Here is a 56,233-nt window from a genome sequence, read left to right as displayed (position 1 = left end):
TGGGATCGACTTGATCGACTTGGCCTATTTTTGGAGGAGCTTGAGAGATCGCGGATCTCCTGCTGCATTTTCCGCATTTCTTGAGGCATCTCCCGCAGCTCCTCTTGGGCTTGATCCGTGCAGCGCTCGATGGCGCGGGTGCGCCTGTCAAAGCCGGCGACGGTCAAGTTTTTGGATCCCTCTCTGGATCAACCTGGCCAGAACCAGAAGGGAATCTGTTTGGGTTTAAAATAGCGGGGCTGCAGACTTTCCCACCAAGCGCTCATGAACCTACCCAGCTTACTCTGGCCGGATCCCGACGGGATCCCAGTGCCCTCTCAACCGGGGATCCTTGGCATTTTGGCTTCCGGCAATGGCAGCAATTTCGAAGCTATTGCCCAAGCCATTGAGGCTGGGGAACTGCAGGCCCAGATTGCTGTGGTCATCACCAACAATCCCAAAGCTTATGTGCGGCAGCGGGCCCAAAAGCGAGGGATCCCTTGCGTCTTGCTCGACCACCGAGACTACCCCTGTCGCGAAGACCTGGATGCAGCTATCCTCCAAGTGCTCTGGCAGCATCACGTGGAATGGGTGATCATGGCCGGGTGGATGCGCCTGGTTACCCAGGTGTTGTTGTCCGCCTACCCGGATCGCGTCTTGAACCTGCATCCTAGCCTGCTGCCCAGCTTCAAGGGCCTGCGGGCTGTTGAACAAGCCCTGAAGTGCGGCGTGAAAATTGCCGGCTGCACTGTCCATCGGGTCACCTTGGAAATGGACAGTGGCCCCATCGTGGCCCAAGCAGCCGTGCCGGTTCTGCCCGAAGATACCGTGGAATCCCTTTACCGGCGCATCCAGACCCAGGAGCACCGCCTCTACCCACTGGCCATCCGCCTCTGCCTGGCAGAGGGATCCCTGCTACCCAAGTCTTCGGGGAAGCTGCACAATTGAGGTTAAGTCCAACGCTGGCGCATCCCATGGCCGAGATCCCGCCTCTCCTCGTCTTCGATAGCCCGGTGATCCTGGCCGGTCGTCTGGCTCTATGGCAAGAGTGGGCTCGATTTGGGGTGTGTGTGCTGCCGCAGGCAGTGATGGCCGAGCTAGAACGCCTGAGCCGGCAGGCTATTGATCCCCAAGAAGAATCGACAGCCCGCGAGTTTTTGCGCCACTGGCCCAGTCTAGGGTTTGCCGTCTCAGAAGCCCGTGCCCTGGTGGGTGGTGCTGGTGCCGGCGATCAGTCCATGAGGGTACGTTTGGAAGAAGCGATTGCCGAATGCGCCTATGCCCTGGCCCAGCAGCAGCCGGGAACGCTGGTGGTTTTGGTCAGCAACGACCGGCCTTTGGTGGGGCAAATTCAGGGTCTGGGTCTCAACAACCTCTGTGCCATCTCTCTGGCAGAGCTGAACCGGTGGATGCGTCAGCAGCAGCGCCCTCAGGCTGTGGTTATGGCTTTGAATCGGTTACCAGGGCCACCCATTCCTGCCGCCCAGTTGACGTCCTCTACCCTCGCTCCACCTGCCCGTCCCTTGAGTTCCTCTCCAGCTTCCGGGAACCCCCCCGCCCAGGCGCGGCAGCGGTCTGGAGCTGCTCAGGTGGGGCCGAGCACAGCCCGCCTCTGGCCCTTTTTGAAAAGCCTACAGAATGCCCTTGCGTTGTTGCTGGCCCTGGTTTTCCTCTCGGCAACCGGGTTGCTGGCCTGGCGCCTGCTCGATCCAGAAGGAAGTGAAGGGATCTGGCGGCGGCTACCTCTCTCTCGGATCCCTTGGATTCGGGATCTATAGCCAGTTATTCCGAACCAACTTAAGACCCTTTCCGGTCTTCAGCCGGCCGCAGTCATTTTATAGTCGTTTCAGTTATTTCAGGTTAGGGTGAGACTCCTGGGCTGCTGATCGCGCCAGCGGGACGGAGTCCTTGAAAAGCCCTCTGGCCCTGTGCATTTAACGTTTGTTTTAGTGTTGTTTTAGGTGTGAGTGCAGTGTCCTAGTTGGAATGAAACGACCGTAATGAGGAATGAAACTGTTCCGTCGCATTGCCTGGGGGTGGTCGCGGAAGCGGCGTGGAAGGCTTGGGCGGCACCGCTGAGCAGTTGGGAAGCGTCTTAACCTAACTTGAAATGACTACAATGGGATCGACTCCAGCTCTTCTCCCAAGATGGGATCCCTGAAATACAAAGTTTGCTGCCAACCAGGATGAATTGGGTTTTGGCGCAGGTCAGCAGTGACGGGATGGCCAAAGTTACTGCTCAGCAATTGTAACGTTAAAGCCCTTATTTTTCAGGGTTTCCGCATGATAGCGGGCATACTCCAGTTGCTTAAATGCTGCCAACTGCACAAACTTCTGGCCATTCACATCTTTGACAAAGGCCCCATCAGAAACTTCTCGAGCACGTGCCAAGCTCTCATCTCCCGAGTAGGTAGTGAGCACCAAGAAGGTTCCCTCGCCGCGGTTCGGCCCCAGAGAGTCTACGCTGTTGTCGCTTAGGGGCACCACGTTCTGGGATCCCGCAGAAGTAGGCGATGAAGGTTGGGACGGGCGCTCCAGGCTGGCTGCCAACTGCTCCACCGTTTGCAAGCTGGGGGGAGAGGGTTCCTTGGAAGCCAAGGCCAAGTCGGTCTGCAGGCTGTCCAGCAGGTTAGGAACGCCTTGAAGAGGATCCACCTGCAAGTCCTTCCAGTCTGGGGTGGCCGCCAAGCCCAGGGACAACCGACCGGGATCCAAGCCACCAGAATAGAACTCCTCTCCCACCTGCCCTTCCACCGGTTCCAGTGGGATCAGGGGCAACTGAGCCAAATCCAGCTGGGCAGGGATCCCTTCTTCCGCCCTGCTGGCAGCACTTTGGGGCAGGGACAGTTCTTCCGGCCAGATCAGCCAGCGCACCCCAAAGCCAATCCCCGCGCAGGAAAGCACCCACAGCAGCAAGACCCAGAGGGGCGAAAAGGCCCCGGAGGGCCGCGGCATCTCTTCCTCTTCCAAGTCTTCCACCACCTCTTGAATGAGCACAGGTGAAGGGCGCTGTACAGAGCTGGTATTCCCAAGCTGACCTGCTCGTGGGGGCGGGACAGAGTCCATGCGCTGCAAACGCTGCCAGAGGCGGAATCGCTCCAGTTCTTTCAGCACATCCAAATGCAGATGGCTCAGCGCCTCCTGAAGAGCAAGTTGAGGAACTGGATGTGAATGGGACTGCTGTGCCGGAGACAGGGGTTGGGTAGGGTCTGGGGGAAGCGGAGAAGGACTCATAGACAGCCCACACTCAACTTGATGTAAAGTCGGAGAGCAAACAATGCCGATCCACTGTTACAGCCGGAAACAGCCTAACAGGAGAACCCACCTTGGGAACAAGGATTGCCAGCGCCCCATACCTTGCCATAAACCACCATGCCACAGGGCTATGGCAGTCTTCTAGGGCTTTGCCTCCAGATAGAGGGCACGCACATCTGTCGGTAGGTTCTGAAGCAAGATCTGGCGGGCAGAGGCAACGATGGCATCCACGTCTTCTGGGGCGAGGTAATATCCGTCAGCCTTGAGTTGGTCGGCAATGCGAACCGGTGGCCAGCCAAAGCGATCCCGCAGCAGCAGAATGAAGCGCAGATCCCCCGGCAAGGTATCCAAACCAGCAGTCAAATAACAGGCCAGTGCCGGTGAAAGAGAGGACTTTGCCCCGCCTCTGGTGGAGTCGAGACTGCAAGAAGCTTGAGGGCGGGTGGGGATCCCATCCAAGGATTGGATCAGCTCACGGGTTTGCTCCGCCAGCCAGGGTCGCAGCACAGGATCCCCTTCGCCAGCCGCTTCTTCCACAAGGCTGTGGACATCTAGGCGCTGTAGGCGCAGGTAAAGCCGCAACCAAACCTGCTCTCGATAGGCAGCCCACTGCTCGGGCGGCAGATGTTCGGCAAGGATCCCGTCCACCCACTGGCAGTAGCGGCAAAACAGGCTGATGAAGTAGCGGGCCACCTCCGGCTGCCGTTGAAAGGCCCGCAGCAACTCCAGATCGCTGTAATGGGCCACCCCCCGCACGATAGGGGCGTTGCATTCCGGCCAAAAGGCGGTAGCTTCGGGCATGAGAATTTCTCCCGCAGAAAAATCCCTAGCTATTCTCCAGGATCTCCCGGCAGGCGGATAACAACTGCTCCTGCTCCGGCAGGGTGCGCAGGCCAATGCGCAGGTAGCGATCTCCCAGCTCGGGAAAACTCAGGCAATCCCGCACCAGAATCCGGTGCCGCTGCAGCAGCGCCCGCTGAATTTGCGTGGCAGAGCCAGGGCAGCGCACCAACACAAAATTGGCTTGACCAGGCCAGGGATCCCAGCCGGGCAGCGCTTGCAAACCCCTGAGCAAATGCTCTCGGGCCACGGGTAGCCAGGCCAAGGTGCGCCGGCGGAAGTCCTCATCGGCCAAAGCTGCCGCCACTGCCACTCCCGCCAATCCGTTGACGCTCCAGGGATCCCGCCACTGCCGCCAGCGCTGCCAGTGATCCGGGTGCCCCACCGCAAAGCCAATGCGCAAGCCGGGCAGGGTGAAAAACTTGGTGAGGGAACGGATGACGATGGTGTTGGGATGAGCCGCCAGGTAGGGGATCAAAGTTTGGCTGCGGGGCATTGCCGACGGGCTGGAGTTTGAGCTCAGGGTGGGCTCCCCCGGCAAAAAGTCCATAAAAGCCTCGTCCACCACCACCCGGTCGAACTGGGGCAGGAGAGGCAGGATATCTTGCTGCGGGATCAGCCAGCCCGTCGGGTTATGAGGGTTGTTCAGCCAGAGCACTCGGCTCCCCTTGCCTGCCGCCGGAAGCGGCTCCTGGAGAAAGGCGAAACTAGGGGATCCCTGGCCGGGGAAAAAAGGCAGCGGCTTGATGGTCGCCCCTGCTGCCCGCAGAGCCCGCGCATAATCCCCAAAAGCAGGCTGGGGCAGCCATACCTCCCGCCCTTGCGCATCCCGGGCTGCCCAGGTGAGCAACTCCGCTGCCCCATTGCCCACAAAGATCCACTCAGGATCGACGGCCCAATGGTTGGCTAAACAGATGCGCAACTCCCGATAGTCGGGATCCGGGTAGCGGCTGATTACAACCGGGTCTGCTGCAGACAGCGCCTGAGTCAGAGCTTGCAAGACCGATTCCGGTGGGCCCAGCGGATTCAAGCTGGCCGAAAAATCCAGAATCTCCTGGGGAGAGCAGCCAGCGATTGCTGCTCCCCAAGCCCAATTGCCACCATGTCGAGGCTGCTCCACGCCCTACCCAGCAGCCGTTCGCGTCAGCGGGACGGAGTCCTTGTCCCAACCCGGCGAAATTAAGATTTCCCCCCTGCTACTGCTTCGCGGAATGACTTGCCCGCCGTAAAAGTGGGGACGATGCTCTCTGGGATCACCATTTTTTGGTTGGTTTTCGGGTTGCGACCTTCCCGCTCTTTGCGCTTGCGAGCCTCAAAGGAGCCGAAGCCCACCAGGGTCACCTTCCCCTTGGGTTCACCGTTTTCATCGCGGGATGCGACCTCCTCGACAATGATCTCCAGTGCGGCGGAAATGACAGCCTCCGCTTCTTTTTTGGTTACATTGGCGCGATGAGCGACGGCATCAACAAGTTCTGCCTTGTTCATCCTGATCTCCTTTTGAGTTAGGCAATAAAGTTAGAGCGTTCCCTGGATCGCGGATTCGCTCAGGCGTTGCAGAGCGGCCACGGCCCAGAGTGTTCTCAGTGTGTGGGAGCGGGGCTTGCCCTGCAATGCGCCAAGGCGCCACTGGCGCGAATGGCAGGATTGTGGCAGTTGAGCTCCAAATCACTGACATATTCTACAGCTAAGTTAGGGCAGAAGCCTGCTGGGCAAGGGGTTTTAGGGGATCTTAACGCAATTTTCTGGGAGACAAGAGACTGCATATACCCAGTTGGCTCGGATCCGACAGAAAGCTAGGGCTCACGACTCGGGTCGGAAGTAGGCCCGCATCACCTCTCGAAAGATGGGAGCGGCCCGTGATCCACCCCCACCGCCGCTGTTTTCCAGAAAGACCACGACCACCAATTCGGGCCGGTCGTAGGGAGCATAGCCAACATACCAAGCGTGGGATCGCCGCGGCGGATCCTCTGCGGTGCCGGTTTTACCAGCCGTTGGGGGAAATCCTGGCCCCAGGTTGGCGTTGCCGCCAGTGCCGTAAACCACGACATCTCGCAGCCCCTGCTGCAGGATCTCCAGGGTGGCAGGGGAAAGACCTACCTTTTGGCGCAGCGGCACAGGGCTTTCCGGGATCACCTGGTGCGAGAGCAAGGGGCGCACCCGCCAGCCCCCATTGGCCACTGCCGCCGTTACCACCGCCATTTGCAGCGGCGTAGCGGTAATAAATCCCTGGCCGATGGACATGTTGACCGTGTCGCCCACATACCAGGGCTCGCGCCAGTGGCGCTGCTTCCACTCAGCATCCGGCACCAGACCCGCGGCTTCCCCTTTGAGGCCAATCCCGGTCAGTTGTCCCAACCCAAAGCGGCGCGACCATTCTTGCAAAGGGGCAGCCTTGGTGCCGAGGGCGATTTGGTAGAAAAAGGTGTCGCTGCTGTAGGCCATCGCCTGCCGGTAGTTCAGCCGCCCGAAGCCGGCCCGGTTCCAGTCCCAAAAGCGCCACCCTCCCACCTGGATGTAGGGGCCGGTCTGCAGCACCGTATTCGGGGGAAAGGCTCCCGACTCAATCCCGGCAGCGGTGGTGATGATTTTGTAGGTGCTGGCGGGGGGATAGGGCCGCAGGCCGCGGTTGAGGAAGGGAAAATCCTGCTGCTGCAGGCTCTCCCACTGGGCTTGGGTGATGCGGCTGGAAAAGAGGTTGGGATCAAAGGTGGGATAGCTGGCCATGGCCAGGATCGACCCATCGCTGGGATCCATGGCGATCACCGCTCCTTTTTGCTGGCCGAGGGCTCGCTCTGCCGCCTGCTGCAGCCGCACATCCAAAGTGAGCTGCAGGGTGTTGCCCGGTTGGGGCGCTTGTTCCCCCAGCACCCGCAGCACCTCTCCCATGGCGTCCACCTCCACCTGTCGCCCGCCCCATTGGCCGCGCAGATGGTTCTCGAACAATTCCTCCACTCCCATTAGGCCAACGATATCCCCCAGGCGATAGCTGGGATCCGCCCGCAGTTGTTCCTGCGAGATCTCGCCGGTGTAGCCCAGCAGGTGAGCAGCCAAGTCGCCGTGGGGATAAAACCGCACCGTCTCCGCCTCCACCATCACTCCCGGCAGCTCGCGGCTCATCTCCTCCAGTTGAATGACCACCTGGGGGCTGGCGTTGCGCAGGATGCGCACGGGAAAAGGGGAACGATATCCAGCCTGTTCTAGCTTTTGGGCGATCTCCTCAGGGGCGATGTTCAAGTAGTCTGCCAACTTGGGGATCATCTCCTGCCAGCGCTGCCGAGACTGCACCAGAGGCCAGAGGAAGACCGAGTGGGACAATCGGCTGCCCGCCAGCAATACACCGTTGCGATCCACAATGCGCCCGCGTTCTGGCGGCTGGGGCAGCAGGCGAATGCGGTTGGTATCGGCCAACTGGCGGTAATACTGGGTGCGCGCCAACTGCAGGTAGGCCAGACGGGATCCTAGCCCTCCGAACAGCAGCAGGCTGGCCAGCAAGAGCAAGACAACGGCCCGATAGCCTTGCCCCACCGTTTTGGTCGGCAGGGATCCCAGCCAACGAGGACTACCGCCGTCCGGCGGGGGTGGGGGAAGCACCCGGCGGGGGGCAGGCGGTCTGGAATGGGGGGAGAACAGGGCTTGCGGATCCCGTCCTGCCAAGGTGTGGGGGCTTCGCGCGGCGTTGCTGACGGGGTAGAGTTTGGCCATGAACTTGCCAGAAGAATTGCAACCGATACACCCAAAATCAAGAGGAGATGCCCGCTCTTGGGCGGGCCCTCTCAGCATCCATCCAGTATCCCTGGCTCTGGCAAGCCTCGTCCAGGAGTGGCAGCGTGGATAGAGCAGAACAACAGCGGCTACGCCAGGCTGCCTGGCTGATGGTGGGCAATGGCCTGCGCCTGGGGTTGTCTGGGGCCTATTTCATCCTGTTGGCGCGGCTGTTGGGGCCGGAAGCCTTCGGGGTTTTCTCCGCCATCTTGGCCTGCAGCAACCTGGCCGCCCCGTTTGGCTATTTGGGCCAATCGGAACTGCTGATCCAGCGCCTCAGCCGGCAGGGATCCCCGACTTGCACCCAGGGGGTTGGCCCCAGCTTATGGCTGGCGGGATTGGGCTGTGGGGGGATGGCGCTGGTGTTGTGGCCCCTCTTGAGCGTTTGGCTGGCCGGGACGCCGGCAGCGGTGGTGGGGGTATTGCTCTTGAGCGATCTGCTGTTCGTCGCAGTGCCAGAGGTGTACAGGGGGATCCTGATCGGGAGAGAGCAGGCTGCTGGGGTAGCCCTCATCGACACGGGCATGGCGCTGGGGCGATTGGGGGCAGTATTGTTGGCGGTGGCCTTAGGCTGGGGATCCCTGGTGCAATGGGCTGTTCTGTACGGCCTGATGGTGTTGGTCGTGCTGCTGCTGATCGCGAGGGGGATGGGACGGTGGAGCGAGCCTTCTCTCCCCTTGGCCCTGAGCTGGAGAGATCTGCGGGAACGGCTGACAGCGGGCTGGGACTTTGCGGTGGGGCTGGCCGCGGTGAAAACCTTCACCGATTTGGATAAGCTGCTCTTGCCCCGTTTGGCCTCAGCAGCAGCGGGGGGTCTTTACAGCGCTGCCTATCGGGTGATCAACTTCTCGCAAACGCCGATGATTGCTCTGCTCACCAGCCATTTTGCCGAGCTGTGCCGCCAAGGCCAAAAAGGACTCCCACAAGGCTGGCGCTACGCCTGTCACCTTTCCCCTTGGGTGGTGGGCTACGGCAGTTTGGCCGCCCTGGGGCTGGCGCTGGGATCCTACGGGATCCCCTGGGTGCTGGGATCGGCTTACCGGGAAACGGCCCTCATCCTGCGTTGGCTCAGCCCGGTCATTTTGCTAGAGGGGATCCACCTTTTGCTGTCTCACCTGCTCACCGGGGCAGGGTTGCAAAAGCCCCGCAGCCGTCTGCAACTGATGGCTCTGGGGCTGAATGGGCTTTTGAATGCGGTTTGGATCCCAAGGTGGGGTTGGCAGGGGGCGGCCCTAGCGACCTTGCTGTCGGAGATGGCCTTGGTGCTGGCTTTGCTGCTGTTGATTGGGGGGCGATTGCACGCTCTGCAGAGATCTGGGCCTAGGGAGCCTTAACAATTTTGTAGGTGGCTTTGGCATCGGGGCCAAAGGTGATCACATCCCCCGACTTGAGCTGGTGGGTGGTCAATTTCTGGCCGTTGATCAACAAGCCATTGGTGCTGGGCCGACCCTCCAAATCCCCATCCAAAATGCGGTAGCAATATTCTCCCTCTCGCTCGGCGGGAATCCGCAGCAGCATGGCGTGGTAGCGGGAGGCATACTGAGAGTTGAGACAGATGTCGTTCGCCAAGTCCCGACCGATGAAGTATTTGGCGGATCCCAGCACCTGGGTACGGCGGCCATCTCGGTCTTCCACGATCAAGATGTGCTGGTGGGTACCGGAAGGAGAAGGCACAGATTCAACCATACTTCCGCTGCCAATACCAGTGTTTAACGGTACCTCAAACTATACCCAAGTTTAGCCCTCTTCCTGCTGTTGCTGGGTCTGCAAAACCGCTTATTATCCAGCACCCAAGAACCTGACCTAGCGAGGAACATTCTGGAGCAGTGAGCCGACCCATCCGGGGAAGAGGGTGTAAGCTCCTACCGCCCATTGGGCCATGCCCACCACCACCTCTGACTTGGACTGGCGAGCGGCGTCCCAAATGGCTTCGGCAACTTCTTCCGGCTGGCTGGCCCAGAAACTCTCCAGCGCCTGTTGCATTTGCTCGCGGGCTTTGCCACCTGAGGTTTGGGAGTGGCCATCGGGAGAGGACTCTGGCCCCACCTCATCCAGAAAAATGGCTCGCTTGAGGAAATTGCTGCTGACGATGCCCGGATGGACGCCAATTACCTGGATCCCTTGGGGTTGCAGTTCCAGACGCAGCGCTTCTGTCAGCCCACTGACCGCGTACTTGCTGGCACAATAGGCGCTCATCTGGGGCAGGGGCATTTTGCCGCCAATGGATCCCACGTTGATGATCTGGCCTTTTTTGCGCTTCAACATGTCGGGGAGCACGGCTCGGATGGTGTGGAGGTAGCCCCAAAAGTTGACCGCCATCAAAGCCTGCCAGTGTTCCAGGGTAGTTTGCAAAAAAGGGCCACTCATGCAGATGCCGGCGTTGTTGATCAGGCAATCGATGCGGCCATAGCGTTCCAGAGTTCTCTCCACCAGGTTTTGCACCTGTTCTGGCTGCGTGACATCGGTGGGAACGGCCAAGACCTCGGCGTTGAGGCTTTGCTCTAGGTCGATGGCCGTTTGCTTCAGGGTTTCGGCAGTGCGGGCAGCCAGCGCCAATCGGTAACCCCCACGGGCAAAGGTAAAGGCAGTAGCTCTGCCGATGCCTTCAGAGGCGCCTGTAATTAAAACAACATCGGCCATCCTGCTTCTCCGCAAATCTGGACTGGGATCCTTCTACCTGTTGTAGCTTCTCCGAGAGTTAGGGATCCCTGCTTGGCTGAGGGCTTAAGATACTGAACGATAGCGAAGATAAGGTTTATGGCCTCTACCTACTCATTTGATATCGTCAGTGATTTCGATCGGCAGGAACTGGTGAACGCTGTGGATCAAGCCCGACGGGAGATCAAACAGCGCTACGACCTCAAGGATACTCAGACGGAAATTGAGCTGGAGGAGGGATCCCTGACCATCACCACCGCCAACGACATGGCCCTCAACTCCATTCGGGATCTGCTTCTTACCAAAGCAGCCAAGCGGGGTCTATCCCTGAAGATCTTCGACTTCCAACCCCCAGAGAGCGCCGGCGGCAACCGAGTGCGCCAGGTGGTTCACCTGAAAAAGGGCATTGATGCCACACTGGCCAAACAGATCGCCAAGCAAATCCGCGACAACTTTAAGAAAGTGCAGCCTGCCATTCAAGGGGATCTGGTGCGCGTTTCCGGCAAGGATAAAGACGAGCTACAGGCGGTCATTCAAATGCTTAGGCAGCAGGACTACCCGGTGGCGCTGCAATTTGTCAACTATCGATAGGGATCCTCTGGGCTTCCGTATCTTTCCCCTCAACCCCTCTTGCAAGATTAGAGATCTCAGGATCTGTGAAATGTTGGGTTTAATGGCTGCTGGAAATGGTGATGGCCTACGCTCCTCAAAGCTTGAGTTTTCGGCCAATTGGGACAGGGGGCTCTGGTGAGAAATCTTGTGAAAGTAACCGTCGGAATCAAGCCAGCAAGTCTCTGAGAATCTCATTGGAAAATAGCCAGCCATCGGGCGGAATCAGCCGTAGCCGGCCTGCCTCACAACTGGCCCATCCCTTCTCAAAATAGGGATCCAGCCTCTCCAAAGCTTGCTCGACCTTTGCCCGGCCAAAACGCTCCTGTAAATGGCACAAATCCAGACCTTCCTTTAGACGCAACCCCAACATCAAAGTATCCATCCAAACTTCCTCTGGGGATGCTTCAGGAGGGAGAGGGTGGACTCCGACTTTCACCTGCTCGAAGTAGTGGTAAAGGGTTTTGGGCTGCTGAATGCGCCGTCCCCCCTCGTAGCCGACGGATCCCATGCCAAAGCCAAAGTAAGGGCGATTTTTCCAGTACACTCGGTTGTGGCGACAGGCGTAGCCGGGGCGGGCAAAATTGGAGATTTCGTAGTGGATGTAGCCCGCTTCGGTGAGCAGCTCCCGCGCCATTAGGTACATGGCAACTGTGGTTTCCTCGCTGGGCAAAGGTGCTGCTCCCGGTCGGTACATCCGACCAAAGCGGGTTCCCGGTTCAATCGTCAGATCATAGACGGAGACATGGGTGGGGTTAATCTCAAGAACAGCTCGTAGAGACTGCTGCCAGTGTTCCAAAGTCTGGTAGGGCAGCCCAAAGATCAAATCCAGGTTGAAATTCTCAAAGCCCGCCGCCTGCAAGTCGGCCACGGCTTCGTAAACTTCCTCCACTCCATGCAGGCGACCACAAGCGGCCAGCAGCTCTGGCTGAAATGCCTGTACCCCTAGGCTGATGCGGTTGACCCCCAGCTCCCGGTAGCCCGCCAACTGCTCCCGCGTCAGGGTGCCGGGGTTGGCCTCCAGAGAAATCTCGCAGTCGGGATGAAACGGGATCCTCTCCCTCAATTGAGTCAAGATCCGCCCCAGTTGCTCCACCGTCAGCAGAGAAGGGGTGCCACCCCCGAAAAAAATGCTGGTCAACGGTCTGGGATCCCCGGCCAGATGGCGGTAGCGGTAGGCGCCGCCGATCTCTCGGCAGAGCATTTGCACGTAGGTTTCCATCAACTTGCGGGTGCCCAGGCCGGTGGCAAAATCACAGTAGTGGCAGCGTTGCCGACAAAAAGGGATGTGCAGGTAAGCCGCCTCAGGCCAATCAACCTGGTCGCGACAGGGTTGCGGAGCAGTACCGGTCGGAGTGGGATCGTGCGAAGCAATTGCCACAGCCATGAGTCAGCTCAAACGGGTTAGAACCACTATACTGATAGACTCCGAAACTCCTCACGAGAAGGGATCCCATGGGGACTGTACGCCTGGCGGTGATCGACTATGAGGCGGGAAATCTGCATTCGGCTTGCAAAGGGCTGGAGCGGGCCGGAGCTGAGGTGCAGCTAGTAACAGAGCCAACTGGACTAGCGGCTTTTGACGGCATTGTCCTGCCCGGCGATGGGGCCTTTGACCCAGCCATGCAGCAGCTGCGGGCGCGGGGCTTTGGGAAAGCGATCCGGGAAGCTGTGGAGCGGCAACAGCCTTTTTTAGGCATTTGCCTTGGGCTGCAAGTTTTGTTCGAAAGCAGCGAAGAGGGAACAGAGCCAGGGCTGAGCATTGTGCCTGGACGGGTGCAGCGCTTTCGACCGGAGCCGGGCTTGCGTATCCCCCACATGGGCTGGAACCAGTTGCACCTTACCCAACCCCAATCGCCTCTTTGGGCAGGGATCCCGAATCAAAGCTGGGTTTACTTTGTCCACTCCTACCACGCAGTGCCCAATGACCCAAGCTGGGTGGCTGCTACCACCCAACACGGCAGCCAAACCTGTGTAGCCGCTATTGCCCGCGGCACCTTGTTTGCTACCCAATTTCACCCCGAAAAGTCGGGCCCTGTTGGCTTGCAGATGTTGCAAAACTTTGTCGAGTTTGCTGCCCGTTGCTCCCTTTTATCTGCTCCCAGAGCTTAGTGCCCCATGAACTACTGGCTGATGAAATCTGAGCCCAGCGTTTACAGCATCTGGGATCTGCAGCGGGAAGGCCAAACCCTCTGGGATGGCGTGCGCAACTACCAAGCCCGCAACTATCTGAAGGCAATGCAGCCTGGGGATCGCGCCTTTTTCTACCATTCCAATGCCGAGCCACCCGGAATTGCCGGTTTGATGGAGATCCTGGAAACCCACGTGGTGGATCCCAGCCAGTTTGATCCGACCAGCCCCTACTACGATCCCAAGTCCACTCCAGCAGATCCCCGGTGGTACACGGTGCGGGTGCAATTTTTGGCTGCTTTTGAAAGAGTGATCCCTTTGGCCAAATTGCGGGCCACCTTCACCCCGGAGGAGCTGGAGGTGGTGCGGCGGGGCACACGCCTGTCGGTGATACCTGTGGCTGCAGAGGTTGCGGAGCGCTTGCTCTCACTGGCAAACCTCTCCTCTTGATCTGGGGTAAGCTTCCCGACGGTCTCGCCCGACCATTTCCTCTCCGAGGCAGCTAGCCTCTACAGCGCCGACTCTGTTTTGCTGCCAATTTGACCTAAAACAAACATAAAGGGATTCAAAAAATAGGAAACTGGGCATTCAACGCCTGCCTAGGCTTGAGGAAGGAACCCAGGGCGAGGTTACTGTGGCGCTGCACAACAACTATGCCCGCTGGAACCAAGCAATTGTTCAATGGGCAACGCTGGGAGTTCCTCACGGTACGCCAGTTTACCTCAGCGTAGATGAAGAAGTTTTAGCAAGTCTAGGCTTAGGCCCAGTTGAGGACTTTTGCCAAGCCGTGCGCGCCCAGGTGGTAGATGGCCAGCGAGTCCAGCTATCAACTCTGCAAAACCAAAGCTTGCCCGAACCAGCAGGAGTTGCCTTCTTGGCGCTGATGGTGCTCGCCGCCAACGACATGGTGAGGGATGAGGAGCTGGATGAGAGGGACTTCTTTACCCATTTTTGTCAACGATTGGGGGTAGGCGGCGACACTCGTCCCACTGGGATGAAAGCTGGAGATGAAGAAGGCCTATGGCAGGAGTGGAACCAATGGCTAGAGGTAAAGGGATGGATTGCCACCGCCGAGCCAGGGGAAGGCCCGCGCCGGTATTTGAATTACCCCATTTCCCAAACCCTGCTGCGGAAAGCGGACATCCAAAAGCTCTGTTGCCTGTTTTACGAGAAAAACTGGACTACCGCCCGCAGCGAAACTAAGTTACTGGTGGACTTGGCGAGCGAAAAAAACCTGAACCGCCATCTGGAAGAGCTGCTGGACGATCGCCAGCGACACGAGGTACTGGGCGCCGAAATCCTAGCCGTCCATCAGGAGTGGTTAGACGCACAATGCCCGAAACCTGAACAATTTAGCCGACGTCCCCCCACGTGCCTGATTGCAGGGCTGTATCGCACCGAAGATCGGTGGGGGAATCCAGAGTACTACCCTTACCCCAAAGTTCCGCGTCGTTGGCCAGTTGCCGAGGTGACCGTAGAAAACCTAGGTAGCTTGCGTTGTGAGCGCTCTGGTTGGTTTTTCCCTGTTGGCGCACCGCTTTCTGCTGCCGATCTAACAACGGGGAAGTCATGGCCGATTCGAGATCATGCCCACTTGCGGGAACTCCAGCTGCCAGCTCGAGACTTTTGGGTCTTGGTGCCCGATCCTGAGAACCCCGAGTCTAGTGCGCTGGCTAGTTGGGGAGCACCTAAATTGGGCAGTCATTTCACAGTGCTGTTTCGGGAAGCACTCTGGTTGGACTTGCAGCAGCTACGAGAAGAAAAGCTGCTGCAGTGGGAGGGCGATCGCCAGCTTGCCTTTGAAGTAACCTCTGGCTGGTGGGAAATCCAAGAATGTCAGGTGCTGGCGCCGGTATGGGACGGTTTGTTTTTACAACATCCTGAGCTGAAAGAGGCCTTACAACCACGCGATCGTCTGCACATTGCCTTGGGTGGAGGGCTACGGGTACCGCAAGGACAAGGTTGGCTCGAGGGTCACTTGCCAAAGGTGACTGTGTACGGGTTTCAGCCTACGGTAGCCGTGACTCTAACTGAAGTGCGTACCGGGAGCATATATCTTCCAGAAGACCATCGCTCTACCAACCAGCCTTGGGATTTGCCCGCAGACTTACCTCCCGGTACTTACCAAATCCAAGTACGGGGCGGAACTGCCCACCAGGAACGCTTTTTGAAGATCCTGAGTTGGGGTGATTTGTCATTAGCTTCCCTAGAGTAGAGGCATAACTCTATGTCGAAAAAATCTTCTCGGTCAGAGCAAACTTACTGGGGCTTTCGCACCCATACCTCCAGATACAAACCCCAAAAGTTGCTGAATTACTTACAAAAGCGGGTTACTCAAGAAAACTTGGCCGATGTTGTGTCTCATGTTCGTATTGAGAAGGGCATTAAGGAAAGAAGTAGGGGAGAGTATTACTTCTACTTGGGTATTAAGACAAATGCGCGCTCTGATTGGTCATCCACACAAAACACCCTTGAGCAACTGATTAAAACAGTGAGAGGTATCAGTATAGTTAGGATTCGAAGAGAAGGATTTTGCTGGGAAGATATTCGACACATGGTGGGTATCGCCTATGAGTTGGAACGGGATACCCAACCCATTGAGTATTTCCAAGTCAAGCGGCCACCTAAAGTCAACCCACTTGGTTTGGAAACACCTATAGCAGAGGCGGCAGGAAGCGATCGCTCCCAGCCGTGCGAACAGCTGCTTTGGTGGTTATCGGCAGCCGGTTCTGGTTCTTGGGAAACCTTTCAAGCCGTATGCAGTCACCTAGATCTAGTCCAACCGCGTCGGTTGTGGCGTCGGCTGCAGTTGTTAGGGCATCTTCTGGCAGCTCAGGATGGTCAACACTGGCAAATGCAGCCACCTTCCCTGCAGCCAGTGAGCAAAAATTGCTACGTGCTGTACGGTCAGCGAAACGCCAGCCTGCAAGAGTCTTTGCAGCAGTTTGGTCGCCTTGTGAAGATCCCTCAACCTCGAAGGGATGCTCCACCCTGTTGGCAGCTTGAGCTGCAAGCTGATGCTGCCAATGCAATTGCCGAGTTACGGACCAAATACCCTGCCCTAGCCATTCGTCCGGTCGAGGCCCCTCCTCCTTGGGCTGATTGGGTAGCTACGCTAAAGGTCGTCGATTGGGTGCCACTTCACCGCTATCGACTAAAGCGCTACGATGGGAGCAGCTTCGTAGATGTGCCAGACGCCGAGGAAACGGGTTTCTACGAGCTGTACGAGGAGGGATCCCAACAGCAGCATGCCCTATTCTACGACCGCCAGCACAACGCTTGGTACAGCGCCGAATGGTACAGTTTACGTTTTTTGGCTTTGACTCATCTTGCTCCCAAAAACCTATCAGTTAGTTACGACCCCAATGCCCAAGAACTATCGATCCCTATCAGCCAGCGCTGGCCGCTAGCCTACGAACGCTACTTGGTCATGCAATCGGGTTGTCTGCCTCGCTACAATCGCACAACAGAAGAACTGATTTATCAGAACATTGCACCAACTGTGTGGCAAGTCATTGGTGAACAGCTGCCGTTTTTTGATCTGGAGAAATAGTTACAGTTTTTGCCAAAGGCAAAGGAAAAACCATGTACGACCTCGTCGGTATCTATCAGCGGTTAGATCGAATCTACCAGCTTTACATTAGAAGTGCTTTTCCCTTACGTTACCCTGCTCTTAGCGCCGAGCGGGATCGCCACTTGCAGTACAGACCTGAGAATGCTCTGCTTAGTACTCCTCCCCTATTGGAGCCTACACCACTCTACCCTTCTTCTGGCAAAACCCTTGAGGAAGCAGCGAAAGCTTTACCCGCTGGTTATGAAGATTTGGTACATCTAGGCCAGTCTTTATTTCCAAACTTTCCGCTGTATGAGCACCAATGGCAAAGTTTGAAGGCAGCCATCGTTAACCAGAAGGATATTGTAGTAACAACGGGAACTGGTTCTGGCAAAACCGAGTGTTTCTTGTTGCCAATCCTAGCCCACCTTGCCCGGGAATCCCGTACCTGGGATCCCATGTCCCCTCAGAGTGGCGATACGTTCTGGTGGCAGCAGGAAGACAATCCAAAGTGGGTACCACAGCGCCAAGGGCAACAACGACCGGCGGCGATACGGGCCTTGATTCTCTATCCTTTGAATGCTCTGGTGGAGGATCAATTGCGACGGTTGCGCAAGGTGTTGGACAGTCCGGAAACCCATGCCTGGCTCGATCGCGAGCGCGGCGGCAATCGCATCACCTTCGGTCGCTATACGGGACAGACACCCCTCCCCGGTCGTCAGACCCCTGAAAAGGTCAAAGAATTGGCCAAGCTATTGAGAGATCTTCAGGAGCAGCAGGGAAGAGTTGCTGTTCGGAACAAGAATTCGGATAAAGATTCGGATTTAGTATTTTATTTCCCTCGCTTAGATGGGGGAGAAATGCGCTCACGCTGGGACATGCAAGAACATCCCCCAGATATCCTGATTACCAACTATTCCATGCTCAACATTATGCTGATGCGGCAAATTGAGGCTGGGATGTTCGAGCAAACGAAAGCGTGGTTGCAAGCGGATCGAGGTAATAAATTCTTGCTGATTGTGGATGAGTTGCACACCTATCGCGGGACACCAGGGTCAGAAGTAGCTTATTTGCTGCGCTTGCTGCTGTACCGCTTGGGGCTAACAGTCAACTCAGAACAGCTACAAATTTTGGCGACCAGCGCCAGCTTGGAAGAGGGCGAGGCGGGCCGCCGGTTTCTCCGGGAGTTTTTTGGGCGCGATAACTTTGCGGTGATCGCTGGAGAACAAGTTGCTCCGGATCCCGAAGCCCCAGCGCGAGTGCGTCAGTATCAAGTTGCTTTTGCTCAATTTGCCAGAGATGTGCAGGCGGATCCCCTCCAGCCCCTGCGACCTCTCCCTATCCCCGAAGAAGCTCTGACCAAGCTGGTGCAAGAGCTGGGGGGCGATCCCAGCTCAAAACCACTGGAGCAGGCTTTGGGGGAGTGCCTCGAAGAACTCAAGGTTGGCGATGCCTTGCGGGAGGCCTGTCGGCAAGCTAGTGGCAGCGTGCGCGCCACCCCCATCCAAAAAGTTGACCAGCAACTGTTCCCGGGGGCGGCCGTGCCCCAAGGCGGTCTGGTCTCCGAGGCCTTGCGAGGATTGTTGATGGCGACGGCGGTAGCTCAGCGAGAAGACGGGCGATCGCCCCAGCCCGTGCGCGGTCACCTTTTCTTTCACAACCTGCAAGGTCTCTGGGCGTGCAGCAACCCTCACTGCAGCGTTGCGCAACGCTCTCCGGAGAACAACCAGCCGCCTTCACCCATTGGCGCTTTGCACAGCCAACACCGTCTCAGTTGCGACTGCGGGGCGCGTGTCCTGGACTTGATCGTCTGCGAAGTTTGCGGGGAGGTATTCCTGGGGGGCTATGCATACCAATCCGGCGAGTCCCTTATCCTCACTCCCGATCAACCTGACTTGGAAGGCATTCCTGATTTGGTGAACCTTACGCAGAGGTCTGGGAATTATCGCGTTTTTTGGCCCCTGCCCCACGACCCGGAACCTTGGGCGACCCAGCCGCAATATTTGGAGTGGACTGCTGGCAAGGCGAAGCGGGGGTGGGTTGAAGCCAAGCTCAACCCCGCTACTGGTGAACTCCGACAAGATAAAAGCCCCCCTAGAGAAGGCGAGGTTCCCGGCTGGGTGTACCAAGTGAAAGAGGGGGATGGGAATCAGCCCGCCTTGCCGAGCCGCTGCCCTCGCTGCGATACCGATCGCGCTCTCCGTGAGGCCTATCCCACTCCTTTGCGCGTGCACCGCACTGGATTCCAAAAAGCCTGTCAGGTGATTGCCGGAGCTTTGTTGCGGGAAATGCCAACACCGCAATCCCGCAAGCTGGTGGTTTTTTCCGATAGCCGCCAGGACGCAGCCAAGTTAGCCGCCGGTATGGAAATGGATCACTATCGCGATATGGTGCGCTTGCTGCTAGTGCGATCAGCAGAGGAGTATAGGCAAGACCTGCGGGCCTTTCTGCGCTGTGAGTTGCCCAGTCCAGAGGAACGACAGCAACGGTTGCGAGAATATCCCCGGTTGCTACAAGACGTTGAGGGGATGGCGGAGGATTGGGCAGCACGGGATCGCTTTCTTAATCGGCAAGGTGACATTGCTACAGAAGCTCTGCTTTGGACTCAAAACCGGCGACCTGCCAACGAGCAAGTTCGTGAACTGTGGCTCGAGATGCTCAAGTCTTACGGCGAGAAAGTTCCTCTCCTTGCCTTGCGGCGCACCCTGGCAGACCTGCTCTTACATTTGGGACTGTGCCCTGGCGGGATGTCCTTTAGCGCCCTTTACTATTCCGTCAATAAGGATCGGCATCCCTGGACTGAGCTCTACAACTGGCAAAGTCAACCAGTAACACGAATTGCTGCCCGAACACCAGAGCAAAACAGACACCTCGATGAACTCGATGCCTATTTAGCTGATGAAATGATGTTTACGCTGTTTGCCCATGCGGTCAGAAACATCGAGTCTTTTGGACAGGGCTATGTTACAGCTCAAGTTCCTCCGGAACTGCAAGACGTTGCCAGCGCGGTTATCCGCCAATTGGGAATTCGCAAGCGGCATCGATACTCCAAATTCTGCAGACCGGGTACTAGGCGGGAATTACCCCAGTACGTGGAGCGATACTTGAGAAAATTAGAGGAACAGGGCAAGCCAGACTTAAAATCCCAGATCGAGCGGGAGTTGAACAAAATCGGTACCCGTAGCGAGAACGGATTGGTTTTGGATCCAGATCGCCTCTACCTTGTGCCCGTCTCTCGCGAAGGTCTTCAAGGCTACCGCTGTCCTCAATGCGGGGCCTTTTACTTGCACACTGCGGGGGGATGGTGCCCAGAGTGCAGTGGCGGTCGCAACACCAGCAAACGCTCTGACCCGCAGGCCATCCGACTGCAGCCGAGCAGCTTGCCGCGCGATTTGGATTACTACGCCTACCTCTCCGACCCTGAAAACGAACCGTTTCGGATGAATGCTGCCGAATTGACAGGGCAAACCGACAAGGAGGATCGCCTCAAACGGCAGCGCTGGTTCCAGGAAGTGTTCCTAGAGGGAGAAATACCGCTGGCTCAGGGCATTGATTTGTTAAGCGTGACTACCACTATGGAGGCTGGCGTAGACATCGGCGGCCTGCTGGCAGTGATGATGGCAAACATGCCGCCCCGACGGTTCAACTACCAGCAGCGGGTGGGACGGGCTGGTCGGCGCGGTGCCGGGGTCTCCTTGGCAGTTACGTTTTGCCGGGGTCGCAGCCATGACGATTTTTACTTTCAGCGCCCTGAGGCCATTACCGGCGATCCGCCACCCCCGCCCTACATTGACCTGCGCAGCCTCACCATTGCTCGGCGCGTCGTCGCCAAAGAAGTCTTGCGGCAGGCTTTTCAAGATCTATCGGTTGCAGCGGATCTCGAAGATGCAACCAGTGTCCACGGCGAATTTGGCTTGGCCAAAAACTGGCGGCAAGTGGAACCGTCGGTTCGGGATTGGATTGACAACCATCCCCAAGACATTCGAGCTGTGATTGCCCAACTTTGCCAGCAGACTTACATTTCAGCCGAACAGCAGGAAGAGCTGTATCGCTACATCCGCGAGGAGTTGGTCAATAAAATTCGCGAGATTGCTGAGTCTGAAGCCTACAGCCAAGATCAACTTAGCGAACGTCTGGCCAATGCCGGCATTTTGCCCATGTTTGGCTTTCCCACACGGGTGAGGTTACTTTACACTCGCTGGTCTGCCAGCGAAGGCACCATTGATCGCGACTTGGATACGGCGATTGCACAGTTTGCCCCTGGCTTGGAAATCGTCAAAGATCGGGCAGTACACACCGCCTGCGGATTGGTGGAGTTGGTGCCTCACCCAAGAGGCGTACAATCGCGTCCCGGCTTGGTGCCGCCCCTCGACAAACCCAATCGCTGGCTAGGTCTGTGCTGCAACTGTCAAGCCATGATAGAGGACTACCAGCCACAGCAGCCGCTTTGCTCTCCTCCCCCAGCTACCCACAAGCCGGCAAAGCAAGCCTGTCCGGTATGCCAGCAAACCACCCTCCGCTGCATTGATGCGCGGGAACCCAGGGGCTTTTTCACCAACTTGCAGCCGCGGGATTTTGATGGTCAATTTGAGTGGCAACCCCGCGTCAGTCGGCCAACCTTGGGCGCGGACGGACTTAAGGCGGAAGCGACGACCGCAACGACCGGCAACGCTCACCTGCGGGGAGGCAGCGATGACGTTTTAATCGTCAATGATCGCGGCGGCGAGGGGGGGTTCCTGTTACAAGCGGATAAGAAGTGGCCAGGAGCTTATGTTTGTCCTGAAGTTCAGGGGAAACGTTTCGAAGGAATAGGCCCTACCTATCGGATTGCCCTACTGTCTAAGCGACGCACTGACGTGCTGCTGGTCAGCCTTCAAACTTGGCCGCCTGGCGTGTTTGCTGACTCAACAACTGTGGAAGGGCGAGCAGCTTTGTATTCCTTCGCCTTCTGGTTGCGAGCGGCTGCCTGCACCTTTTTGGATGTCGATCCTGACGAGTTGCAAGCCAGCTTTCAGACAAAGGAAGAGGCTGGCCGAGTGGTGGGTCAGGCTTTTCTGTTCGACAAGCTGGAGAATGGCGCGGGGTATTGCCTCTACCTCGCTCAGCCGGAGGTCTTCTCGAAGCTGCTGGAACAAGAGGACTTGTCTCAACCCAACAGTTTGGCCTTCCGTTGGCTGCAGCACCAGCAGACCTGCGACACGTCCTGCAACAACTGCTTGCGCGATTACTCCAACCTAGCCTACCACGGGCTCTTGGATTGGCGACTAGCCTTGGATATGGCGCGCCTTCTGCGAGATGCTAGGGCACCGGTCGATTTGCAGAGCCCTTGGGGGGAAGAGCAGGAAAATCCCTGGCGGCGCTTGGTGGAGCAGGTACTGCCGCCACTGCTGGAAAACCTAGGCTTCCAGCAAGTGTCTCAGGATTTTCTCCTGCCGGTGTGGACGGGAAACCGGGGGCGGGAAGTGCGGATTGTGCGCCATCCTATTTGGACTGATGAGCATCCCATCTGGCAACAAACTGTTGAGCAAGTCCGTCAGGCCTATCCCCAGGCCCACATTCAGGCAATCAATCCTTTTTTGACGTTGCGACGACCAGGGGATGTCTTGGCAAAGTCAACAAAAACTACCCGCTCTAAGCGTCCTGGTGCTGCCTGACTTTATTTCGCTCAGTTTCTTTAGCCTGCGGTGGAAGAGGGCAGCGCGACTCAGTAGTCCAACACTGCCGACGCTCTCTCTACGGGCTAAACACGTTGGCAGAGGCGATTTCTTTCTATTCCAGGGCCTAATAGCCTTTCTATTCTCTGACTCTGAACTGCGCCAATCCCTACAGAGCTCCCTCCAATCCAGAGCCAAAAGCCGAGAGCCCCCACTGCTGCAAGCTATCGAAGGCAGCATAAGCCGTTAGATCTGGCTGCAGGGGCGTAATCGACACATAGCCCTCAGCAACCGCCCGCACGTCCGAACAGGGATCCACCTCCTCTTCCACCACCTCTCCAGCTAGCCAGTAGTAGGCCTTGCCGCGCGGATCCACCCGTTTCTCGTAGAGATCTGTGTACTTGCGCCAGGCCAGGCGGGCCAAGACCATGCCGCGTATTTCAGCCAGCGCTAGGGGGGGCACGTTGATGTTCAACAGCATCGGCTCCCCCAGGGGTTTCAGGCTCAGTTTCTCCAGTAGCTTCAGCACCACCTGGGCCGCTGGTTGAAAATCCTGATGGGTAAAACTGGCCAAGCTTACTGCCAGGCTAGGGATCCCTTCCAATAGCCCTTCCATTGCCGCCGAGACGGTGCCGGAGTAGAGCACATCCGTGCCCAGATTGGCTCCCTGATTGATGCCGGAAATCACCCAATCGGGAGGACGATCCAATAGCCCGTCCAGACCTAACTTGACACAGTCGGAAGGGGTGCCCGAACAGGCCCAGGCCTGCACTTCTGGAGGAAATCCCTCCCGCACCGGATCCACCCGCAGCGGCTTGTGCAACGTCAGGGCGTGGCCGGTGGCCGAGCGCTCCCGATCCGGACAGACCACCGTTACCTGGTGCCCCCCCAGCTGGGCCAGCGCTGCCGCCAAACACCGCACCCCTGCCGCCTGGATGCCATCGTCGTTGCTGATAAGAATGTTCATCCCAGCCACCCCACACCCGCCCTTAGACATACACCAGTCTGACCCAATGATCTGCGCTGATCCCCCAGGTAGCCGAGTTCAGCGGCAGAATCTGAAAATTTACGGCTTCTTGGGGTTATTATTGGACGTAGCCTTTTGAACAATATCAGTAGGAACACAATGTCACCCCATGAGGTCAAGTGCCATTATGAAGCTAAGGTAAAGTAAACCCTGCGGTTTCCTTCCTCTTTGTATTTGCCTTCTTGTGTGTATCTTGCTGTTTCTCCATCCCCATCTTCCTAAGACTCCGTCCCGTTGACGTGTAGGTGCTCGGCACCGCCGGCGCGAACGCGGAAGCGTTGCATAGCCTACAGCCGGGTAAAGCTGGAAAGTCTGTAAAACCCATCAGGTCGCTCGAGCGACAGGAAGTTGATCTCATGTCACTTGTTTCCATCACATCGGCAACAGAGGCTCAGGAATGGCGTGAGCTTTGCCAGTGGGCCGAGGAGCACTACCGCTGTCGCACCTTTCCCAAAGACGTGCGCATTCCCACTCGTCCGGGATTGGTGTACATCACCCAAGAGGGAGTGGTGCGCCTGGTCAGCCAAACTCCAGAGCGGCGGGAGGTCTTTGTTGGGTTCATCACGGCTGGATTTCCTTTTGAGCTGAGCAACCCAGAGCGCTTTGAGTTGAAAGCCTGCACCCACGCCGATCGCACCACGGTGATGTGGTTTTACTGGCAGGATCTGGAGCAGTGGCCCTATCTGCACCAGAAGATTCAGGAAAACTTCCGCCAGCAACTGCAACGGAAGCTGCTGTGGTTGGGAAATCTGGGCCAACGGCGCGCCATCGATCGCCTCAAGGGCTTCTTGAGCCTGTTGATCGAAGAGTATGGACAGCCCTGTGAACAAGGGATGTATCTCCCCTGGCCCCTTACCCATGCGCAGATTGGGGATGCCATTGGGGCCACTCGTGTGACGGTGACTCGTCTTCTGGGATCCCTGCGTTCGAAAGGGTTTGTGCAGGTGCTGGATCAAAACTTAATTTGCATTCCCAACGGGGTAAAGCTCCAGCCCACTCCGAAGAAGGCGGCCAGCGCCTAACCCTGCTGTCTAGATGCTATCCAGAGTGTTATGCCTACAGCAGTCGGGAACTGCACTGCTGACGCGATGGGCCTGCAGCTCCACTATCGTACTTGGGGAGAAGGGATCCCCTCCCTCCCAATCTTGATGCTCCACGGCCATCCGGGCAATGCCGACTGCATGGCGGTATTTGCAGAGGCAGTGGCGGGGATCCACCCCTGTGTGGCGCCAGATCTGCGTGGCTATGGACGTTCGCAGGTGGTGGATCCCTTCGAGATGGAGGAGCACCTGGAGGATTTGGAATTACTGCTCAATCGCCTGGGCTGGCAGGCGTGTCTGGTTCTGGGCTGGTCTTTGGGCGGGATCCTGGCCCTGGAGTTGGCTTTGCGGCTGCCGGAGCGGGTAAAAGGCTTGGTTTTGGTGGCCAGTGCCGCCTGCCCCCGCAGCAACCATCCCCCCACCGATTTTTGGGATCAGGTCAACACCGGCGTTGCCTCGCTGCTCAACTGGCTTTGGCCCGGCTGGGAATGGAACATCGAGACCTTTGGCCGTCGCTCCCTTTACCGCTACCTGATGCAGCAACAGACCCCAACGGCCTATCGGTATTTGGCGCACATGGCCTTGCCCGCCTATCTGCACACCTCCCCCCAGGCTCGCCAAGCTCTGCGCGCCGCTTTGCAACGGGGCTACAACCGCGAGGGAGATCTGCACCGAATTCGCATCCCGGTACTGCTTATGGCCGGCGAGCGGGATCGCCACATCACCGCCAACAGCAGCCTGGCCACAGCCCGCGCCCTGCCCCACTGCACCTGCATTGTCTATCCCAACGTGGCTCATCTCTTTCCCTGGGAGATCCCCGACCGGGTGGGACAGGATCTGCGCCGCTGGCTCAGCGCTCAAGACTGGGCAAGTGGGATCCCGGTGGTTGGCTCTTCCGCTCCCTCTGCAGACAAGGCGGCAGAAGCCTGACCCTGGGCCAACTTCCGCAGCCGGGCAAAGGCCTCTTCCTCTAGATGGATCTGCTGCTGCTGTTGTTCTTCTGGGGTGCGCAGGCGCTTTCCCAACGGCTGTTGCAGCGTGCCCAAGAGCAACGGCTCGGAAACTCCCGGCTCGGGATGGATGACGGTGCGGGCCCGCAAGGTGAACACCGGCGAACCGGTGGAGAAGCGGCCCGGGGATCCCAAATCGCTGGCCGCCTGCTTCAGGGTGAGGATCAGTTGCTCTGGGGTGATATCCGGGCTGACAGCAATAACCGCTCGATCCGCCCCTTGGTCATAGACGGTGGTGTAGGGGGCAGCACCGGGAATGCGGGAGCGAAAGATCGGCCCCAAGCTGAGGGCAAAACATCCCGCTGTTAAAACCAGCGCAAACGCCGTGTAGCCCACCAGCGCAAACTTCAAGGGCCAATTGCGGATCCAGGCCAGCAGGGTGAGCACAGCCAGCAAGCCTGCTAGACCTAGCCCAATTTGGGTGGCAGAGGCAAAGAAAGATTCCAAAGTTGCATCCATGATTCCCCAGTTTAGCGGCTAGAGCTTCATCTCTAGGATGCAGGATGAGCCCGATTCTGGCTGCCCTATCTAAGGACTCCGTCCCGCTGGCACCCTGCTCCAGAAGGGCTTGGCTGGTTCTATCACCAAACCCCTGTGAGAAGAGGCAAGACGGATCAACCTACCAAACACAGAAAGCGGCGAGCCCTACAGATTTGAGGAGCATGGGCAAGGTCGGATTCGAACCGACACGGTTTCCCGCCGCATTTTGAGTGCGGTGCGTCTACCAGTTTCGCCACTCGCCCGACTTGGAACCATTATCCTACTGAACTGGCGAAACCTCGTCAACCAATCCCCCGAACTCTATCGGCGGCGGTCTTTCTCCAGTTGCTGGGCCTTTTGCCGAAGCTGGCGGGTTTGCTCCATCACCTCCTCCAGATCCTCGTGGGATAGCCGCTCGACGTAGTTAATTTTGATCTCTTCCAGCAAGTCTTGCAGGAGAGAGCGAATTTCTTCCGAAGCATGCTCCTGGCTGAGTTCCCGTGCCAAGACCTCACCAAACCGCTGCATCAGTTGCGCTGCCAGCTTGGAGCCGACGGGATCCTCGAAACTGCCCGTCAGGGTTTTGTAGGTGGTGGTGGTCAGCTCGTTGGCCAGGCGCTCCGTCAGTTGGCCAGGCAGGGATCCCAGGCCGGGAAGCTGTTCTAGAGTTTGCATGGCAGGCAACTGCTTGAGCAGGCCATCCAGGTTGTAGCGGAGCAGTTGTTGCAATTCCGGTTGCACCTGGGGCAAAACGCGGTAGAGAACAATGCGAAAAACCAGGTTGGCAATCGCCTCCAGCTCGTTGGTGTTGTTGATATCAATGTAGTCGCGCTGGGTACGCGCTGCCGGCAGCAGGGGCAGGGATCCCCGCTGAATGGATCCCTGGATTTGGTTGATCACCCGCACAACAATGACTTCCGTCAGGTCTTCGGCGAAGTTGGTGACAAAGCCCTGGCTCACCTGAGCGCGTACCCGCTCCAGATCCAGCAACTGCGCTTGTCCCAGCCGGATGGTGACGGGGATCACCCGCAGCCAGCGCCAAAAGGGCAGCAGCAACAGCACATCGTACCAACGCCAGAGCATGGCATCCAGCCAATTGACGCCGGTGTAGCGGCGGCTGATGGCCACCGTGCGCAGCAAAAATTCCAGCCCAAACAGAAGCACGAAGGGAAAATCCAGCACCGGGAAAAAGTCAACAGGGTTACCGCTCTCACCAATGGGGCGGAAATAGTTGGTCTCAAAGAGGGGGCGCAGCCGGGTCTGGAAAAATTCAATTCCATCTGCGGGATCGGCGCTGGCCAAGTACTCAGCAGTCCAAAAGCGGGCAAAGGCGGCTCTGGCAGAGTCGGCTTCTGGGATGTGCTCCCGCATCAAATTGAGGATACGCACAAACTGGCCAGTTTTGTTGGCGCCCTGAAAGGGATTGGTCTCGATCATCTCGTCGCTGAGCTCCCGCAAGCGGGCCAGGATTGGTGCTGCCGCTTCCGACTCCACGCCAAACCGCAGGGTAACCTGGCGCAGCTCATCCACCAAGGCCAAGTAGCGCTGGGTTTCGGGGTTGGGCTCGATACCTTTGATGGGATCGTATAGGTCGGTCACCGGGGAACGGCTGGTTTCTTCGGAGAGAATCGGCAGCGGAATGGGAGGACCAAAGGCGCCAAAAATTTGCACCCGACCCTGGAGCCAAAAATCTCGCCCAGGCACATAGCTCATGTCGAAGAGCACCAAGCACAGGTTGCTCAGGGCCAGCAGGGCCATCCCCTTCTCGTAGAGGAGCAGCCAGCGACTTCGCCCCCTGAGGACAGAGCGTCTGAGAATCCGTTGAGCAGCGTTCAAAAGACTCCGTCCCGGCCTTGGGTCAGCCAGTTGGTTTGAGTCAGCCTTAGTCTACCACCCCTGGGGTGAGCCACCCTTGGCTTGAGCAAGCTGTAGTGCAACCTGGCCAAAATGCCGCCAAATGGCCTCTGCCTGTGGCCCCACCTGGCGCAGAATCCAACCCTTACAGATGGGATCCGGAGACTTGACCAGCCAGTGTAGGGGCTCTGTCCCGCTGACGCAAACGGTCGGCCAAGGGGGCTCCGGCCAATCCCCCAGCAAATACAAGGATCCCCAACAGAGGTGGAATCCCAGCACCGACGCGGCGGAGACTTGTCGATGGGGAAAGTGCAGATCCATGTGTTCCTGCAGCCAGAGTTTTCTCCCCTCTGGGGAGGATGGGATCCCAGCAGTGACCCAAACTTGCAAGCAGTTGGCAAGATGTTCAAACTGCCAGCGCTCGTCCATGGCCAGTCGTCCGGCAGTCCAGATCTCGGCATAGGCCAGGCGGGCTGTGGGATCCAGCTCAATTTGCACCTGCTGGCGAAAGTCTGCCCCTGCCCCCGGAATGGTCGGGTGAGGGATCCAGATCAACTGGCTGGTGGGGGCCAGCTTGACCTTGACCTGTTGCCGAATCAAGCCGGGATGCAGCCGCGTTGCCCCTTGGGTGCGAATTTCCAGCGCCGAGCCTGGCCCCAGCCCGATCTCGATCCGGTGGCGATCCCCACCCAGCAGGCCGCCGTTGGGGTTGCGCAGGTAGTACACAGGTGGCTCCCCAGGGGATCCCAGCCATTGCAGGGGAGCCTGAGAATACTCCCAAATACGGGTATGTTCGCCTCGGCGGGTTGCCTTCAAGATGGCCTTACCGAAGTTCACAGGCGGCTCACCGAGGGGGGGTCGGCCTTGATGGGCCGAAACAGCACCTCCCGCTCCAGCCAACTGAGAACCTGCTCCAGCCCCTCACCCGTGCGCAGGTTGGTAAAGACAAAGGGCCTATCTCCCCGCATGCGACGGGCATCCCGTTCCATCACCCCCAAGTCTGCTCCCACATAGGGAGCCAGATCGATCTTGTTGATCACCAGCAGGTCGGAGCGGGTGATCCCCGGCCCGCCTTTGCGCGGGATCTTGTCCCCTTCGGCCACGTCGATGACGTAAATGCAGGCGTCCACCAGCTCCGGGCTGAAGGTAGCTGCCAAGTTGTCCCCCCCCGATTCCACCAAGATGAGATCCAGGGGGCAAAAGCGGCGCTCCAGCTCCTGAATGGCGTCTAGGTTGAGGGAGGCATCTTCCCGAATGGCGGTGTGGGGGCAGCCGCCGGTCTCTACGCCAATGATCCGCTCTGCCTCCAGGGCCTTGGCCCGCACCAAAAACTCGGCATCCTCGCGGGTGTAAATATCGTTGGTCACCACCGCCAAAGACAGGTGGTCCCGCAGCGCCAAGCAGAGCTTTTCCACCAAAGCGGTTTTTCCAGATCCCACCGGGCCGCCAATGCCAACCCGTACCGGCTGGGAAGTTTGCGCAACTTTGCCCGACATCTGACCACCTAATGCTCTTTGAGGGCATTCTAGAATCAGAAGCTTGCAAGGGATCCGAGTATGGTTCGGCTTTTGGTGGCAACTGCTGTGGTGCTGGTGGGATTTTTGCTGGTTAACCGCCTCTATCGCAACCCGCTGAGTTCGGAGCCGAGACCAGAGCAAGCCAGCCCAGAAGCTGCCCAGCAAGGGATCCCTCAAGGTGGGCCGCTGCAGATTTACCAATCTCGGGAACAGATCCAGCAAACCCTCAACCAAGGGGCTACCGCCACCCAGCAGCAGGTGGAAGCCGTTGAGCAATCCTTGGGCAATCCTTGACCCTTGACAAGTAAGAAGGGAGGCAGGTGCCTGGTTTCAGGCGGAGAAGGGATCCCTCCCCCAGACCGTGAAGCGCCCCTCAGGCTTGGGCGGATCCCCCAGACGCGCTAAAGTCGAGAATGCTGCAATTTTACAGACTGTCCATGCGGATCCCTCCTGTTACCCCAGAGAAAGCCGATAAGCAACTGCAAAAGGTTTACGAAAGCCTGGAGAAAACCTACGGCACCGCCCTCAACCCCCTGCAGGTGATGGCCCACAAGCCCCAACTGATGCGAGCCGTGATGAACCTCTACGGGGCGCTGCACACCCAAAACCCCAACTTGCCTGAAGAGCTGAAGGAGCTGGTCAGCATCCGCATTGCCCAAATCAACGGCTGCCGCCACTACTGCCTTCCCTACCACACCCTGCAGGCGCAAAAGTACGGCGCCTCCCCTGCCAAAATTGCGGCGGTGGCCCAGGCCCGCACCAGCACCCTCTACACCGAGGCGGAAAAGCTGGCCATCGAGTACGCTGAGCGGATGACCGTGCCCAGCATGGTGGTCACCGATAGCTTCTTTGCCCAGCTAAAAGCCATTTGGTCAGATGAAGATCTGGTGGAGCTATCGGCTTGGATTGGCTTCATGAACTTCTGGACCAAGGTGATTGCCGCCCTGGATGTGCCTTTGGATCCCGTCTTTGCCGAGCAACTTCACGTCTCTTAGGTAGCGGCGGGCTCTCCTCTCCCAGAGGGAGAGGGGATGGGGGTGAGGGATCCCGCCCCCCAGCCTGCCTCTAGGCCCAGTCGTCTCGCGTGCTAAAGCTGCGGTCGTACACCTGGCCGCGGGCATGGATCTGGCGAGTCCGGGCGAACAGCTCTTCTTCGCTCAGGCCCCACTGTTCCAGGATTTGATCCAAATCCCGCTGCAGATCCCAGGCGCCGGGGAAGCCGTGGTAACGGATGCGCAAACGGGCGACTTCCGCCAGTACCCAATCCGAGAGGGGCCTCTCCTGGGCCTGCACCATCAGCTCATCGAGCGCAGCTCGGTCGGTGGCATATTGCGGATGTTGCTGCTCTCGTCGGGATGAGCCATTCGAGGGTGAACGGGATACAGCCATCGGCCTCCCTCCTTTTTTCTCACTCTAGCTGAGTTCCCCTGGAGACTTTCAATATCGAGGATTGGGATCCCTGATGGCATGGGATCCCGAGAAGGCAGAAGAAAACCGCTATACTGCAAATGTTGCAGACCATGAACATTCTTCAGTTGCGGAGGCGGCGGCTATGCCCATGCCCATGATCGAGACCCGTACCGACCGGATGTTGCTCAACTTTGGGCCGCACCATCCCTCTATGCATGGGGTTTTGCGTTTGCTGGTCACCCTAGATGGCGAAAACATCGTCGATTGCGAACCGGTGATCGGCTACTTGCACCGCGGCATGGAGAAAATCGCCGAAAACCGCACGGTGGTGCAATACCTGCCCTACGTCTCCCGTTGGGACTACGGGGCCGGCATGTTCAACGAGGCCATCACCGTCAATGCCGTTGAGAAACTGGCCGGGATCAGCGTGCCCAGACGGGCCAGCTACCTACGGGTGATCATGCTGGAGCTGACCCGCATCACCAACCACCTGCTTTGGTTTGGTCCCTTCTTGGCGGATTTGGGCGCCCAAACCCCCTTCCTCTACGCCATGCGGGAGCGGGAGTGGATCCTAGACTTGTTTGAAGCCGTCACCGGCATGCGCCTGATCAACAACAACTATTTCCGGGTAGGCGGCGTAGCAGTGGATTTGCCCTACGGCTGGACGGAAAAATGCCTAGACTTTTGTGAGTATTTCCTGCCCAAAGTGGATGAGTACGAACGGCTGGTTACCGACAACCCGATTTTCCGCCGGCGGCTGGAAGGGGTGGGAGCCATCTCCAAGCAAGACGCCATCAACTGGGGTCTGTCGGGTCCCATGTTGCGGGCCTGCGGCGTCAACTGGGATCTGCGCAAAGTGGATCACTACGAATGCTACGACGACTTCGACTGGGAGGTGGCCGTTTATCCCGAAGGGGATTGCCTAGCCCGCTATCGGGTGCGCATGAAAGAGATGCGCGAGTCCTGCAAGATCGTGCAGCAAGCGGTGAAGGCTCTGCCGGGCGGCCCCTTTGAAAACCTAGAAGCCAAGCGCATGCTGGAGGGGCCGAAGTCGGAGTGGAACAAAGGCGACTACCAGTTCATCAGCAAAAAGCCTTCGGCCAACTTCAAGATCCCCAAGGGGGAAGCCTACGTGCGGGTGGAGAGCGCTAAGGGGGAGCTGGGCATTTACATCGTGGGAGACGACAACGTTTGCCCGTGGCGCTGGAAGATCCGTCCCCCCGGCTTTGTCAATTTGCAGGTACTGCCTCAGTTGATTCGCGGCATGAAGGTAGCCGACATGATCGCCATCCTCGGCAGCATTGACATCATCATGGGCGAGGTGGATCGCTAAGATACTTACGGAAAGCGAGGACAAAGGCGATGGCCTGGGCGATCTTGGTTCTGCCGCTGTTGATTGTGTCTGTCATTGCTGCGATTATTGGCCCCAAGCAATGGGCTAAGTACCAAGAGGAAAGGCGCCGCCGCGCGGAAGAGCTATCTGATGCTCGCCTTCAGGCCATCATCCAGCAGGAGCTACGCCGCCGCAACCGTCCCCCCCAATCGGATCCCAACGGGAAAACTTAGCTACAGGGATCCCAAACCCTACCCAACCCGCCATCTCTAGGGAGCTACTCACCCCCATGACAAACGCCGGTATCGACCTACAACTTGGCTTCGAGACTGCCCTACAGAACCTAGGCTTGGGAGCAGGTGCAGCCCATGCCCTCTGGATGCCCCTGCCCATGTTGCTGCTGATCATCGCCGCCACCTTGGGGGTCATGGTCATGACTTGGCTGGAGCGCAAGATCTCGGCAGCAGCCCAACAGCGGATTGGCCCCAACATGGCTGGCCCTCAGGGGGTGCTGATCCCGATTGCCGATGGCATCAAGCTGCTGACCAAAGAAGATGTTCTGCCCATCTTGGCCGACCCAGTCTTGTTTACGCTGGGGCCGATATTGGTTTTCCTGCCCGTCTTTTTGTGCTACCTGGTGGTTCCCTTTGGCCAGAACCTATTGATCTCCAACATTGCCATTGGCGTGTTCTTCCTGATCGCCACCTCCAGCGTGCAACCCATCGGTTTGTTGATGTCGGGCTACGGTTCCAATAACAAGTACTCCTTGCTGGGTGGGCTACGCGCGGCAGCTCAATCGATCAGCTACGAACTGCCGCTGGCCCTGTCAGTGTTGGCCGTGGTGCTGATGAGCAACGGTCTGGACACGGTGGGGATCGTGGAGCAGCAGAGCGGCCTGGGCATTCTGAGCTGGAACGTCTGGCGGCAGCCCATTGGCTTTGTCATTTTCCTGATCTCGGCTCTGGCGGAAACGGAGCGGATCCCGTTCGACTTGCCGGAAGCAGAAGAAGAGCTGGTAGCCGGTTACCAAACGGAGTACTCCGGCATGAAGTTTGCCCTCTTTTATCTGGGATCCTACGCCAACCTGCTGCTGGCTTCCCTCATTGCAGCGGTGCTGTACTTGGGGGGTTGGTCGTTCGTGGTGCCGGTGGAAACGATTGCTGCACTTGCCGGGATTCCTTTGGATAACCCTTTCTTGCAGATCGGCGCGGCGGCCTTAGGCATTGTCATGACGATGGTCAAAGCTTTTATCTTCATCTTCTTGGCCATCCTGCTGCGCTGGACCTTGCCGCGGGTGCGCATTGACCAACTGCTGGACTTGGGGTGGAAGTTTTTGCTGCCCGTATCCTTTGTTAACTTGCTGCTGACGGCAGCCCTAAAGCTCGCCTTCCCCACCTTTTTTGGGGGTTGAATGAGAAGTAAAGAGGCCAGAGAGGGAGAACATAGACCATGACTTTTCTAAAGCGTGTCAAAGAATATGTGGGCGATGCCTTCCGAGCCGCCAAGTACATCGGCCAAGGGATGGGGGTTGTCTTCGACCACATGGGCCGGCGCCCGGTAACCGTGCAATACCCCTTCGAAAAGCTGATCCCCTCTGAGCGCTTTCGGGGACGCATCCACTTCGAGTTCGATAAGTGTATTGCCTGCGAGATCTGCGTTCGGGTTTGCCCCATTGATCTGCCGGTGGTGGATTGGGCCTACAACCCAGAGCTGAAGAAAAAGGAGCTCTACAGCTACAGCATCGATTTTGGGGTGTGCATTTTCTGTGCCAATTGTGTGGAGTTTTGCCCCACCAATTGTCTCTCGGTAACCGAGGATTATGAGTTGGCTACTTACGACCGCCATGACCTCAACTACCACCAAGTGGCGATGGGCCGTTTGCCCTCCAAGGTAACTGAGGACCCAATGGTGACCCCACTGCGGGAGTTTGCCTATCTGCCCAAAGGGGTGATCGATCCCCACGATTTACCTGCTGGATCCCAGCGGGCTGGCAAACGACCGGAGGAGATTCTGGCGGAAATGAGAGCGGCCAAAGCTGCTAAGGAAGCCGAAGCGAAAGCAGCCAAGGCTGCTGCGGAATAGCGTGACATACTCCCGCACTCATGCTGACGCAAAGCGCTCCGCGCCGCTGTCCGCCACCCCTAGCCCCTTTCCCAGGGGATGTGACTGTTTGAACTTGTGGGACTGCCTTCCAGCATCGCCCGCTGCCGCAAGGTGATGGCCAGAAAAAGCGTCGAGGCCGCGAAGTTGGAGCTGTCCTTAGTGGGAAGGAGATGCCTGGGGCGCAGAAATAAGGTCTTCTGAACCCTGCGATCTGCAATCAAAGATCTGAGTATGAGTATAGGTGTGGTGTCCTAGTCTGAACCAAAATGGCCATACGTGGGCAGGGCAGATGGCTGCCAGCCTTGGCTAACTTCAGGGGAAGGAAAACGTAAACCTACCCGCCAAGCCAGGGGATGTGGCCAAGCCGCTAAAAGTCTGCGCGACGTTTCCGCTCTTGCGAACCGTTACGGTAAAGGGAATGGGAGCAGTTGATTGGGAGCAGCGCCGGAACAATCTCACCTCGATGAAGTATGGCCCTGAGGGCGGGGTGGAAGCCCAAAAGACATTCTCCACAGCATTTTGGGTTACGGCAACACAGTCGGCATTGGCATCCACATCCAGCCGTCCTCCAGAAGGGACAATTCGGTTGTTAAAAAACACGGTCTGCTGCGTGGGATCCGTAACATACAGGTCAAGGTCATCGATGGTGTTCCAACTCAAGGTAACTTGAATGGGGCCGGTGCCCAATACTGGAGGTGTGGGGGTGGGAGAGGGTGTCGGTGCAGGAGTTGGTGGTGGCCTCAGGGTAGGAGTTGGCGTGGGCGCAGGTTCCCCAGTGACCCTCTGAGCAAAGTTTCCTTGGAAAGTATTGCCAGCCAGGTAGGCTGCGACTACCGCATCTGGGGTGCCGGGGGCCGCCTGAATTGCCACTCCTACGCCCTCGCCCCGAGCTAGGAACGTATTCCCGGAAATGGTGCGGGCCTGGGTTCCCTGCAAAATACGAATGCCGACACTGCCGGCTATCCTGCCCACGCCGATCCGGTTGGATTGAATGGATGGAATTGAGCCTGCCCCATCCAGCTGAATCCCGGTAGTGCCACTCGTACCTGCTTGCCGCGCCTGCAGTACCAAGCCGGCTCCAGCCGTGGGTGGATCCCCTTCGATTTGGTTGTTGCGGAAGATCCCGCCGGAGTTGTCACCATAGCGAACGGCCAAAGCCCCCAAAGCCTGCAGGAGAATTGTGTTGTTTTCAAGGATGGGATTGCTGCCCGGCACAGTGCCTATGCCCACCCCACCCGTTTTACTGACAATCGGCGAGACACGGCTGACCCGGCCATTCCCAGAGATCTGCACACAGGGATCCAAAAATTGCTGGCACAAAATCTCGGCCAATTGGTTCAAGGCTCCCTCTAGAACCGCAGCATTGCCGTTGACCAAGATGTTGGAGCGAGGGTCGTTGAGGGTGACCTTGCGCGGCTGAAAAGTGCCGTTGTTCACCTGCACCCGTCCACCCCCCAGCACCACATCTACCCCCTGCAGGCTGGTTTGGCTGGCTACAATCACGTCAAAGAGCCCGGTCAGGATCTCATAGGCGGTGGAGCTGGTGATGCGAATGCGACCGCCGTTGGTGCCATCGCCGCCATCCAGGGCCAGGTTGCTTTGCAAAGTTTCCCTGCCCGTCCCCAAAATCTCGATCAGCACCTCCAGGCCGGCTGTGGCAGTCTGAAGTCGCTGCGCCTCTGCAACTGCGTCTGCCAGTTTGGTAAAGGGGCCACTGGCCGGATCCACTCTCAGGATGATGGGCCCGCCACCTGGCGGAGGAAGAGGTGGAGAACTGCCGCCGCCACCCCCACAGCCGAGGGCAACCCCCGCCAACAGAGGCAGCAAGGCTGAACAGATCCCCCAACCAGATTTGGATACTTGGCCAAGCATAGGTGGAAAGCCCCTTACAAGCGCTTAGCGGTTAAGGTTGTTACAGCAACAAACAAGAGCAACAAACAACTGCCACGAGGTCAAAGTGCAGATGGCCAAGTTGCGATCCAATGCCCTCAGCAAAAGCATCCTCTGATGGATCCTCTGTTTAGTCAAGGCTTCGCCAGGGATCCGCAATCAATCGGCAACAAAAATCTCAAAAATCTAGCGCTCTTCAGGTACTTCGAGGGTTCCGGCGAGGATGTCTTGCTGCACCGCTTCCACAGCAGCCACCAAATCTGCCGGGAGCAAGGCTTGGTTGTACTCATCCAGAGCATAGCCCACACCCTCGTTCTCCAGGCCAAAGGTTTGAATGCCGCCGACAAAGTTGCCTTAAAGTTGCCTTAAAGTTGCCTTCCACCACGCTGCGAATCACTTCATAGGTGGCCATATCCACCCGCTTCAGCATCGAGGTGAGACCGTGGTTGAGGGTGGCAGGGTTGTTATCGGTATCCCCCAGGTAGTTTTGGTTAGCATCCACACCGATAAAGAACAGCGGACGGGTATCTCCGCTGCAGATGCTGGCATAATCGGCGGGTTTGGGCACTTCCGCAAAGGGATCTCGAATGAAACTCACCCCGGCGGGCAGCCCTGTAGGATGCTGTTGGGCCAGAGCAGCCCAAAGAGCAGCGAGGTAACATCATCTCCCGCCGTATCCGTGTCGATCAAAAAGCGTTGCACAGCCATACCCAGGCTAAGCCCAAATCAAGGTGTCATCTTAACCCTTGCAGGCAGTCTCAGGGCAGCCATTGAGCCGGTGTATCTTGAGAGGGGATCCGTGTAGGCTTGAGTCGATTGATGTCCTCTTCCATCCGCTCCATTACACCACAACAGATGGCCCAATACCTACAGGATCCCGAGGCCGGCCCTCTGCAATTGATCGATGTGCGGGAACCGGCAGAGCTGGAGCTGGTGAATTTAAATGCCCTGGGCTTTCGCAACTACCCCTTGAGCCAGTACGAGGAATGGAGGGAACGGATCCTCACAGAGCTGGATCCAGATCAGCCAACTTTTGTGCTCTGCCATCATGGCCTCCGCTCTGCTCAGATGAGCCGGTGGCTACAGGCCAACGGGTTCACCCAGGTTTATAACATCAGCGGCGGCATTCACGCTTGGGCCTGTGAGGTGGATCCCTCCCTGCCCACCTATTGAGGTCACGGGCAAACCAGCACCATGTTCCCCATTCTTCATCTGCAGGGGGATCCCCAGCAACGAGGCCAACAGTATGGATCCCAGGCGGCCCAACTCATTCGCCACAGCATTGCTAGTTACGCCCGCCAATTTGCCTACCGCTGTGGTCTCACCTGGCAGCAGGCCCAGACCCAAGCAGAGGGATCCCTGCCCTGGCTAGAGCGCCACGTGCCCCACCTGCTGGAAGAAATCCAAGGCATTGCCGCGGGGAGTGGCTTCCGTTTTGCCGAGATTCTGGCCCTCAATTTGCGCACCGAGATTTTATCCAGATCGGTTGTCGGTGGATCCCATCCCGACTGCGCCGCTGCTCTGGAACACAATCTCCAAAACGGAGTACCCCAGCACCCAGCGGATCCTGCTCATGAATGCAAGGCAATGGAGAAACTCATCGATCCAAACCCAGCCAAGTCAGATGGGGGAGAATGTACTACCCTAGCGGCCTTGCCCCAGGTTACCTCCACCCACCACACCTATCTGGCCCAAACCTGGGATTGGCTTGGGGAGCAGCGCAGGGCCTGTGTGCTGTTGCGCGTTCACTCCGATACCCACCCTGCCTACCTCACCCTGACCGAAGCTGGGATCCTGGCCAAAATCGGCCTCAACCGAGCAGGGTTGGCCGTGGCCCTCAACCTCTTGCGCTCTACCCTAGATGGGCAAACCGAGGGAATGCCGGTGCATTTGCTATTGCGCTTGTTGTTGGAGTGTGAGGAGTGGCAGCAAGCTGTGGAGAGGGTGGGATCCTATCCTTACACCGCGTCCTCTTGTGTCAGCGTTGCGGGTACCGCAGGACAGGCGGTAGGCCTACAGCCCGCTAGTGCAATCAGCTTTGAAATCAGTCCACGAGGAATTGGCCTGCATCTCCCTCAAGGAGGGATCCTCGCCCACACCAATCATTTCCTGGATCCGGCCTTGCGAGAAGATGGCTGCCCCCCCACACAGGATCCTCCACAAGGCTAGAACGGGCCTATCATTTGCTTCGCCAGAGCGCTCAAACCGGAACCCTAGAGGCGGTCACTCTTCAAAAAATCCTACAGGACCGGACGAATGCCCCCCACTGCATCTGCCGCCATCCGGATCCCCATCTGCCCGCCTGGGATCGCACCGAAAGCGTGGCGGCTGTGGTGATGGATTTGAACCGGCAAATCTTACACCTGGCCCCCAACATTCCCGATCAAGTGGAGTTTGTACCGATTTCCGGGATTTTCTAGGTTTGGAAGATGCAGTAGGATCGAGCTGAAGAGAGAGGAGGGGCAGGCGATCGCGTCCTTGCTGTCGCCACCAGACAGCGGGATGAGGAAAGTCCGGGCTTTCAGAAGAACACACCGCTGGGGAAAGCCCAGTGCGGGTAACCGCGAGGATAGTGCCACAGAAACATACCGCCGATGGCTGGGATCCCAGCACAGGTAAGGGTGCAAAGGTGGGGTAAGAGCCCACCAGCAACGTCGTGAGGCGTTGGCTCGGTAAACCCCGGTGGAAAGCAAGGCCGCAGCCGCAGGATCATGGCTGTTCTTCGCCCCTGTCGGTTGCATCGAGGTCACGGTACCCAAAGTGGGGAAGGGTGCTCTCGATGGTGGTGAGCCGCTAGAGGGTGATGGTAACATCACTCCCAGATAGATGATCGCCAGTGCAACTCTGCACTACAGAACCCGGCTTACAACCTCCTCTCTTTTCTATCTGGTCTCTGTTGGGTCACGCCTGCCATCCACAGCTCCACGCAGGCTTGCAGAAGGGGGGGGATCCTGGCGGTTTCGGCGCCTTTCTCTGATTTTTTAGATTTTTCATCCGATAGCTGCCCCTCAACAGAGGGCTCGGTTCCGTCGGCGCCAACGGAAGGCAACTCGGCAGTTACCGCCAACATTGCTGCTCCCAAAATCATTACATGCAAAACCCCAACGGCTGCATAAAGGCGATCTGGCTCGACAGATTGCAACTCAGAGTTGGGAAATCGCCGCAAATACTCTGTCAGCTGTTCTTGGGCCTGAGAAAAACCCATCCGCAAGGCGCGACGATGTTCCTCAGAATAAAGGCCAGCCTCCCCGACCAGGGAGCGCACCAGTTCAGGATTATCGGCCAAAGCCCGAAAACAGGTGTGGACATAGCGCAGGAGAATGGCTTGCAACCCAGAACCTTGAGAGGGGGCGGGATCCGCCTTCAGAGGCAGATCGGCAATGCCGGAAAAAACCCCCAGCTCCCCAAATACGGCCAGGAGTAACCCTTGCTTGGTGCCGAAGTGCCGAAACAGGGTGACCTCATTCACTCCGGCCAAATCCGCAATTTGACGGGTGGTGGTTTGGGTGATGCCCTGACGAACGAACAGCTCCCGAGCCGCATTCAGCAGCCTTTGCCGAGAAGAAGGACGTGCCATAGTGAGGAGAAAACCTGAAGAATTGCGGCGGGCTGCAAGTGACGCTTGCATTTACGGTGGAATACCGCTAGGCTTAATGTCAAGCGAGAGGATGTCGGCAGCGTTGCCTCTGCTCCTCTTCTTCCTGTGTAGCCAAGTTCATCACAGCGGAGCACATAGCAAGTCACCGCTGGCTATGGCGGTGTCTTCAGGGGTTTGACTCCGTTTTCACGTTGGGCCGCTGTTATCCGGCGGCCTTAACTTGGGCTTTGTGTTTTGGCTCTTTCCTAGTCAGTCTAGTCTACTTCTTCTTCTGAGGTTTTGTGGGTTCATGACCACTTCTTTTTCTCGCCAATCGCTGAATCATCCCGCTCCGCTCAATCGGCCCGAGCCCCAAGAGTCCTTTCGGTTTGCTTGGGAACATGTGCTCTTCTTTGCCATCTTTCACGTGGTGGCTTTGGTGGGAGGCATTTTCTTCTTCTCCTGGCCTGCTCTGGGGGTAGCCCTGTTTCTCCACTGGTGTTTTGGTAGCTTGGGCATCTGCCTGGGGTACCACCGCTTGCTCAGCCATCGTAGTTTCCAGGTGCCCAAGTGGCTGGAATATGTCTTCACGACTCTCGGTGCCCTGGCCGTTCAAGGGGGGCCGATCTTTTGGGTGGGCGGCCATCGTCAGCACCACGCCTTCACCGAAGACGAGGAGAAGGATCCCTATTCTGCTCGTAAGGGCTTTTGGTGGAGCCACATACTCTGGCTGATCTACCACCGCGAAGAATTTTTTAACCCTGAGAAGTATTTTGCCTTTGCGCCCGACTTGGCTCGGGATCCCTTCTACCGCTGGCTGGATAGGTATGCTCTGCTTTTGCAACTGCCGTTGGCCGCGATACTCTACCTGCTGGGGGGCTGGTCATTCGTCGTGTACGGTATCTTTGTGCGGACAGTGCTGCTGCTGCATTGTACCTGGTTGATCAACTCGGCCAGCCACTTCTGGGGTTACCGGACTTTCGAGAGCAACGACAATGCCCGTAACCTTTGGTGGGCGGCGATTCTGACCTATGGTGAAGGGTGGCACAACAACCATCATGCCGACCCGAAGTGCGTTAAGGCCGGTTTGCGTTGGTGGGAGATCGACATGACCTACTGGGCCATTTGGCTGTTGGCGAGATTGGGCCTGGCTCGTAAGCTGCACCTGCCTGCCCAAGGCCAAGCTGCTCGCTGAACTGGTTTTTCCCAGACCTTGCAGAGGAATCATCCGGGGATCCCTATCCCTAGGGATCCCTTTTGGGTTGCAGAGAGAGCTAGTCTTCTAAGGGGCTATACTGCCACGCTCCATAGTGGTCAAGAATACGCTTAATTTGTTCTATGTCGGCATCCGGTTCTTGATAAATATGGAGCGCATCTATTTGGCTGTCTTGGTAGCGAAAGGTGGAGTTTTTTTTCCACTCCAGCTCCGTTTTCACCCCTGAAACACAGGCCAAATGAGCAGCCACCTCCCGATAAACCATCAGGGGCATAGAATCGTAGCGAATAGCGTAGCGCTTCATTTTGGGAGTGCTCACGAATGACAGCCCGATCAACGTAGCCCAGGGTATAACTCAAGACAACCCAAGTAACTTCCGGATTATGCAATCACTGCAAAAAGTAAAAGAGTCCTCTATGCAAAACTCTGGGGCGAGGACTTGACCGGCAAAACAGGATAGGACTAAGCAATTTTGTCATCGACCAAAGTGCAGCAGTTTACCTGATCCAGGCAAATCTTTCCCCATTGCAAGGCCCAGCGTACTAAGGCAACCCGATTTGCCGTTCGGGTCTTGCTCAAAATGTTGCTGATGTGATTGTCAACGGTGCGTTTGCTGATCTCTAAGCGTTCCGCGATGTCCTGATTGGTCAGTCCTGCTGCAATCAACTCAATGACCTGCAGCTCCCGTTCGGACAACAAGTCTGCGGAATGATAGTCAGTACCCATTCCGAATGCCTGCTTAAGATGAACTGTAAAGATTACCTACCCCAATTCTAGGGGATCACCCCTGAGATGGACAGCCCTGAAGAAAGGAAATCTTAGGCGATTCTCGTCCAGATTCTGGCTGCGGGCCACCGACGCGAGCGTCTTCGGGCGGGTTTCACAAGGGATCCAGGTGCTTCCGGGGCAGTTCCACCTGAACCCACAGCCCACCGGTTTGCGGGTGATTGCGCAGTTGGATGGTGCCCCCGTGAACTTCGACAATTTGTCGCACAATTGCCAGCCCTAGGCCGGTTCCGCCTTTGCTGCGGGCCCGCGCAGTGTCGGTGCGGTAAAAGGGCTGAAAGACCAACTCAAATTGATCTTCTGGCAGGCCGGGGCCGTGGTCGTACACCTCTAACTGCACCTGGGATCCCTGCTCCGAAAGCACCACGTGGATAGGAGAGTCGGGCTTGCCATACTTGACGGCGTTGTCCAAGAGATTGAGAACGAGGCGGTATAGGCGTTGCTCATCTCCCCAGAGGTAAATCTGGGACAATCCGCTCAGGTGCAGTTCCTGGTGTCGAGGCTTGGCCAACGGCTCTACACTTTGCCAGGCCTCGCGCACCAAACTTGCCAGATCCACCCAACGCCATTGGGAGCGGGATGCGGCTCCCAAATTGAGGGCGCTGAGTTCGAGCAAGTCTTGAACCAAATGGCTCAGGCGCAGAGTTTCATTTAGCAATCGTTCCACCCAGACTGCTTGAGCGGCATCGACCCGGCTTTGTAAAGTTTCGGCCAGCAAGCGAATGGAGGTGAGGGGGGTTTTCAGCTCGTGAGCCACATCCGAAGCCCAGCGATCCCGCTGTTGGGCCAGCATTTTTGCTTCCAGCCGGTCTTCTAAAAAAATGGCCACGTGCGCTTGCGGCAGGAGCAACCCCCAAGCCCGCAGCGGAATCGGTTTGCCATCCCCACCGGAAGGGTAGAAAATCCATTCGCGACTTTGGACAGGAGCAGCGGTCTCCTGTCGGCGGGTAGCCTCGATGAGCTGATCCAACTCATAGGAGCGCACCCATTCCAGCAAGAGCTTGATGCCCGGCTGCCATTGGCTGATGCGCAGCAGGCGCTGGGCGGCAGGATTGCACTCCAGCACCACGTTGTTTTCGTCTACCCGCAGATATCCCCAAGGGAGCCGCTGACTCAGGTATTGCCAGTTTTGCAGTTGCTGTTTTTGGTTGGCCCAATCCAGATCTTGTTGGCGAAGATAACGGCTGAGCAAGCTGAGCATCTGTTCCAGGGAGTGGAGGGGCATGGCCAGATGCACCAGGGATCCTAACCGCTGCAATTCGCATCTGAAACGGCGCCGACTTTGCCACAGCAGGAGCAACGTGCAAAGCAAACCGATTCCCAACCCGATCAGGATCCCGGCTTCCAGTCCCATGTTCCCACCACCTTTGCTGCCATTGTCGCTCAGGGAAGCAAGAGTGGAGGCGAAAGCCCGGTTGCCGACCTCTTATCGACGATGTACGAGGGTGGTACTGGCTTGGTCGGTGGGCACAAGCAAGATCTCGCTGATGTTCACGTGGGGGGGACGGGTTGCCGCAAACACCACCACTTCAGCCACATCCATCGCCGTCAAGGGGGTGAGGCCCTGATACACTGCTGCCGCACGGGCGCGATCCCCACGGAAGCGCACTTGGCTGAACTCGGTTTCCACCAGGCCCGGCTGAATCTCGGTGACGCGAATGGGGGTGCCCAGTAAATCCAGCTTCAGCCCCTCGGAGATGGCCCGCACGGCGGCCTTAGAAGCGCAATACACAGCGCCACCTGGGTAGGTCTGCCGACCGGCAATGGAGCCGATGTTCACCACATGGCCTCGACCTCGCTCCACCATGCCGGGCAAAACGGCGCGGGTAACATAGAGCAACCCCTTGAGGTTGGTATCGATCATCTCTTCCCAATCTTGCAAGGCCCCCATGTGGAGCTTGTCTAAGCCACGACTTAAACCGGCATTGTTGACCAAGATGTCGATGTCGGCCCACGGCGAGGGCAGAGATTGGAGCGCCTGCTGCACGGCTGCCCCATCCCGCACATCCAAAGCCAGCAGGTAGGAAGGAGTGCCGTAAGCCTGCTGCAATTCCCCAGCCAGTTCCTGCAGCCGATCCTGACGGCGGGCCACCAGAATCAGGCGGGCTCCAGAACGGGCAAAAAGGGTGGCACAAGCGGCCCCAATGCCGCTACTGGCTCCGGTGATGAGCACGATGGAGTTTTCAAGCATCATTTGCTAATTCAAATGCTGTGATTTCAGTTGGGTTGAGTCGGAGAAAAATGGACAGCCACCTTCAGCTTCCTCGTCAGTTCGAGGCTACAGCCATTCTAGGAGTTCGAGCCACTTCCCCAGGGGGGAGTCTGGGATCCAGCAAACGAATCGTTTCGCTGCTGTTCGGTAGCGACGCTACCGCTTCCTGCAAAAGCTCCTTAAAGAGAGCGCTCCAGCAGCTTGACACAAGCGTACAGGGTATCCAAATGGGGAGTGGGCACGCCCACTAAACGCCCCAGCTCGGTGATGGCTCCCACAATGGCCTCGATCTCCGTCCGTCGCCCCAGCTCAATATCCTGCAGCATCGAGGTGCGATGGGATCCCACGCGGGCTGCATCTTCTAGCCGCTCTTCCAAAGAGACCGGCAGCCGGATCCCCAGAGCTTGGGCTACAGCCTCAACTTCCCGCATCACCGACCGAACCAGAGCATGGGTGGGTGGGTACTGAGCGATCTCATCTTGAGCAGCTCGGGTGAGGGCGCTGATGGGATTGAAGGCGGCATTGCCCCACAGTTTCTGCCAGATCTCGGCCCGAATCTGCGAGGTGAGGGTGGTGGCAAGCTGCGCCTGTTCAAAGATGGCGGCCAAGGACTGCAGCCGTCCTGACAGGGATCCATCCGGCTCCCCCAGAATGTAGCGCCCACCCCCTGTGTGCAAGACCACTCCTGGCTCTGCCAACTGCACGGCAATGTACACCACACAGCCAATCACCCGCTCTATCGGCAAATGAGCAGCGATAACCCCTTCTGGATCCACGGAAGTCAGGGAATGCCCCTCAAACTCGCCCCCATGCCGGTAAAAGTACCACCAGGGGATACCATTCTGGGCGATCACAATGGGGGTGTCGGGGCCACACAGGGATCCCAGTCGAGGGGCAAGCTGCGGCAAGCTGTGGGCCTTGACCGTCACTATCAGCCAGTCCTGTGGGCCCAGGGCAGCCGGATCGTCGGTGGCCGTCAACCGCTCTACCCAGGTTTGGGAGGGATCCCCCTGCCGGATGAGCTTCAGACCTTGGGTGCGGATGGCCTGCAGGTGAGCTCCACGGGCCACGACACTGACGGGAAAGCCAGACCGAGCCAGGCATATGGCCAAGTGACTTCCCACCGCCCCGGCGCCAACGATACAAATCTTCATGAGTCTATCATCTTTCCGCCACCCACCTCATATCCAGGTGGCCAATTGACATGGAATTGACATGGAGCTGTAACAAGGCCCGATACCGGGCCCGGGAGAAATCCTCGACAGCTTTACTCTGCCCCCCCTTGGGTCACCCTTAGGATCCCATATCCAAGTGCCACGCCCACCAGGGTCAGCACAATGCAGAGTCCAGCAATGGTGAAGATCTCGCCAGCCATAGATTCAGCTTCCTCGCAAATGGGATACATCGCCTTCTCAGGATATCGGATCCCAAGCCCTGGCCTTCACTCCAAGGGTGTAGCGGCCCAAACCCAACTCCTCGAAAAACAGTCGTTCTCCCAGACTTGATGAGATCCGGCTATCCGCCTCTATAATGAAAGCAATTTACAAGTCTTTACCGGCATAGGCTAAGTTGTAATGCCTACAGCCGTAAAACTTGTTTGGTGGCTCTCGAATGGCCCGTTGGGCCTCGCGAGTTGTGGAAACGGTTCTAAGTAAGGTCTTGAAGCGCTAGGGATCCTGACTTAACGGGAAACTCCTGAGCAGTTCTTGCCAAAGAGCCGTTCAAGGAAACTGAGGCAAAAGACCCAGGAGTTGAGTCTTTATACCTAGGCTCCGCTCCTGCTTCGAAGAAGCAAACTTTGTGGTTTCATTAACGTCCTCATTCATTTAGATGTCTTTAAGGAGTAGTTCAGATGACCATAGCGGTAGGGCGCGTGCGTCAGGAGCGAGGATGGTTCGACATCGTCGATGACTGGCTCAAGCGCGACAGATTCGTGTTTATCGGCTGGTCCGGGCTGCTGCTGTTCCCCTGCGCTTACCTAGCCCTGGGCGGCTGGCTCACCGGCACCACCTTTGTGACCTCCTGGTACACCCACGGGTTGGCCAGCTCCTACCTGGAAGGGTGCAACTTTTTGACCGTAGCCGTCTCCACCCCCGCCGACAGCATGGGCCACAGCCTGCTGCTGCTGTGGGGCCCCGAAGCCCAGGGGGACTTCACCCGCTGGTGCCAGATTGGGGGGCTGTGGACCTTTGTGGCCCTGCACGGAGCGCTGGGGCTGATTGGCTTTATGCTGCGGCAATTTGAGATTGCCCGGCTGGTGGGGGTGCGGCCCTACAACGCCATTGCGTTTAGCGCGCCGATAGCGGTGTTTGTGAGCGTGTTTTTGATTTACCCGCTGGGGCAGAGCAGCTGGTTTTTTGCGCCCAGCTTTGGGGTGGCGGGGATTTTCCGCTTTTTGCTGTTTTTCCAGGGGTTCCACAACTGGACGCTGAACCCGTTCCACATGATGGGGGTGGCTGGCGTTTTGGGTGGAGCGCTGTTGTGTGCCATCCATGGGGCGACGGTGGAGAACACCCTGTTTCAGGATGGGGAGGCGGCCAGCACCTTTCGGGCTTTTGAGCCGACGCAGTCGGAGGAGACCTACTCGATGGTGACGGCCAACCGGTACTGGAGCCAGATTTTTGGGATAGCGTTTTCCAACAAGCGGTGGCTGCACTTTTTCATGTTGTTTGTGCCGGTGACGGGTTTGTGGATGTCGAGCATTGGGGTAGTGGGGTTGGCGCTGAACCTGCGGGCGTATGACTTTATCAGTCAGGAGGTGCGGGCAGCGGAAGACCCGGAGTTTGAGACGTTTTACACGAAGAACATTTTGCTGAACGAGGGGATTCGGGCGTGGATGGCGCCGCAGGACCAGCCGCATGAGCGCTTTGAGTTCCCTGAAGAAGTCCTCCCCCGCGGCAATGCGCTCTAAACCCACTGAGCTCGCTCGACTTTAGCTGCGGTAGATCCCTAGAGATCTGCTCTGTGAGGATGAGCGCTTGCCCAAGGGATCCCCTGCCGCGGATCCCAGTGGACAGGGAGCCCAACGGCAGGCGCTCGCGTTAACTAAACTTTTTTTGGTGTCTCTTGTTCCTGACTATCATTGGAGGTTGGTCTCTGTGACCTCGACAACATTTGGTTCTGCAGTGGTGCAAGATCGCACCCAAGGCGGATTTGCCTGGTGGGCTGGGAATGCCCGCTTGATTAATCTCTCCGGTCGGCTTTTGGGCGCCCATGTGGCCCACGCTGGCCTGATCGTCTTCTGGGCGGGAGCGATGCTGCTGTTTGAGGTGGCTCACTTCACGCCGGATCGGCCTATGTATGAGCAGGGCCTGATCCTGATGCCCCACGTGGCCACTCTGGGCTGGGGGGTTGGCCCGGGGGGCGAGGTGATTGACACCTACCCCTACTTTGTCATCGGGGTGCTGCACCTGATCTCCAGCGCCGTGCTGGGGTTGGGGGGCATTTATCACGCCATTCGCGGCCCAGAAACTCTGGAGCAGTCTTTCCCCTTCTTCGGCTACGACTGGAAAGACAAGAACAAGATGACCACCATCCTGGGGATCCACCTGATCCTGTTGGGGTTGGGGGCTTTCTTGTTGGTGGCCAAGGCCATGTGGTTTGGCGGTGTCTATGACACCTGGGCTCCAGGAGGTGGCGATGTGCGGGTGATCACCAACCCCACCTTGAACCCCGCCGTGATCTTCGGCTACTTGTTCAAATCTCCCTTTGGTGGGGAAGGCTGGATCATCAGCGTTGACAACATGGAGGATGTGATCGGCGGCCACATTTACATCGGCATTATCTGCATTGCCGGTGGGATCTGGCACATCCTCACCAAGCCCTTCGGTTGGGCCCGCCGCGCCTTCATCTGGTCTGGGGAGGCCTATCTCTCCTACAGCTTGGCGGCGGTTTCCCTGATGAGCTTCATTGCCACCTGCTACATCTGGTTCAACAACACCGTCTACCCCAGCGAGTTCTACGGCCCCACTGGCCCAGAAGCCTCGCAAGCGCAAGCCCTCACCTTCATCGTGCGCGACCAGCGCCTGGGGGCGAACATTGGCCAAGCCCAAGGTCCCACCGGTCTGGGTAAATACCTGATGCGCTCCCCCACGGGCGAGATCATCTTCGGCGGCGAGACGATGCGCTTCTGGGATGTGCGGGCTCCCTGGAAAGAGCCGCTGCTGGGCCCCAATGGCCTGGACTTGGATAAGCTGAAGAACGACATCCAACCTTGGCAAGCTCGCCGTGCGGTGGAGTACATGACCCACGCGCCGCTGGGATCCCTGAACTCGGTGGGTGGTGTGGCTACCGAGATCAACACGGTGAACTTCACCAGCCCCCGCACCTGGTTGGCTGCTCACAACTTCATCTTCGGCTTCCTGTTCTTTGTTGGCCACCTGTGGCATGCCGGTCGCGCTCGCGCTGCCGCTGCTGGCTTTGAGAAAGGGATCAGCCGCGAGAACGAGCCGGTTTACCGGATGAAGCCGATCCGCTAACTTTGGGTTAGCACAACGGTCTCAATGGTTTGGCTTGGCCCCCATACCGGGGGCCTTTTTTTTGGGCATCCCCCCCTGAAGGATTGGCAGAAAGAAAGTTTGGGGTGGAAACTGAAGAGCGCTGAGTCATCAGAGCAGATGCACAAGATCCCTGTTACCGTCATCACCGGATTTCTGGGATCCGGCAAGACCACGGTGATCCGTCACCTTTTGCTCAACAACCAGGGCCGCCGCATTGCCGTGTTGGTGAATGAGTTTGGCGAAGTGGGCATCGACGGCGAGTTGCTGCGGGATTGCCAACTTTGCGAGGGAGAGGGATCCATCCCCATTTTGGAGCTGGCCAACGGCTGCCTCTGTTGCACGGTGCAGGAGGAGTTTTTGCCCACCATGGAAGCTCTGTTGCAGCGGCGGGCGGAGCTAGACTGCATTTTGATTGAAACCTCAGGACTGGCCTTGCCCAAGCCCCTGGTGCAAGCTTTCCGCTGGCCCACCATTCGTACAGGCGCCACGGTGGATGCGGTGATTACGGTGGTGGATGGTCAGGCTCTGGCCTCCGGGCAACTGGTGGGGGATCCGGCGGCCCTGGAGGCGCAGCGGCAGGCTGACGAAAGTTTGGACCATGAGACTCCGCTTGAGGAATTGTTTGAGGATCAGTTGAGTTGTGCCGATTTGGTGGTGCTCACCAAGGTGGATCAGATCTCTTCTGAGCAACAGGCGCAAGTGGAAAGCTGGCTGCGCCGGCGGTTGCCCCCTGGGATCCAAATTCTCCCCTGTGAGCGGGGCCAGGTCTCCCCAGAAGTGCTCTTGGGCTTTAATGCAGCGGTGGAAGACCAGCTCGAGCGCCGCCCCAGCCACCACGATCACGGGGAGGAGCATGAGCACGAAGCTTTTGAGTCTTTCTACCTCAGCTTGGAGGGAGGTTATGAGCCGGGATCCCTGGTGGCTCAGCTACGCCAGTTGGCCCAAGAGGAATGTCTTTACCGGATAAAAGGGTTTGTGGCCGTTCCCCACAAGCCGATGCGCCTGGTGCTGCAGGGGGTGGGATCCCGATTTGAAACCTACTACGACCGCCCCTGGCGACCCCAGGAGCCGCGCTTGACCCGACTGGTGCTGATTGGGCAAAACCTCAACCGCGAGCGCATTGCCGCCCAGCTCCAGGCCTTGGCCATCAGAGAAACGGTGGCCCCCACCGGCTGATCCCTGTCTCAAGTTGTGGTTGCTTCTGGGCATTGACGCGCTCGCGCAGGCAGGCTACAGGCCCTCACCCCCAGCCCCTTTCCCAAAGAGGGAGGGGCGCAGGTACCTCAAAGGTAGACGTCCAGAAGGGAAGCTAGGGTGGGAAATCGGCAGCGCAAACCCAGCGTTTCTGGGGAAAGGGCCGGGTAAACAAAGTGGCGGTGGCGCAGACAGAACTCGTCCCACTCAGAAAGCTGCACCCGAAAGAGGAAGGCCAGGGCGCGAACGAGAGCCGGGGGCAGAGGCACTCGGAAATAGATCCGTTTTTTGAAATAAGCACACATCTGTTCCACACATTCATCCCAGGAGAGGGGGGGATTGCCCAACACCCAATCGCCGCCACCAGGCAGATGGGCCACCCAATAGGCCACCATCTCGGCCACATCGGCAGCGTGGATAAAGTGGAAGCTGGCATCCACCCGCAAAAAGCGGATCAGATCCAGCCAGCGGAGAACGTCCTTGAGGCCGGCAGTGATGTGGGAGTAGGGGTGGTGGGGGCTGCCGCCAAAGAGCAGGGTGGGATAAAGGGTGAGCAGGCGCTCCGGCCAGAAGCCGCTTTCCTGCCGCCGCAGCAGCATCTCGTACTTGCTGCGGATGTAGTCGGTGCCGGCCCGTCCGGCGATGGCCAAAGGCTCCAGGGCCTGGTTTAAAAGGCTGGCTGTGGAAAAGTAGATCACCTGCTGACAGCGCTCCGGATCCAACAACTGAAAGAGCTCCAGGGTGTGGGTAACATTCACGGCCCAAGCCAGGGTGGGATCCCCCCAGGCTGCCGCCATGTGGATCAGCCCATCCATCTGCCGCAGCAGGGCAGCCTGTTCCCGGATGCGCAGGAGATCCCCGGGCACCAGGGTGATGGGGGCAGGGAGTCGTTCCAGGGGTAAACGCAAGCGGCTGGTGTTGCGGATGAGCACGTACAGGTGGTAGGCCGGCTGCTCAGGAAACTCGGGATCCCTTTGCTGGGCCAGGCGCTCCAACACATAGTGCCCTAGGCAGCCGCTAGCGCCGGTAAGAAACAGGTTTCGCAAGAGGTCTTCCCAACGGGACTCGATGAAAAAAGCTTCTGACTAGTGTACCGCCTCAGCTTCCGTCTGCCGGAATTCCCCTGTAGGAGAGCCGCTCGACTGGGCAAACCCCACACTGGAAATTTGCCCGCAAGGATGTCAGCATAGTTCGACAAGAATCCAACTCAAAGAGCATATCCGAATATCCATCTGCATCTGTGGCTGTAACCTCTTCTCCGCCTTCCCGTTCCCGCGCTTTTGGCCTTTGGCCGCCGCTGGCCTTGGTTTTGCAGCGGCTGACCCAAGCGGTGCCGGTGCTGCTGTTGATCACGCTGCTCAGCTTTTTGCTCTTGCAGCTGGCCCCCGGAGATTTTTTGGATCCCTTGCGGGCGGATCCCAGTGTCAGCCAGGAGTTTATTGCCCAAGAGGAAGCGCGGCTGGGGTTGGATAAGCCCTTGGTTTGGCAGTACTTGACCTGGCTGGGCAACCTGCTGCAAGGGGATTTCGGGGTGAGCTACACCTATCGCGTGCCGGTAGCACAGCTCATCCTCTCCCGCGCCGGCGCTACCTTGCTGTTGGCGGTGTCCTCTGTTCTGCTGACTTGGCTGATCGCCATTCCCCTTGGGATCCTGGGGGCGCTGCGGCAGAACACCCCCCTGGATCGGGCGTTGCAGTTGCTCAGCTACCTGGGCCAGGCCATGCCCAGCTTCGTGCTGGCCATTTTGCTGCTAATTGTGGCCCAAAACGTGAGCTGGCTGCCGGTAGGGGGGATGACCAGTGTTTATTTTGCCGAGCTTAGTTTGGGGGAAAAGTTGCTGGATCTGGGCCGCCACCTGCTCCTGCCCACGCTGGCCCTGAGCATCACCAGCTTTGCCGGGCTGCAGCGGATTACGCGCGGCAATTTCTTGGATGTGCTGCGGCAGGAATACATCCAGGCGGCGCGGGCCCGTGGGATCCCAGAGTGGCGGGTGATCTGGTTGCACGCGCTGCGCAACGCCGTCAACCCCTTGATCACGATCTTGGGCTTTGAGTTTGCCAATCTGCTCAGCGGCTCTTTTATTGCCGAGTTTTTCTTCAATTGGCCGGGGCTGGGCAAGCTGCTCTTGGAGGCTGTTCAAAGTTTCGACATCAATGTGGTGATGGCGGGGCTTCTGCTGGGGGCCGTGATGCTCATTCTGGGCAATTTGTTGGCCGATTTGCTCCTGATGTGGGTGGATCCCCGGATCCGACCCGACTCACTGCTGTAGTTAACCATTGCTGCTACGGATCCCTCAAACAGGCGGCTCAATTGTGGAGACAATATCCCGAATCACCGCCTCAGCCTCTTGCCGTCGGTTGCCGGCCATCTCTCCCGACCCGGCCAGAGAAACCCGATGGGTCAGTACCGGCACGAACAGTGCTTGCAGATCTTCTGGTAGACAAAAGCTGCGCCCTTTCACCAGCGCCTGAGCCCGTGCTGCCCGCGCCAAGGCCAGGGCTCCACGGGTGGATACCCCCGCCCGCAGCAGCTTGGACACGCGAGTGGCCTGCACCACCTGCAGAAGATAGTCCGCCAGGGATCCATCCAAATACACTTGATCCACCGCCGACTGAATCTCCCGCAACTCCATCAGGGAGAGAACCGGCTGCAGATCATCCACCGGCTCGGCCTGTTGCCGTTGCAAGAGTAAAGCTCGCTCTACCTCAGGGCTGGGGTAGCCAATCGACAGCCGCACCAAAAACCGATCCAACTGGCTTTCTGGGAGGGGATAGGTGCCGTGGTACTCCAAAGGATTTTGGGTGGCCAACACCATAAATGGGCTGGGCAGCGGGTAGGTGCGATCGTCCAGCGAAACCTGCTTTTCCGCCATTGCCTCCAGCAGGGCACTTTGGGTGCGGGGCGAGGTGCGATTGATTTCATCCGCCAAGACCACGTGGGCAAAAATGGGGCCGGGACGAAATTCAAAATCCCCTTTTTCTTTGTTGAAAAGGGTGAGGCCAAGGATATCTGTCGGCAATAGGTCGCTGGTAAATTGAATCCGCTGAAACTTGGCTCCCAAACTGTGGGCGATGGCCCGCGCCAAAGTGGTCTTGCCTACACCGGGTACATCTTCAAGCAAAACATGACCTTCCGCAACCAAGGCCGTGACCACCGCCTGCACCACCTGCGATTTGCCCTGAAACACGGATTCGATATTGGCAATCAGCTTGCCAATCTGTTGGTGCAAGGTTTGTAATCGCTCCGCTGGGATCCGTGCTGAACCAGACCGGGTGCTGACACTCGCCATAAACCATTCCCAAAGGGGCCTATTCCACCTTACAGGCTGGATCCCATTGCCAGCTCAGGGCGGGATCCCGCTAAACCCCAGTGAAAAACCGGAGTATCATAGACCTAAGCCCTCCACAAGGATGGATATCTTGGAACTGTCTTGCAAAAGTGAATATGCTCTCCTGGCCCTTCTGGAATTGGCCCAGCACTACAGCGATGGCCAGGTGCTGCAGATTAAAGAAATTGCGGCTCATCAGTCCATACCCGACCGCTACTTGGAGCAATTGCTGGCCACCTTGCGCAGACAGGGGTTGGTGCGCAGCCAACGGGGATCCAAGGGAGGCTACTTCCTGGCCCGAGCACCCTGGCAGATCTCGCTGCTGGATGTTATCCAGGCCATCGAGGGGGAAGATCTCACCCGCTCCCGCGACTTGCCCTCGGGCGATCTCACCCCAGAGCGGGAAGTGCTCCTGAAGGCCTGGCAAGATGCCCAAGCTGCGGCGGTAGCCATTCTCCAGAAGACCACCCTACAAGACCTCTGCGACCGGCAGGCACAACAGCAACAAGCTCGGCTCATGTACTACATCTAGGCCAGAGGCTGGAGCTGGGATCCTTGGAAGGTTTTGGGTTATCCTGAAACCCACTGCTTTTTGAATTGAGCCCTTTCCATGACCGTTCGCTCTTCTCGCTCTCAGGCTGCCGATACGTTTTCTGCGGAAGATTTTGCCCAGGCTTTAGACAAGCAAAACCTCAGCTTTCAACCGGGGCAGGTGGTGCAAGGCCGCATCTTCCAACATCAGAACGATGGCGCTCTGGTGGATATTGGCGGCAAATCCCCGGCCTTTTTGCCCCTCAAGGAAGCAGGGATCCGCCCAGGGGAAGATTTGAGTGCGCTCTTTCCTTTAAAGACAGAAGCCGAGTTTCTCATCCTGCGGGAAGATGCAGAAGGACAAATTGTGCTCTCGGCGCGGCGGCTGAGGCTGAAGCGGCTTTGGGAAGAGCTGGCCCAGAAGCAAGCCAACGGCCAGACGGTAACCGTTCCGGTGATCGCCACCAACAAAGGGGGGGTGGTGGTGGATGTGCAGGGGCTGCGCGGCTTCATTCCCCGCTCCCACCTCAGCCAACGGGAAAGTCTGGAGGAGTTGGTGGGGCAATCCTTGACAGCAAGCTTTATCGAGGTGAACCCAGAAGCCAACAAGCTGGTGCTCTCCCAAAGGGCGGCTGTAAAGTCCGAGAACCTGAGCCGCTACACCAGTGGCCAAGTGGTGGAAGGCAAAGTCAGCGGACTAAAACCCTTCGGTGTGTTTGTGGACTTGGAAGAAGGGGTAACCGGGCTGTTGCACATCAAGCAGGTCAGCCAAAGTTTTGTAGCCTCGCTACCGGATTTGTTCAAACCAGGCCAACGCATCAAAGCTGTTGTCATCGATGTGGATGAGGCCAAGGGACGGATGGCCCTCTCCCTGCGGGTGCTGGAAAAGCATCCGGGCGAGGTGCTGGAGCAGCTGGACAGGGTTATGGAGGAGGCCGAAGAGCGGGCCGGTAAACTCAAGGGGAGAATAACATCCGACGGCCAAGTCATCTGATCCCATCTCTGCCTCGAGTTCGGATGCAAAACCTGCAGAGGGAAAGCAAGACGCCTTACGGCAATCAGAGGAAAATCACTGGAAGGTGGATCCTGGCTCAGACTTGAGTTCTGCGTGCTCAACGCCTTACGGCAATCAGAGGAAAATCACGCTGGATCTTCCTGACACTTACAGTCAGGAACTGCCCGTGCTCAACGCCTTACGGCAATCAGAGGAAAATCACCCGGTAGCGCGGGTACCCACCTAGGCAAGTACGGGTGCTCAACGCCTTACGGCAATCAGAGGAAAATCACCTGGAAGGCGAGGCTTGTCGGAAGGGGCAGTCTTTCTTGTGCTCAACGCCTTACGGCAATCAGAGGAAAATCACCCGAACCGGCCTAGTCGGTAAGCCCTTGGCTTTGCGGAAAGGTGCTCAACGCCTTACGGCAATCAGAGGAAAATCACGGGCCATAGTATCCCTATAAAGACAACAGGGCCTACGTGCTCAACGCCTTACGGCAATCAGAGGAAAATCATTCGAACCCTTGCGCAGAGGGAATTTCTGATCTAAGTGCTCAACGCCTTACGGCAATCAGAGGAAAATCATGATCAAGAGGTTGACAAAAGGAGTTGAATACAATAGGTGCTCAACGCCTTACGGCAATCAGAGGAAAATCATCCGATCACGTTGCCGACGAATTCCCGACGCTGCACGGTGCTCAACGCCTTACGGCAATCAGAGGAAAATCATATCTAGGGGGATGGGGGGTACTAGAGTACCTACCCCGTGCTCAACGCCTTACGGCAATCAGAGGAAAATCATAACCATGCTTAATAACAAGATTGGCTAACTTGAGAGGTGCTCAACGCCTTACGGCAATCAGAGGAAAATCATCCAAGGATCCGCGCCGCGGATGCACGCGAGTAAACGTGCTCAACGCCTTACGGCAATCAGAGGAAAATCATGTCCAGGTCCCAATACCCTCATGGGCCCCATCCTAGTGCTCAACGCCTTACGGCAATCAGAGGAAAATCATTCGCGTCACCTCAGTTGACCGGATCCATCCGATCAGTGCTCAACGCCTTACGGCAATCAGAGGAAAATCATGCTCCGGAGACTCTCCCTCGTCCTCAAGGGGCCATCGTGCTCAACGCCTTACGGCAATCAGAGGAAAATCATCCATAGTACCTGGCCTGATCTAGAAGGGCTTTGATGTGCTCAACGCCTTACGGCAATCAGAGGAAAATCATCTTCACGTACCCCTTACCAAAGTAGGATGGGCGCACCATGTGCTCAACGCCTTACGGCAATCAGAGGAAAATCATTTAGGAAGTCATGCGCATATCTAACTTCATATGGCAGTGCTCAACGCCTTACGGCAATCAGAGGAAAATCATCAGAATGCGCCTGAAAGTTATTGGGAAGACACAGTGTGCTCAACGCCTTACGGCAATCAGAGGAAAATCATATCCCATCAACTTTGATGCCCAGAGACTTTTGCCAGTGCTCAACGCCTTACGGCAATCAGAGGAAAATCATACGCCACTCTTGCCGGCGAAAACGCCACTCTCGTTAGGTGCTCAACGCCTTACGGCAATCAGAGGAAAATCATGCAGATAGAGCTAGGTTGTATTGATCTTTCATTTGAGCCAAAAGAGAGCACTGACGAGATAGAGAAAACTCAAGAAGTTCCTGGCCAATTTGTCAAAACGAGAACATAGATGCCGGTACTGCTTTAACTTATGAAAAAAGCATTCGATTAAATGCCTCTCTTGATACAGATGCTTGTCATAATGCCGCTGCGTCTTTCTA

General features: G+C 57.7%; 52 protein-coding genes, 1 tRNA gene, 1 other RNA gene, 3 pseudogenes and 1 CRISPR repeat array (1 of these 58 cut by a window edge). Of the genes and pseudogenes, 29 read left to right on the top strand and 28 right to left on the bottom strand.

What is annotated here, in order from left to right; all coding sequences use genetic code 11:
- Positions 1-167, bottom strand: partial view of a hypothetical protein gene (locus ACVWXW_RS00285; RefSeq protein WP_011432538.1) — the 5' portion only. It extends 55 nt beyond the left edge of the window; the window shows 167 of its 222 coding nt (coding positions 1-167); the start codon lies at positions 165-167; the stop codon falls past the left edge of the window.
- Between the two features lie 97 nt (positions 168-264).
- Here ACVWXW_RS00285 and purN point away from each other — a divergent pair, with 97 nt between their 5' ends.
- Both purN and ACVWXW_RS00275 read left to right on the top strand, forming a co-directional pair.
- Entirely contained in the window at positions 265-927 is a 663-nt protein-coding gene (purN, locus tag ACVWXW_RS00280; protein WP_414352200.1) for a phosphoribosylglycinamide formyltransferase, read from the top strand.
- A gap of 26 nt (positions 928-953) precedes the next feature.
- Entirely contained in the window at positions 954-1,757 is an 804-nt protein-coding gene (locus ACVWXW_RS00275) for a PIN domain-containing protein (protein ID WP_457402108.1), read from the top strand.
- Between the two features lie 454 nt (positions 1,758-2,211).
- On the opposite strand, the gene ACVWXW_RS00270 is transcribed toward ACVWXW_RS00275, so the two are convergent.
- The 5 genes from ACVWXW_RS00270 to mrdA all read right to left on the bottom strand — a co-directional run bounded on the left by ACVWXW_RS00270 (position 2,212) and on the right by mrdA (position 7,776).
- Positions 2,212-3,093, bottom strand: a complete 882-nt coding sequence (locus ACVWXW_RS00270) for a hypothetical protein (protein WP_457402106.1) — start codon at positions 3,091-3,093, stop codon at positions 2,212-2,214.
- 282 nt (positions 3,094-3,375) lie between these two features.
- Positions 3,376-4,035: a hypothetical protein gene (locus tag ACVWXW_RS00265; RefSeq protein ID WP_011432533.1), complete on the bottom strand. Its 660-nt coding sequence runs from the start codon at positions 4,033-4,035 to the stop codon at positions 3,376-3,378.
- Positions 4,036-4,060: 25 nt separating this feature from the next.
- The gene (cobD, locus tag ACVWXW_RS00260; RefSeq protein ID WP_457402104.1) at positions 4,061-5,194 is read right to left on the bottom strand and encodes a threonine-phosphate decarboxylase CobD; all 1,134 of its coding nucleotides are present in this window, start codon (positions 5,192-5,194) and stop codon (positions 4,061-4,063) included.
- Between the two features lie 59 nt (positions 5,195-5,253).
- Positions 5,254-5,559 carry an HU family DNA-binding protein gene (locus ACVWXW_RS00255; RefSeq protein WP_414332065.1) on the bottom strand — a complete coding sequence of 102 codons (306 nt, stop codon included), beginning with the start codon at positions 5,557-5,559 and terminating at the stop codon, positions 5,254-5,256.
- A gap of 315 nt (positions 5,560-5,874) precedes the next feature.
- A complete protein-coding gene (gene mrdA, locus ACVWXW_RS00250; RefSeq protein ID WP_414373296.1) occupies positions 5,875-7,776 on the bottom strand; it encodes a penicillin-binding protein 2 in 1,902 nt (633 codons plus the stop codon).
- A gap of 125 nt (positions 7,777-7,901) precedes the next feature.
- On the opposite strand from mrdA, the gene ACVWXW_RS00245 reads away from it, so the two are divergent.
- Positions 7,902-9,170, top strand: a complete 1,269-nt coding sequence (locus ACVWXW_RS00245; RefSeq protein ID WP_457402101.1) for a lipopolysaccharide biosynthesis protein — start codon at positions 7,902-7,904, stop codon at positions 9,168-9,170.
- Here the strand turns inward: ACVWXW_RS00245 and ACVWXW_RS00240 are convergent.
- Complete coding sequence (locus tag ACVWXW_RS00240; protein ID WP_011432528.1) at positions 9,157-9,522, bottom strand: FHA domain-containing protein; 366 nt, start codon at positions 9,520-9,522, stop codon at positions 9,157-9,159. The two genes, ACVWXW_RS00245 and ACVWXW_RS00240, sit on opposite strands and share 14 nt — an antisense overlap.
- Positions 9,523-9,639: 117 nt before the next feature.
- Entirely contained in the window at positions 9,640-10,476 is an 837-nt protein-coding gene (locus ACVWXW_RS00235) for an SDR family oxidoreductase (protein WP_414343420.1), read from the bottom strand.
- Between the two features lie 117 nt (positions 10,477-10,593).
- On the opposite strand from ACVWXW_RS00235, the gene ACVWXW_RS00230 reads away from it, so the two are divergent.
- Positions 10,594-11,085: a YajQ family cyclic di-GMP-binding protein gene (locus ACVWXW_RS00230; protein WP_011432526.1), complete on the top strand. Its 492-nt coding sequence runs from the start codon at positions 10,594-10,596 to the stop codon at positions 11,083-11,085.
- Between the two features lie 187 nt (positions 11,086-11,272).
- Here the strand turns inward: ACVWXW_RS00230 and hemW are convergent, their stop codons facing one another.
- Positions 11,273-12,490, bottom strand: a complete 1,218-nt coding sequence (hemW, locus tag ACVWXW_RS00225) for a radical SAM family heme chaperone HemW (protein WP_457402099.1) — start codon at positions 12,488-12,490, stop codon at positions 11,273-11,275.
- Positions 12,491-12,558: 68 nt separating this feature from the next.
- On the opposite strand from hemW, the gene hisH reads away from it, so the two are divergent.
- The 5 genes from hisH to ACVWXW_RS00200 all read left to right on the top strand — a co-directional run bounded on the left by hisH (position 12,559) and on the right by ACVWXW_RS00200 (position 22,440).
- Positions 12,559-13,215, top strand: coding sequence for an imidazole glycerol phosphate synthase subunit HisH (hisH, locus tag ACVWXW_RS00220; protein WP_414328912.1), 657 nt, complete (start codon positions 12,559-12,561; stop codon positions 13,213-13,215).
- Positions 13,216-13,221: 6 nt separating this feature from the next.
- Positions 13,222-13,683 carry an EVE domain-containing protein gene (locus ACVWXW_RS00215; protein ID WP_414388527.1) on the top strand — a complete coding sequence of 154 codons (462 nt, stop codon included), beginning with the start codon at positions 13,222-13,224 and terminating at the stop codon, positions 13,681-13,683.
- Positions 13,684-13,867: 184 nt separating this feature from the next.
- The gene (locus ACVWXW_RS00210) at positions 13,868-15,448 is read left to right on the top strand and encodes a hypothetical protein (RefSeq protein ID WP_011432522.1); all 1,581 of its coding nucleotides are present in this window, start codon (positions 13,868-13,870) and stop codon (positions 15,446-15,448) included.
- A 12-nt stretch (positions 15,449-15,460) separates the two neighbouring features.
- Positions 15,461-16,786, top strand: a complete 1,326-nt coding sequence (locus ACVWXW_RS00205) for a hypothetical protein (protein WP_011432521.1) — start codon at positions 15,461-15,463, stop codon at positions 16,784-16,786.
- A 32-nt stretch (positions 16,787-16,818) separates the two neighbouring features.
- Positions 16,819-22,440 (top strand): DEAD/DEAH box helicase, encoded by a 5,622-nt coding sequence (locus tag ACVWXW_RS00200; RefSeq protein ID WP_414388537.1) that lies wholly within the window; start codon positions 16,819-16,821, stop codon positions 22,438-22,440.
- A 169-nt stretch (positions 22,441-22,609) separates the two neighbouring features.
- On the opposite strand, the gene surE is transcribed toward ACVWXW_RS00200, so the two are convergent.
- Complete coding sequence (gene surE, locus ACVWXW_RS00195; protein WP_011432519.1) at positions 22,610-23,407, bottom strand: 5'/3'-nucleotidase SurE; 798 nt, start codon at positions 23,405-23,407, stop codon at positions 22,610-22,612.
- Between the two features lie 416 nt (positions 23,408-23,823).
- Here surE and ACVWXW_RS00190 point away from each other — a divergent pair, with 416 nt between their 5' ends.
- On the top strand, positions 23,824-24,489 hold the full coding sequence (locus ACVWXW_RS00190) for a Crp/Fnr family transcriptional regulator (protein WP_011432518.1): 666 nt from the start codon (positions 23,824-23,826) through the stop codon (positions 24,487-24,489).
- A gap of 30 nt (positions 24,490-24,519) precedes the next feature.
- Positions 24,520-25,437: an alpha/beta fold hydrolase gene (locus ACVWXW_RS00185; protein ID WP_457402097.1), complete on the top strand. Its 918-nt coding sequence runs from the start codon at positions 24,520-24,522 to the stop codon at positions 25,435-25,437.
- On the opposite strand, the gene ACVWXW_RS00180 is transcribed toward ACVWXW_RS00185, so the two are convergent.
- The 5 genes from ACVWXW_RS00180 to ureG form a co-directional block, all read right to left on the bottom strand.
- Positions 25,365-25,976, bottom strand: a complete 612-nt coding sequence (locus ACVWXW_RS00180) for a Ycf51 family protein (RefSeq protein WP_414343408.1) — start codon at positions 25,974-25,976, stop codon at positions 25,365-25,367. The two genes, ACVWXW_RS00185 and ACVWXW_RS00180, sit on opposite strands and share 73 nt — an antisense overlap.
- Before the next feature lie 204 nt (positions 25,977-26,180).
- A tRNA-Leu gene (locus ACVWXW_RS00175) sits at positions 26,181-26,260 on the bottom strand.
- Positions 26,261-26,318: 58 nt separating this feature from the next.
- Positions 26,319-27,833, bottom strand: a complete 1,515-nt coding sequence (locus tag ACVWXW_RS00170; RefSeq protein WP_457402095.1) for a hypothetical protein — start codon at positions 27,831-27,833, stop codon at positions 26,319-26,321.
- A gap of 51 nt (positions 27,834-27,884) precedes the next feature.
- On the bottom strand, positions 27,885-28,688 hold the full coding sequence (locus ACVWXW_RS00165; protein WP_457402093.1) for an urease accessory protein UreD: 804 nt from the start codon (positions 28,686-28,688) through the stop codon (positions 27,885-27,887).
- Positions 28,685-29,347, bottom strand: coding sequence for an urease accessory protein UreG (gene ureG, locus ACVWXW_RS00160; RefSeq protein ID WP_011432513.1), 663 nt, complete (start codon positions 29,345-29,347; stop codon positions 28,685-28,687). Before ureG ends, ACVWXW_RS00165 begins: the two co-directional genes overlap by 4 nt.
- Positions 29,348-29,407: 60 nt before the next feature.
- Here ureG and ACVWXW_RS00155 point away from each other — a divergent pair, with 60 nt between their 5' ends.
- Together ACVWXW_RS00155 and ACVWXW_RS00150 are read left to right on the top strand one after the other, a co-directional pair.
- A complete protein-coding gene (locus ACVWXW_RS00155) occupies positions 29,408-29,662 on the top strand; it encodes a hypothetical protein (protein ID WP_041436298.1) in 255 nt (84 codons plus the stop codon).
- Positions 29,663-29,805: 143 nt separating this feature from the next.
- Complete coding sequence (locus ACVWXW_RS00150) at positions 29,806-30,363, top strand: carboxymuconolactone decarboxylase family protein (protein WP_414352218.1); 558 nt, start codon at positions 29,806-29,808, stop codon at positions 30,361-30,363.
- Between the two features lie 70 nt (positions 30,364-30,433).
- On the opposite strand, the gene ACVWXW_RS00145 is transcribed toward ACVWXW_RS00150, so the two are convergent.
- A complete protein-coding gene (locus ACVWXW_RS00145) occupies positions 30,434-30,757 on the bottom strand; it encodes a DUF3288 family protein (RefSeq protein ID WP_457402092.1) in 324 nt (107 codons plus the stop codon).
- Between the two features lie 169 nt (positions 30,758-30,926).
- Between ACVWXW_RS00145 and ACVWXW_RS00140 the strand changes: the two genes are divergently transcribed.
- From ACVWXW_RS00140 to ndhI, 4 genes are read left to right on the top strand one after another with little or no spacing between them, the layout of a single operon-like run.
- On the top strand, positions 30,927-32,111 hold the full coding sequence (locus ACVWXW_RS00140) for an NAD(P)H-quinone oxidoreductase subunit H (RefSeq protein ID WP_041437160.1): 1,185 nt from the start codon (positions 30,927-30,929) through the stop codon (positions 32,109-32,111).
- 29 nt (positions 32,112-32,140) lie between these two features.
- Complete coding sequence (locus tag ACVWXW_RS00135; RefSeq protein ID WP_414331866.1) at positions 32,141-32,344, top strand: hypothetical protein; 204 nt, start codon at positions 32,141-32,143, stop codon at positions 32,342-32,344.
- A 56-nt stretch (positions 32,345-32,400) separates the two neighbouring features.
- Entirely contained in the window at positions 32,401-33,522 is a 1,122-nt protein-coding gene (nuoH, locus tag ACVWXW_RS00130; RefSeq protein WP_414331864.1) for an NADH-quinone oxidoreductase subunit NuoH, read from the top strand.
- Positions 33,523-33,560: 38 nt separating this feature from the next.
- The gene (gene ndhI, locus ACVWXW_RS00125; protein WP_011432505.1) at positions 33,561-34,193 is read left to right on the top strand and encodes an NAD(P)H-quinone oxidoreductase subunit I; all 633 of its coding nucleotides are present in this window, start codon (positions 33,561-33,563) and stop codon (positions 34,191-34,193) included.
- A 333-nt stretch (positions 34,194-34,526) separates the two neighbouring features.
- On the opposite strand, the gene ACVWXW_RS00120 is transcribed toward ndhI, so the two are convergent.
- On the bottom strand, positions 34,527-36,041 hold the full coding sequence (locus tag ACVWXW_RS00120) for a right-handed parallel beta-helix repeat-containing protein (protein ID WP_414522942.1): 1,515 nt from the start codon (positions 36,039-36,041) through the stop codon (positions 34,527-34,529).
- Positions 36,042-36,290: 249 nt separating this feature from the next.
- Positions 36,291-36,702 (bottom strand): annotated as a pseudogene (locus ACVWXW_RS00115) (BMP family lipoprotein); the annotation flags it as partial.
- 221 nt (positions 36,703-36,923) lie between these two features.
- Between ACVWXW_RS00115 and ACVWXW_RS00110 the strand changes: the two are divergent.
- From ACVWXW_RS00110 to ACVWXW_RS00090, 5 genes are all read left to right on the top strand, one after another.
- On the top strand, positions 36,924-37,277 hold the full coding sequence (locus tag ACVWXW_RS00110) for a rhodanese-like domain-containing protein (RefSeq protein ID WP_457402089.1): 354 nt from the start codon (positions 36,924-36,926) through the stop codon (positions 37,275-37,277).
- 21 nt (positions 37,278-37,298) lie between these two features.
- Positions 37,299-38,273, top strand: a complete 975-nt coding sequence (locus ACVWXW_RS00105; protein WP_457402087.1) for a C45 family autoproteolytic acyltransferase/hydolase — start codon at positions 37,299-37,301, stop codon at positions 38,271-38,273.
- A gap of 14 nt (positions 38,274-38,287) precedes the next feature.
- Positions 38,288-38,524 carry a hypothetical protein gene (locus ACVWXW_RS00100; RefSeq protein ID WP_457402085.1) on the top strand — a complete coding sequence of 79 codons (237 nt, stop codon included), beginning with the start codon at positions 38,288-38,290 and terminating at the stop codon, positions 38,522-38,524.
- Positions 38,525-38,556: 32 nt separating this feature from the next.
- An RNA gene (rnpB, locus tag ACVWXW_RS00095) (RNase P RNA component class A) lies at positions 38,557-38,986 on the top strand.
- 209 nt (positions 38,987-39,195) lie between these two features.
- Complete coding sequence (locus ACVWXW_RS00090) at positions 39,196-39,528, top strand: hypothetical protein (RefSeq protein WP_414421964.1); 333 nt, start codon at positions 39,196-39,198, stop codon at positions 39,526-39,528.
- 45 nt (positions 39,529-39,573) lie between these two features.
- Here the strand turns inward: ACVWXW_RS00090 and ACVWXW_RS00085 are convergent.
- Positions 39,574-39,681, bottom strand: a pseudogene (locus ACVWXW_RS00085) (TetR family transcriptional regulator); the annotation flags it as partial.
- A 310-nt stretch (positions 39,682-39,991) separates the two neighbouring features.
- On the opposite strand from ACVWXW_RS00085, the gene ACVWXW_RS00080 reads away from it, so the two are divergent.
- The gene (locus tag ACVWXW_RS00080; RefSeq protein ID WP_457402083.1) at positions 39,992-40,876 is read left to right on the top strand and encodes an acyl-CoA desaturase; all 885 of its coding nucleotides are present in this window, start codon (positions 39,992-39,994) and stop codon (positions 40,874-40,876) included.
- A gap of 79 nt (positions 40,877-40,955) precedes the next feature.
- Here the strand turns inward: ACVWXW_RS00080 and ACVWXW_RS00075 are convergent, their stop codons facing one another.
- The 6 genes from ACVWXW_RS00075 to petM all read right to left on the bottom strand — a co-directional run bounded on the left by ACVWXW_RS00075 (position 40,956) and on the right by petM (position 45,270).
- Positions 40,956-41,216: a hypothetical protein gene (locus tag ACVWXW_RS00075; protein WP_457402082.1), complete on the bottom strand. Its 261-nt coding sequence runs from the start codon at positions 41,214-41,216 to the stop codon at positions 40,956-40,958.
- Positions 41,217-41,359: 143 nt separating this feature from the next.
- Positions 41,360-41,623 (bottom strand): photosynthetic electron transport-dependent transcriptional regulator PedR, encoded by a 264-nt coding sequence (pedR, locus tag ACVWXW_RS00070; RefSeq protein ID WP_011432496.1) that lies wholly within the window; start codon positions 41,621-41,623, stop codon positions 41,360-41,362.
- Between the two features lie 154 nt (positions 41,624-41,777).
- Positions 41,778-43,037, bottom strand: a complete 1,260-nt coding sequence (locus tag ACVWXW_RS00065) for a sensor histidine kinase (RefSeq protein WP_457402080.1) — start codon at positions 43,035-43,037, stop codon at positions 41,778-41,780.
- A gap of 72 nt (positions 43,038-43,109) precedes the next feature.
- A complete protein-coding gene (locus ACVWXW_RS00060) occupies positions 43,110-43,877 on the bottom strand; it encodes an SDR family oxidoreductase (protein ID WP_457402078.1) in 768 nt (255 codons plus the stop codon).
- Positions 43,878-44,074: 197 nt separating this feature from the next.
- Complete coding sequence (locus ACVWXW_RS00055; RefSeq protein WP_457402076.1) at positions 44,075-45,049, bottom strand: ketopantoate reductase family protein; 975 nt, start codon at positions 45,047-45,049, stop codon at positions 44,075-44,077.
- 113 nt (positions 45,050-45,162) lie between these two features.
- The gene (gene petM / locus ACVWXW_RS00050) at positions 45,163-45,270 is read right to left on the bottom strand and encodes a cytochrome b6-f complex subunit PetM (protein WP_414329137.1); all 108 of its coding nucleotides are present in this window, start codon (positions 45,268-45,270) and stop codon (positions 45,163-45,165) included.
- A gap of 477 nt (positions 45,271-45,747) precedes the next feature.
- Here petM and psbD point away from each other — a divergent pair, with 477 nt between their 5' ends.
- The 3 genes from psbD (at position 45,748) to cobW (ending at position 49,570) form a co-directional block, all read left to right on the top strand.
- Positions 45,748-46,806 (top strand): photosystem II D2 protein (photosystem q(a) protein), encoded by a 1,059-nt coding sequence (psbD, locus tag ACVWXW_RS00045; protein WP_011432491.1) that lies wholly within the window; start codon positions 45,748-45,750, stop codon positions 46,804-46,806.
- Between the two features lie 187 nt (positions 46,807-46,993).
- On the top strand, positions 46,994-48,373 hold the full coding sequence (gene psbC / locus ACVWXW_RS00040; RefSeq protein ID WP_369791763.1) for a photosystem II reaction center protein CP43: 1,380 nt from the start codon (positions 46,994-46,996) through the stop codon (positions 48,371-48,373).
- A 138-nt stretch (positions 48,374-48,511) separates the two neighbouring features.
- A complete protein-coding gene (gene cobW, locus ACVWXW_RS00035; RefSeq protein ID WP_414522466.1) occupies positions 48,512-49,570 on the top strand; it encodes a cobalamin biosynthesis protein CobW in 1,059 nt (352 codons plus the stop codon).
- Between the two features lie 107 nt (positions 49,571-49,677).
- Here the strand turns inward: cobW and ACVWXW_RS00030 are convergent, their stop codons facing one another.
- Positions 49,678-50,634, bottom strand: a complete 957-nt coding sequence (locus tag ACVWXW_RS00030) for an NAD-dependent epimerase/dehydratase family protein (protein ID WP_457402074.1) — start codon at positions 50,632-50,634, stop codon at positions 49,678-49,680.
- A gap of 194 nt (positions 50,635-50,828) precedes the next feature.
- On the opposite strand from ACVWXW_RS00030, the gene ACVWXW_RS00025 reads away from it, so the two are divergent.
- Positions 50,829-51,857: an ABC transporter permease gene (locus ACVWXW_RS00025; protein ID WP_457402072.1), complete on the top strand. Its 1,029-nt coding sequence runs from the start codon at positions 50,829-50,831 to the stop codon at positions 51,855-51,857.
- A gap of 24 nt (positions 51,858-51,881) precedes the next feature.
- Here the strand turns inward: ACVWXW_RS00025 and ACVWXW_RS00020 are convergent, their stop codons facing one another.
- Complete coding sequence (locus ACVWXW_RS00020) at positions 51,882-52,877, bottom strand: AAA family ATPase (RefSeq protein WP_414351630.1); 996 nt, start codon at positions 52,875-52,877, stop codon at positions 51,882-51,884.
- Between the two features lie 130 nt (positions 52,878-53,007).
- Here ACVWXW_RS00020 and ACVWXW_RS00015 point away from each other — a divergent pair, with 130 nt between their 5' ends.
- A complete protein-coding gene (locus tag ACVWXW_RS00015; RefSeq protein ID WP_414332250.1) occupies positions 53,008-53,448 on the top strand; it encodes an RrF2 family transcriptional regulator in 441 nt (146 codons plus the stop codon).
- Between the two features lie 78 nt (positions 53,449-53,526).
- A complete protein-coding gene (locus tag ACVWXW_RS00010) occupies positions 53,527-54,441 on the top strand; it encodes a S1 RNA-binding domain-containing protein (RefSeq protein WP_414351627.1) in 915 nt (304 codons plus the stop codon).
- A gap of 43 nt (positions 54,442-54,484) precedes the next feature.
- Positions 54,485-56,033: direct repeats of the CRISPR family, unit length 36 nt; unit sequence GTGCTCAACGCCTTACGGCAATCAGAGGAAAATCAT.
- A gap of 28 nt (positions 56,034-56,061) precedes the next feature.
- Here ACVWXW_RS00010 and ACVWXW_RS00005 read toward each other — a convergent pair.
- Positions 56,062-56,233 (bottom strand): annotated as a pseudogene (locus tag ACVWXW_RS00005) (IS5-like element ISSoc13 family transposase); the annotation flags it as partial.

Source organism: Thermostichus sp. MS-CIW-30 (genome assembly GCF_054058015.1).
Note: the sequence above shows the minus strand (reverse complement) of the source record. Positions and strands in the feature narration are given on the sequence as shown.

Coding starts and splice junctions, on each gene's coding strand:
- purN (WP_414352200.1), top strand. CDS start 265: ATGAACCTACCCAGCTTACTCTGGCCGGATCCCGACGGGATCCCAGTG.
- ACVWXW_RS00275 (WP_457402108.1), top strand. CDS start 954: ATGGCCGAGATCCCGCCTCTCCTCGTCTTCGATAGCCCGGTGATCCTG.
- ACVWXW_RS00265 (WP_011432533.1), bottom strand. CDS start 4,035: ATGCCCGAAGCTACCGCCTTTTGGCCGGAATGCAACGCCCCTATCGTG.
- ACVWXW_RS00255 (WP_414332065.1), bottom strand. CDS start 5,559: ATGAACAAGGCAGAACTTGTTGATGCCGTCGCTCATCGCGCCAATGTA.
- mrdA (WP_414373296.1), bottom strand. CDS start 7,776: ATGGCCAAACTCTACCCCGTCAGCAACGCCGCGCGAAGCCCCCACACC.
- ACVWXW_RS00240 (WP_011432528.1), bottom strand. CDS start 9,522: ATGGTTGAATCTGTGCCTTCTCCTTCCGGTACCCACCAGCACATCTTG.
- ACVWXW_RS00235 (WP_414343420.1), bottom strand. CDS start 10,476: ATGGCCGATGTTGTTTTAATTACAGGCGCCTCTGAAGGCATCGGCAGA.
- ACVWXW_RS00230 (WP_011432526.1), top strand. CDS start 10,594: ATGGCCTCTACCTACTCATTTGATATCGTCAGTGATTTCGATCGGCAG.
- hemW (WP_457402099.1), bottom strand. CDS start 12,490: ATGGCTGTGGCAATTGCTTCGCACGATCCCACTCCGACCGGTACTGCT.
- hisH (WP_414328912.1), top strand. CDS start 12,559: ATGGGGACTGTACGCCTGGCGGTGATCGACTATGAGGCGGGAAATCTG.
- ACVWXW_RS00215 (WP_414388527.1), top strand. CDS start 13,222: ATGAACTACTGGCTGATGAAATCTGAGCCCAGCGTTTACAGCATCTGG.
- ACVWXW_RS00205 (WP_011432521.1), top strand. CDS start 15,461: ATGTCGAAAAAATCTTCTCGGTCAGAGCAAACTTACTGGGGCTTTCGC.
- ACVWXW_RS00200 (WP_414388537.1), top strand. CDS start 16,819: ATGTACGACCTCGTCGGTATCTATCAGCGGTTAGATCGAATCTACCAG.
- surE (WP_011432519.1), bottom strand. CDS start 23,407: ATGAACATTCTTATCAGCAACGACGATGGCATCCAGGCGGCAGGGGTG.
- ACVWXW_RS00190 (WP_011432518.1), top strand. CDS start 23,824: ATGTCACTTGTTTCCATCACATCGGCAACAGAGGCTCAGGAATGGCGT.
- ACVWXW_RS00185 (WP_457402097.1), top strand. CDS start 24,520: ATGCCTACAGCAGTCGGGAACTGCACTGCTGACGCGATGGGCCTGCAG.
- ACVWXW_RS00180 (WP_414343408.1), bottom strand. CDS start 25,976: ATGGATGCAACTTTGGAATCTTTCTTTGCCTCTGCCACCCAAATTGGG.
- ureG (WP_011432513.1), bottom strand. CDS start 29,347: ATGTCGGGCAAAGTTGCGCAAACTTCCCAGCCGGTACGGGTTGGCATT.
- ACVWXW_RS00155 (WP_041436298.1), top strand. CDS start 29,408: ATGGTTCGGCTTTTGGTGGCAACTGCTGTGGTGCTGGTGGGATTTTTG.
- ACVWXW_RS00150 (WP_414352218.1), top strand. CDS start 29,806: ATGCGGATCCCTCCTGTTACCCCAGAGAAAGCCGATAAGCAACTGCAA.
- ACVWXW_RS00145 (WP_457402092.1), bottom strand. CDS start 30,757: ATGGCTGTATCCCGTTCACCCTCGAATGGCTCATCCCGACGAGAGCAG.
- ACVWXW_RS00140 (WP_041437160.1), top strand. CDS start 30,927: ATGCCCATGATCGAGACCCGTACCGACCGGATGTTGCTCAACTTTGGG.
- ACVWXW_RS00135 (WP_414331866.1), top strand. CDS start 32,141: ATGGCCTGGGCGATCTTGGTTCTGCCGCTGTTGATTGTGTCTGTCATT.
- nuoH (WP_414331864.1), top strand. CDS start 32,401: ATGACAAACGCCGGTATCGACCTACAACTTGGCTTCGAGACTGCCCTA.
- ndhI (WP_011432505.1), top strand. CDS start 33,561: ATGACTTTTCTAAAGCGTGTCAAAGAATATGTGGGCGATGCCTTCCGA.
- ACVWXW_RS00110 (WP_457402089.1), top strand. CDS start 36,924: ATGTCCTCTTCCATCCGCTCCATTACACCACAACAGATGGCCCAATAC.
- ACVWXW_RS00105 (WP_457402087.1), top strand. CDS start 37,299: ATGTTCCCCATTCTTCATCTGCAGGGGGATCCCCAGCAACGAGGCCAA.
- ACVWXW_RS00090 (WP_414421964.1), top strand. CDS start 39,196: ATGCAAAACCCCAACGGCTGCATAAAGGCGATCTGGCTCGACAGATTG.
- ACVWXW_RS00080 (WP_457402083.1), top strand. CDS start 39,992: ATGACCACTTCTTTTTCTCGCCAATCGCTGAATCATCCCGCTCCGCTC.
- pedR (WP_011432496.1), bottom strand. CDS start 41,623: ATGGGTACTGACTATCATTCCGCAGACTTGTTGTCCGAACGGGAGCTG.
- ACVWXW_RS00065 (WP_457402080.1), bottom strand. CDS start 43,037: ATGGGACTGGAAGCCGGGATCCTGATCGGGTTGGGAATCGGTTTGCTT.
- ACVWXW_RS00060 (WP_457402078.1), bottom strand. CDS start 43,877: ATGATGCTTGAAAACTCCATCGTGCTCATCACCGGAGCCAGTAGCGGC.
- ACVWXW_RS00055 (WP_457402076.1), bottom strand. CDS start 45,049: ATGAAGATTTGTATCGTTGGCGCCGGGGCGGTGGGAAGTCACTTGGCC.
- petM (WP_414329137.1), bottom strand. CDS start 45,270: ATGGCTGGCGAGATCTTCACCATTGCTGGACTCTGCATTGTGCTGACC.
- psbD (WP_011432491.1), top strand. CDS start 45,748: ATGACCATAGCGGTAGGGCGCGTGCGTCAGGAGCGAGGATGGTTCGAC.
- cobW (WP_414522466.1), top strand. CDS start 48,512: ATGCACAAGATCCCTGTTACCGTCATCACCGGATTTCTGGGATCCGGC.
- ACVWXW_RS00020 (WP_414351630.1), bottom strand. CDS start 52,877: ATGGCGAGTGTCAGCACCCGGTCTGGTTCAGCACGGATCCCAGCGGAG.
- ACVWXW_RS00010 (WP_414351627.1), top strand. CDS start 53,527: ATGACCGTTCGCTCTTCTCGCTCTCAGGCTGCCGATACGTTTTCTGCG.